The sequence below is a fragment of the Acinetobacter brisouii CIP 110357 genome (genome assembly GCF_000488275.1).
Classification (GTDB): Bacteria; Pseudomonadota; Gammaproteobacteria; order Pseudomonadales; family Moraxellaceae; genus Acinetobacter; species Acinetobacter brisouii.
On sequence record NZ_KI530764.1, the window covers coordinates 104,105 to 161,775 of the forward strand.

The following is a 57,671-nucleotide window of genomic DNA, read 5'->3' on the forward strand; positions in this document are numbered from 1 at the left end:
ACTTATGAACTTATGAACTTATGAACTTATGAACTTATGAACTTATGAACTTATGAACTTATGAACTTATGAACTTATGATTAGTATACTTAATTAAATCATAAACTTAATTACTTTAAGTACCCTAAAATCATAAAAATCTGACTTTTAAACATGCCGTTTTTTTAGATCCAACTCTAAAAGTGAGTGCCAATAAAAATATTGAAAAATCGGCATTTTGACCCTGTAAAGTGCTGCTTCCAGCGGTCATATTTTCTTAACCTTGTAAGCTGTCGCGCACAAAAGATAGAGACAATGTCCATATTCAAACTCAATCGGATCCCTTACTCTAAAGCTATAAAGAACAGAAAGTTCTGGAACATAAAACAAAAATGATAAGTTCAAGCATCAGGATGTGAAGTACGACAGGAATCATACTTAAAACGCAAATACGAAAAAGCCTCGACAGGATGTCGGGGTTTTTTCTTTTCTATCAATGATCTAGGTTTAATTATGCTGATCTGTTCACATTTGCGCTTCTGTCAGAGATGAGCTGCCGATGCTTTTTGATTTAGCGAATCACTTTTGATGCTGCCATCAACTAGATTAATGGTTCGATCACAGGTTGCTGACAGGCGTGGATCGTGGGTGACTAGCAGCACTGCACAGTCTCGCTCACGATGAACTTTTCGAAACAACTCGAAAACATCTGCAGCTGTTTGAGTATCCAGATTGCCTGTAGGCTCATCGGCCAATAATAATGCTGGATCAGTGATCAGTGCTCTGGCAATCGCGACCCGCTGTTGCTGACCACCTGAGAGTTCATTTGGTTTTCTGTCGGCAAAGTTTTCCAGACCGACCGCAGCCAATAATTCATGTGCTTTTTCCAATACCAATTTATCGGGTTTCCCCCGTGTCAGCATCCATGGCATCAGCACATTATTTAAGGTCGTAAATGCCTGAATCAGATGATGAAACTGAAACACAAAACCGATGCTGTTACCGCGTAACGCGGTACGTCCTGCATCATCCATGTTACTTGTAGGCTGACCCAGCAGATAAAGTTCGCCACTGCTTGGTTGATCCAGCAGACCAAGAATATTCAATAAAGTACTTTTGCCAGAACCTGAAGGCCCAATCAGTGCTGCAAAGTCACTGCGATCTATACGCAAATCAATCCCATGCAGAACCTCAACTTCATTGGGCTGGCCGATATTGTAAGACTTGCACAATGCTTCTAGGCGCAGGACTTCATGAGCAGGATTAGACATGACGAATCGCCTCCACAGGATCAAGAGCTGCTGCTCGGCGTGCTGGTACAGCTGCAGCGAGGGTACCAGTGAGGGTTGCCAACAGTAATGCGAGCAGTACCAAGTTGATGGGCACTGGAATATAAAATAAACCTGGCCCAAAGTGATTAAAGGCCCACACTAGCGCATAACTCACCGCACTGCCCATAACTGAACCCATTAAACCGAACATGGCACCCTGAAAAAGGAAAATACGCAAAATTTGCTGTTGGGTTGCACCTGTTGCACGCAAAATACCAATTTCCCGAGTTCGTTGCACGACACTAACTGACAATACACTGGCAATTCCAAAAGCGACAGAAATAGCCACAAAGACAATAATCATATTGGTGGACAGGCTCTGTGCTGAAATCGCATTCATTAATTGTGAATTGGTTTTAATCCAGCTATCAGCCTTCAGTGAAGTTAAGCGTCCAACTTGCGCAGCAATCTCATCGGCTTTGAAAATATCTGTAACGGTCAGATCGATGACAGTGACTCCCCCAGGAAGGTTGAGTAATGATTGCGCCTGTTTTAAGTCGAGATAGACGTAACGCGCATCCAGTTCACGCACGCCTAGCTCAAAGATTCCAGCAACATTCACCACCGTACTATTTTGTTGACCTGTATCCAGTCGCAGCTTACTTCCTACTTGCACCCCCAAGTCATCGGCTAACTGGCTCCCGATCAGTACATTGTCCGCCCCTACTCGCAGCTGACCACTGATCAGATAGTTTTTGAGGGGAATAATTTTTTGATAACGCTCTACATTAATTCCGACGAGCGCTACAGATTCGAGCGCGTCACCACGTTGGGCAAATGCAGGACCTGATACAACAGGTGATACTGCGGTCAGTACAGGCAACTGATCTAGCGTTGCCATAACTTCCTGCCAGTTGTTGATCGAGCGCAAGCGTTGTGCACGCTTATCTTCCAGCAATAATTGTAAAGTTCCTGCTTTTGGAGGAAGAGTTTGGTTCACCTGATCTGGTGATAACACACGGATATGCGCTTGCGTGCCTAAAGTTCGCTGGATAATATTCGACTGCAGACCTTGTACTAAAGATGAAACAAACACGATCACTGCGACACCCACAGCGACACCGACGGTGATCATGAAAGACTGTACGCGTCCTTCACGCAAAAAACTGAGTGCGATCGTCCACTCAATCCAGAGTCGTCCAAGAAAACTGTTCAATTGAATTTCACCGGTAATTCATTTTTGCTGTCTGCAGCATACGCCTGAGCAAAAGGAATTTTTTCTAGTTTCAAGCGTACACGCGTACCATCAGTCAGTGAAGAAACAGGGTTAGCCAAGATATGATCCCCTGCCTTTAAACCCGCAATGACCTCTGATATCGCTAGACCACGTAAACCCAAAGTAATCGGCTGATGCTGTATTTTTCCGTTAGGTACCAAGAGTACGGTTGCCTGATTACCCTGTACATTGGTTAAGGCATCATTTGGGATCGCCAGTGCTCGATCACGTTTTGCTGTTTCAATATTTACAGAAACCGTCATATCCTGACGCAAAAATTCAGGTACAGGGTCAACTGCCAAGCGTACTTCTACCGTACCGCGCTGCGGATCAATGCTCGGTGCAATAAAATTAATACGGGCAGGAAATGGTTTATCTGGGTAAGCGTCAGCAATCACAACAGCATGCTGCTGTAATGCAAGCTGTGGTAAATTGCGCTCATCGAATGGTACGCGAATTTCCGTGCTGCCATCCAGTGCGATGGTGAGGAGGGTACGGCCAGGCTGTACCAGATCACCTGGTTCCACATTACGTGTCAGAACCGTACCTGCCACTTCAGCGCGGACTTGGGTTCTAGCCAGTTGTGCCTGCAGCGCAGCCAGACGTTCACGGAGCAGTTTCTCCTCAACATTGCCTGGGGCTAGTGCTGTTGCCGCCAAACGTGCTGACTCAAAGTTATTACGAGCCACACGTTCAGCTTTATCCGCTTGTTCCTTTGCTTCGGTCGATAGACTTCCAGATTCGCTCAGGTTGCGTCTGCGGTTTGCTTCACGGATCGCTTGATCTAGCTGGACTTTGGCATTCGCCAAATCGACTGCAGCCTGTGGGCGTCTACTGGTTGCCAGTTCGGTAAGTGCGGTCTCTGCCTGTTTCACCTGAGCAACAATCTCATCAGATTTCAGTACCAGCAACAAATCTCCACGTGAAACTCGGTCACCTTCCTGTACCAGACGTTCGAGGATGACGCCAGTAATTTCACTCCCAACCTGAGCGCGTGATACTGTCATGACTCGTCCAGTTGCCACGACTGTTTGTACAATGGGCATCGAAGCAACGCTGTAGCTTGATAATAGCGGCCCCTGCCACCAGCGTAATGCAGCAAAACTTGCAGCAATAATCAACACTGCAATAATCACAACATACTTATAGCTGACCGTGCGCAATGAGCTTCTCCAGATTAGATGGAAACGGGCACATATATCTGCAAAGTACTACCGTTCAGGTGAATTTTATGCTTTATAGTCCTTTGACTATAAAATGTTATTGAACCGATTGATAATATATTTTCACGTTAAAAACAGTTTTTTTGCATAAAAAGCGAACCAAATATGTCTAGGCTGGGTGCCGTATCAGGAAATTCTCTCGATAAGTAAAATTTACAAAATCATTATCATCTCTGTGACATTTTTGGATGCATTGAATCTTAATGGCATCAGACCAGACAAAATAACTATTCACATTCACTTCACATGGTTTTTCTTAGATTAAATAAAAAGTAAGGAATAGTGTGATGAAAAAACTTAAAAAACTCATGGCAACGACTATCGCAGTTTTAAGTTTAACTGCGTGCAAAACTGTTCCAAGTTATACCAATGACTATGCTAATGCAGATCAAAATATAAAAGGTATTACCTTAAATAACGAACAGGCCTACAGTATCGGTTCACGTTTTGTCGCCGCATTCAATACTTTGGGTACACCCGTTTTTGTTGATCGTGCAAGTAGTCTCTATGCTGATCAATTGTTTATTAATGATACTTTATCGCAGTTTGCCCACAAGAAAGATCTAATCAAGCATTTTGAAGGCATGAATAGTCGGGTCAGCAATGTCAGCGTCAAACTGATTAGCGCTACACATCATGAGGATTCTGCATATATTCATTGGAAAATGGCGTATGACTTTAAAATTTTTGGTACTAAAAAAGCCATGAAGTCATATGGCATCAGTGAAATCAAAATCAATCAAGCGAATCAAATCATCTTTCAGCAAGATTTTTGGGACCCAGCAAATGGTCTTTACAGATCAATGCCTGTGGTTGGAGGAATTTACGGATGGATTTTGCCTTTCAAAAATACACGCTAATACTCACAGGAATGATATTGCAATGCTGCGTATCATCAAATGCCGCAACATTAAAACAATGTAGTTCAGCCCCACTCATGGTCAGTAAAAATAATGTTGGGCATGTGAACTATTTTGCAGAGAGCTGTCAGAAAGCTTGGGACAATCAAAGTATTCAACTTGATTTTTCCTATGAGCGTGACATACCAGGATGGGCATTTAAGCAGGCGGCGACATATTTTTTAAAAAAGAACGTTGCAGATAATATTTCACTCAACACATTAAATAAAATTACCGAATGGTATCAACCCGTCAGAAAAGGAGATCTGTATCGCTTAAATTACCAGCATAGCAGCAAAAAAATGACATTGTCCCTCAATAATAAAGTCTTGGGACAAATTAGTGATCCTCAAATAAATCAATATTTTAAAATATGGTTTGGGCATGCACCTTTTAATGCTAAATTAAGACAACAACTATTAAATTAATAGGGTTCATGGTTAGCATATGAATAATCACTTTATTCTGATGGTTGAAGATCATTTTGATTTAGCCGCAACGGTTTGCGAATTTCTTGAAGCGCACGGCTACATTATCGATCATGCTCGCAATCTTGATGCAGCAAAAACTTTTCTAAAATCCCAGCCTTATCACTTACTGTTATTAGATATTAATTTACCCGATGGTTCTGGGTATGATTTATGTCACTGGCTCCGCGATCAGCAAAGCCTGGATATCCCTGTGCTGATGCTCACCGCACGCGATACGCTTGATGATAAACTGAAGGGTTTCGCAGCGGGAACTGATGACTATTTGGTCAAACCATTTGATTTTAATGAACTTGTTGTACGCATACGTGCTTTAATTAAACGGTCTTTAGGTGAAGTATCAAATAACAAACTGCAAATTCATGATCTAATTTTGGATAGTGCTAAACAGACGGTATCCAGAGCTGGGCAGATCATTGAACTCCCACCGATTCAATTTAAATTACTCAAAATTTTGATGCGTAACTCTCCTAAAGTCATTACCAAGCAAGAAATCATGATCGAGCTATGGGGAGATGAAGAACCAGAAAGCGATGCTTTACGTAGCCACATTTATAGCTTACGTAAAATGATCGACAAACCCTTCGCTCAAAAGTTACTTCATACCGTTTCAGGCGTGGGAATTAAAATCGCACTCGAAGCCCATGAGTATTAATGAAAATACACCACTACAATGAGCCCCGTACTCGGCGCCAAATTGAGATCAGGATGTACAGACAGGTAATACTCTCGATCAAACAGTTCGACTCTCCAGCCCAACTGTTTACAGAGTTTTTCGACCAGCTGCAAACCGATCCCGTGACCTTTAACCTCAAATGTCATTTGTGAGCTATCTAATTCTTGCGCCTTGGCATCATTTGGCAGGCTGATTCCAACGCCATTGTCTGCAATGACTAAATTATGTTTTTGCTGAATAATATGAATTTCTGAACCTTGCGAATAATTCAGCGCATTTCTTAGAATATTACTGAGTACCATTTTGGTCATGGATGGGTATAAATTTCGGGGTTGTTCTGATTTTTCACCCTGCACATGGATCACCATGCCTTTACTTTGACTCACTGTCTGCAATGACTCGACCAAGTCCTCAATAATTTCAGATAATAAAATTTGCTCAGAGGATAAATTCTGAGTCGTATTACGCGCAATTGCCAACAAGGTATCTACCAAAAGTTGCATATCATCAATCGTGTTACTCAAACGCTTAAATGCCTTATCGTCACCATAACGTGCCTGACATAACTGTACATTTCCTTTCAGAATTGTAAGCGGTGTCCGTAATTCATGACTCACATCACCTGTAAATTCCCGTTCCCGCTGAATAAATGTACTTAAAATATAGTGATATTTTTCTAAAGCCTGCTTCAGATATTTCGCGTCCATATTGCCATTGGTATGGATATCTTCGAATGGGGATGCCTGCGTGTTTTGATGTGCCCAATCAATATGTTCTAATGCATTTGCCAGTCGCGTAATGGGTGAAAAATAGCGCCTAGCGCGTCGGTTTGACCACCATAAAAAGCTATATAAAACAAATAGGCTAAACATAAGAGGCGCCAAGCCAAATAACCACACTAATTTATTGACATTGCTTTCACCAAATACCAGTAATACGTGCTGCCCATTGCGCTCACCATAAACGGTCATTCGCTCTTTACCATCTATCCAGATGCGGTGTACACCAATATCCAGTGGCGTATTCTGAAAGCGTTGGGGAGGAATATGCGTATTCCATCGATAACCATATAGATTTTTGGTATCTGGCAAATCTGCATTCGGGTTGCGATCTACGCGTACCCAGTAATGCTCCATTTCTTGCTCTAATGCAGTTTTTAATAGCGACCCTTTGATGACCCAAGCACTGCAAGCAATCCCGACAACAATCGATAAAGCAATCAGACCGATTTGCAACCAGTAATAACGATTGAATATTTCTGTAAGGGCATGCTTTTGATGGTTACGTGCTTGGGATTTCAGCATATAAGTTTCCTAAATGAGAGCCGGATAATTAGCTGCTTTTATTTTGAAATAAAAAATGGCCAATCACCCATTCTTGACCTTGTTCGAAACCAAATAGTTCCGCACAAGCCATGAAAAAAATTCTCCAGCGTTGCCACCATGCATCTGCATCTTTTCCATAAACCTGCTCAAATATTGGTCGGAGTTCAGTTTCCTGTGCATCCATATTACTGAGCCATGCATTTGCTGTTTTTTCATAGTGTTGACCTGACCATTGCCAATGCTGACTCAGTTCCAGATGCTCCTGGAAGTGTAAAAAAGTAGAGGTCGAAGGCATTAAGCCACCTGTGAAAAAATATCTAGACATCCAGTCATATTCTGATTTTATTTCAAATGGATAATGTAAAAAACGATGGCAAAAAATATGACACCACAATAAACCATCTGCCTTGAGCCACCCACCAATCTTTTCAAACAACCGCTGATAATTTCGAACATGTTCAAACATCTCTACCGATACTACACGATCGAAATAATTGGATGTCAGTTCCAATACATTTACATCACAGGTGATTACATCAATATTGGTCAGCCCTTGAGCCTGAGCTTGCTCCAGGATATGTTTGCGCTGGGTTTTAGAATTAGAAACCGCGGTAATATGCGCATTTGGATAGCGTTCAGCCATCCACAAAGTAAATGAACCCCAACCGCAACCGAGCTCCAAAATTCTTTGACCATCTTTTAGCTGCGCTCGTTCGCTATAGAGCTGTAATGAATAATTTTCTGCTTGATCTAATGTCGTCGTTTCATGCGGAAAATAACATGCGCTATATTTCAAGCGCTTGCCTAAAACCGCCTGAAAGAACTGGGTTGGCAGTTCATAATGTTGTTCATTCGCTTTATCTGTCTCTATCGCAATTTTGCTTTGTTTCAGCAGATTAAGTACGTCCATGTAACGCTGAGCAGCCTGTTCAGGATCATAACGCCCTTCTTGAATCAGACGTTTTTTACTTAATGCGCGAATTGCGGCTCGAATGGCTGGGTCAGGAATTAAACCACTTTCAACCAGTTTTAAAGATTTCTGAATAATATAATCCATGTGCGTACCTATTTTTTGGGTTTCCACGGAATGAACATTGATGTTCGCTGCTGATAATCGAGATAATTCTGTCCCCGATTTTTAACTGCCTGTTGTTCGCTAAACGGAATGCCCGTGATGTAATACAAAAACAACCACATCAGGACTGGATAAATCCACAATACATAGAGTCCTGCTGCCAGTCCTAATATTGGATAAGCAAACCAATGTATCCACTCAAAAAAATAATTGGGATGCCGTGAATACCGCCAAAGCCCCTGATCCATGGTTAAACCACGATGTTCTGGCTGTTGTTTAAAGGCATATAATTGCTGATCAGCGATTGTTTCTCCTATAAAAGCAACCACCAAAATAACGACTGCAATCGCTAAAACAATAGGATAATCAGGCCGCCAGCCTTGTTCAGCCGTCGTCAGCAATGCCCACATCGGCAAGAAAAATAAAATAACCAATCCTGCCTGAAACATAAAAAACAACAGAAAGCCAATGTGTTGAAACTTTCCCATAGCCTGACGCATATTGGCATATCGCCTGTCTTCCTGCCGTTCGGAAAGATAGCGGCGGAAGAGATGCGCGCTCAGTCGGAGAAACCAAATACCACTACAGATGCCGATAAACAGACGTATCGGCAATGGAGCAATATCTGTCAAAGAAGCCGTCAGTAAAATATTTAAAGCAAGGCAAGCACTCCATGCAACATCCACTATGCCAACGCGGCGGTTGAATGTTGCCCAGATCCAGCAGCACAGCATAATCACAAGATTCAAGATCATGAGTTCAACTAACATCATCTTCTCCTGTTTTGATCAGCCAAATTAGTAACCGCTGGCTTCAAACAGCATATGCACATCGCTAATCACGCCTTCTTTAAAGCCACCCTCGCAGTAACATAAGTAAAAGTCCCACATTCGAATAAAGTTTTCATCAAATCCGAGATTTAAAACCTGATCTTTTACGGCAAGAAAACGCTCACGCCAATGATGGATAGTTTGGGCATAACTCAAGCCGATATCATCTAACTGTTTCAAACGCAGCTTTTGTTCTGAAGCTGTCTGGGTCAGCACACTGATACAAGGAATAAAACTGCCTGGGAAAATATAGCGTTTAATAAAATCAACGGTTCTGAGCGCTTTTTGATAACGTGCATCTTCAATTGTAATGGCCTGAATGAGTGCCAAACCTTTCGGTTTGAGTAACTCACGACATTTTTGAAAATATGTTGGAAGATACTGCTCGCCTACCGCTTCAATCATTTCAATCGAAACCAATTTATCGTACTTGCCTTCCAATAGACGGTAGTCTTTCAATTGTACATCGATCCGATGGCTTAACCCGGCAGCATGGACACGGGTAATAGCTTCTTGATATTGCGCTTCAGAGATTGTAATGGTCGTGACTTTACAGCCATATTGTTGTGCTGCATATATGGCAAAACCGCCCCATCCGCTCCCGATTTCCACCAAATGATCTAAAGGTTTTAATTGTAATTTCTGACAAATCAACTCTTTTTTTAATTCCGAAGCAGCATCTAATGACATGGTTTCATGTTCAAATACAGCGCTGGAATACATCAGTGAATCATCTAAGAACAGTTTGAAAAAATCATTACTTAAATCATAGTGTTCGGCAATATTTTTGCGACTACCACTGATACTATTTTTACGAGTTTTATACCAGTTTTTCAGTACAAACTGACTCACTTGAGCAAGCGCGTTTTGGTTGAGTTTGTCTAGAATCTCGCGATTACGGGCCAGAATTTGCACAAGTTCTACCAATTGGTCACTTTGCCAGTCTCCGCGAATATATCCTTCGGCAGCACCTAAAACACCATGTTTAAAGATTAACTCGATGAGTTCAGGATTATGCACCTCTACGATGGCATGCAAATCCGAAGCCTCTCCGACTGTGCCATTCCAAACTCCACGAAAACTGATCTGTCCATGCCGCAATTTAAGTAGGCTTCTCAACAAAAAAGGCAGCGAATCTTGCTCACCATAAAGAAATGCTTTCATCATGAGGTATTAATCCTTATTTTTCTTTGGGTGACGGTAAAATGGAACTTTTTTCCACCACAACTGAAAGGCTTGTATATAGATTGAAGCCATCATTTTAAAAGGTCCAAGGCTATGTCTCAGAGCATAATGATGTTGTTGTGAAGGAAATGTGATTGGATTCAAACGAAAGCGCATGGTGGCATCAAAGATCTGTTTTCCTGTTTCAAACAGCTGCATATGAATGACATTTAACGTCTCAGAAAAATTAAATCGCCAACGGTAATCCAATTCCATCGGCATAAACGGTGAAACATGAAATGATTTTTGGAAATTAAACTCAAAACCTTGGAAATCACCATGTGACATGAGCTGGTTGCGACAGTCATGCAGGTAAACCTTTCTCTCGTTCCATGGAGTATTGGTAATTTCACTCAAAATAAATGCTGGCTGCTTTTGTTCTTGATCAAAAATAAAATAAAATACCACCGAATTAAATCGAAAACCCAGACAGCGTGGCAAAGCCAGTATGCGTATTTGTGAAGCTGGAGATAACGCGACATTCGCATATTGCAGTACAGCTTTTTGTACTTTTTCTCTGATTGTGCCGTGGTAGGCGGTTAAAAAATCTGTGGCATACAAATTGAGTATGTTCCAGCGATGTGAAGACCACAGCCATGAATTGGCGGTTATTGTTTCAAGTTGATCTGGATCAAACCACAGATAGTTTAATTTAGACTCAAAAGCATGTTGTTTGGGCGCATAACGCCTATGACGTATAGTGGCCTCTGCGATTGCAAGCGAAGTATTCAACATTTGATCACTCCATGCAGATCATCATAATTTTTTCAAATAATCTACTACACGTGCAGCACTTCGAGCGCCATCTTCATGAAAACCCCATCCCCAGTAAGCGCCACAATAAGAGCTACGATTTAGCCCTTGCAGTTCATGCCAGCGAGATTGAGCCTGAATCGCCTTTTGATCAAAAACAGGATGACGGTAATACCGTTGCACCAATATCTTTGCTGGATGGATATCCATATTTGGATTTAAGGTTGCGAAGATTTGCTCTTTGCATTTGAGATTCTGCAAATTATTCATCCAGTAGGTAAAACCATAATGGATTGCTGGTGAATCAGTGAATTTACTTTTAGCTGGTGTGACATGCACATGCCAACTTGCCCACTGTGAACGTTGTTTCGGCATAATCGATGTATCATGATGAACCACCATATGGTTATCTTGATACTTAAAGTTTTGTAAAATTTCTTGTTCTAAATCAGTTGGATCTTTTAATAATTTTAGACTGTCATCTGCGTGACTGGCAAAAATCACCCAGTCAAAAACTTGAACGCCTGTATCTGTTTCTAGCAGTACATGGTCTGTATGTCGACTCACGTTTTTAATCTCTAGATTTTTCCATTGAATTGAGGGACATTGCTGTTGAATCGCGCGAATATAACGATTTGAGCCATTCTTTACAGTCTGCCATTGCGGACGTTCTTTTAACTGTAGCATTCGATGATGCTGGAAAAAGCTCACCACAAACTTATACGGAATATTACCGACCTGATCGACAGGTGTTGACCACAACGCACCACACATCGGGTATAGATGTTCTTGACGAAATTCCTCTGAATAACCGTGTTGGTTTAAATAGGCTTCTATCGTCATTTCAGGGTCATGATTGATCACAGATCGTGCTTTATTATCTTGATAAAAGCGTAATAAATCTGCCAACATACGCCGAAATTTTTTGTTGAAAAAGTTTTGTGGGCGAGTCAGTAAAGACCATTTTTTGGAAGGGTTGTATTGTAATCCCGTCACATGATTATTGACTGAAAAACTCATGTCACTGGACTGGGCATCAACGCCAAGCTGGGCCAACATCTCACTAAATAATGGATAATTGTAGTCATTGAATACAATAAAACCACTGTCAACCGTAATCGCCTGCCCCTCTATTTCAAAATGATGGGTATCGGTATGCCCACCAAAATAAGTATTTTTTTCAAAGACGGTTACTTCATGTTGAGCTGACAGTTTCCATGCAGCATAAAGCCCAGAAATACCCGAACCTATGATTGCAATTTTCATGAAAGATCCCCGTTTTTCAATTTTTTTGAACTGATATTGATTTCTGATAAATTGCGGCGGCTTGCTGCATAAATGCGTTTTGGAACAGGTTTTAAACCCCAAACTAAACCGAACCAAGACAGGATTTTTAACAAATAATAAGTCACATCAATCTGCCACCAGTAAAAACCCTGTCGGGTACTACCCGCATAAAAATGATGATTGTTATGCCATCCTTCACCTAAGGTCATGATAGAAAGCAATAGGTTATTCCGACTCTGATCCTGAGTATCAAAATCCCGCGAACCATATAAATGTGCCAAAGAATTGATACATAATGTGGCATGAATCAAACATACCGTTGAAATTACAAAACCCCACACCAGCAATTGGGGACCTGTTGTTTGAAAGTCTGGATACGCGAACGCTAACCATTCTCCCAAAGCATAAATGGCAGCAGCAGTGAATAAGACGATCGGGAGATTGAAGCGATCTAACCAGATTAACTCTGGATATTTAAGCCAATCCTTAACCACTTCTTTGCGAATTTTAAAATTCTGATCATTCAGAAACCATCCCACATGGCTATACCAAAACCCATGCGTGGACGAATGTGGGTCGTTTTCTGTATCTGTAAAACGGTGATGATAACGATGATGTGCAGCCCACCATAAAGGGCCACGCTGAGCACTCATTGTGCCAATTAAGATAAAAATAAACTGAACGAATCTGGACGTTTGAAAAGTTTTATGTGACAAGTAACGATGAAAAAATGCGGTAATGGCAAACATTCTAATGACATAAAAAAACAGCATAAAGCATACTGCAAACTTAGACACACCGACCCAAAATACTGCTAGACAGGCAATATGCAGCAGAATGAAAGGCAAAATGCGTAGCCACTGAATTTTATAAGCGCTGTTTGGATGCACGGGTTGTGTTTGTACATCACCTGACCAGCTGTCTATCCAGCGTAGAAAAAATTTAAACATCGTTTCTTCCGGATTTTAAGTATTTCTTTGTGGGATTCATTCTAGATATAGCAAAATGAAATTTATGTGAAGTAAATCTTTTTGATTTTATTCATACTATTATTCAGACTGAGAACAATAGCATGATCAATGGTGCTATTTTTGATCAGATGTTCTAAATCATTCAGAAGCTGAACAGTCAGCGACGTTCCAACCGCCTTTGAGTTAGATGAAATAGCGAATTGGCACGGTGCTTATGAAGGTAAGCTATACCTTGAAAAATTCAAAATTGAAGCAGTGAAGCCAGTTATTGAGAAAAGTTAGTGTAGCTGAGGTTTAGACCGTATTAGGTATGACTACGCGCCTTATGCATGACAAACATTTTTAAACATCACAGTCTGAATACAGTCTGGCTGTAGTTTGCACAGTATACCGCTTACGTCATTATAGTGCTGTGGCTGAAAATTTGTTTCTGTTATTAAAATGAGAAAGGATCAAGAAGAAATATATACCTCAAGAGCTGAAGCCAAGTCTGATATCTTTGAGTATATTCAGATGTTCTAAAATTCAAAACACAGACATAGTTCTAATGGTCGGTGTTCTCGATGAGAGGATGAAAGGTCTATCAAAAGACAGTGATGTGTGTCTAAAATTTTAGTGGTTATTTGATAATAGTGGTGCAAAAATAAACAGAATCTCAAAGCTATATTGCCTATAGCGGTTTTTTTCAGACGGATGAAGAAAACCAGATTTGGACTCATTGCAGTTTCCAAATGGGCTAGAACAAGACCAACCACACGCAGTAAAAAATTAAAAGTAATGGACTTCAGTTGAGTAAAACAATCCAGATTATGTCTAAAGGCAAGAATGCGATGATTGATCTACATGGTGCAGAGCTGATCTAAAGACGTAAATCTTGTTGTTTCCGCTCATTGTTTAAGGATGATTTTATGAACCGTACAGCAGTAACAGCTATCTTAAAAAATCTGGATCAGCTCATGCCTGAACTGGAGAGCTTGTACAAAGACGTACACGCTCATCCTGAGTTGTCGATGCAGGAAACCCGAACAGCAGGGCTTGCCGCAGACTGGCTGCGCAAGGCAGGTTACGAGGTGACAACAGGTGTTGGGAAAACAGGCGTTGTCGGTCTTTTGCATAATGGTGATGGCCCGACAATCATGTTACGTGCCGACATGGATGCCCTTCCGATCGAAGAAGCCACCAAACTTCCGTACGCCAGTACAGTCACGCAGATGGATAATCAAGGCAAGTCTGTACCTGTTGGGCATATGTGCGGTCATGATATGCATGTAACGTGGCTCGTCGGTGCTGCTGTTTTATTTGCCCAAGCTCGTGATGTCTGGAAAGGTACTTTGATGATCGTGTTTCAGCCGGGTGAAGAAACAGCTGAAGGGGCTAGAGCGATGATAGAAGATCGCCTGCTGCAACGTTTTCCAAAACCTGTGGTGGTGCTTGGTCAGCATGTCATGTTGGGGGCAGCTGGAGATATTGCAGGTAGCGCAGGCCCCATCACCTCAGCCGCAGATAGCTTGCAGATCAGACTGTTCGGTCGTGGTGCTCATGGCTCTATGCCACAAGCCGCCATTGATCCTGTTGTTATGGCTGCATCTACTGTTCTTCGACTGCAAACGATTGTGGCGCGCGAGGTGGCAGCAACCGAAGCAGCCGTGATCACCGTGGGTGTATTGCAGGCAGGGACAAAAGAAAACGTGATTCCTGACGAAGCAATCATCAAACTGAATGTTCGGACTTTTGACGAGGGAGTTCGCACACGCGTTTTAGCCGCGATTGAGAGAATCGTGAATGCAGAGGCAGAAGCTTCGGGAGCCCCACGCAAACCAGAGATTACCCCACTGGATCAATATCCTCTCAATGTGAATGATGTGGACGCAAGTAATTGCGTTGCCGAAGCATTCCGTGCTTATTTTTCACCAGCACGCGTTCACCACACTGGACCATCACCTGCGAGCGAAGATTTTGGCTGCTTTGCTACAGTTTGGCAGGTTCCATCGGTATTCTGGTTTGTTGGTGGTACAGATCCAGCGGCTTACGCCAAGGCAAAAGCCGAAGGAACATTAAACCAAATGCCAGTTAACCATAGTCCGTTATTTGCTCCAGTGTTGCATCCGACTTTGGAAACGGGTGTCGAAACTTTAGTCGTGGCAGCCCTTGCCTGGCTAACAACATAAAAATCTGGGAGGCTTGGCATGGATACGCTGCTCTTAGTGCTTGATCTGGTTGGGACATTTGTCTTCGCGATTAGTGGAGCAATTGCAGGGGTAAAGCGACAGCTTGATCTTTTTGGAGTTCTTGTGCTTTCCTTTGTAGCAGGTAATTTCGGAGGAATTACCCGTGATGTGCTCATCGGGTCTGTGCCACCAAATGCCATTAATGATTGGCGTTATTTGGCAGCCTCCCTGCTGGCAGGTATCATCACCTTCTATAGATCTTCGATCATCGACAAATTGAGCAGCCCCATGCTGATATTTGATGCGGCAGGGCTGGGGCTATTTGCTGTTGCTGGTACACAAAAAGCACTGACTTTTGGTTTAAACCCCGTCATGGCAACATTGTTGGGTATGCTGACAGGTATTGGTGGCGGAATGGTGCGTGACATTCTTTTAGCGGAAGTACCTACAGTGATGCGTGCTGACGTTTATGCAACCGCAGCTCTAGCGGGTTCAAGTATTGTTGTCATCAGTCCCTTCCTCCATATTCCATCTACGGCTGCTACTACGGCTGGTGCATTGCTTTGTTTTGGGCTGCGTTTAATGGCGATTCGTCATGGCTGGCACTTGCCTATCGCCCAAAAACCCAAACAATAAAAAGAACCTGACGCAGGTTCTTTAGATGAGAAATTGAAAATTTATTTTCTCAAATTCAATTGCATCAAATAAATACTTAGGTTATGTATAAGCATTTGTAAAGCAAATCAAACTCAACGAATTTTCTTGAATATATGGGAAATGGGAATAACTCGATGTTTAGTAATGTAAAAATGCTCGATGCTGATCTATCTCGTGTGATTGAAATGGCGTGGGAAGATCGAACACCTTTTGAAGCAATTCAACGTGAGTATGGCTTAAATGAGCCTGCGGTGATTGAACTGATGCGCCAGAATTTAAAATCAAGCAGCTTTAAACTTTGGCGTAAGCGAGTCACAGGACGTAAAACCAAACACTTGCAGTTACGTTCAGCAGATGTCAGTCGCGCCTACTGTAGTCGTCAGTATAAGCACGCATGATCAGGTGATCTTAAGCCTGTACATTTTGTTCACGGGCTTATGCACTTTTTTAGATGCACAGATGATTGAAGTAAAGAATGCCCTTATCCTTCAAATCAGTTTTTATTCTAAATAAAATAAATGCTTTAGTTGCAAGTCGCTGGATGGTATTTTTTACCTCATAACATTTATAACATTCATAACATTCATAACATTCATAACATGATCATGCTGAAATAATCTCGAAAAAGTGGATCTTATCTCTCATTTATTTTCAGTAAACATTGACTTGGATGCCTGAAAGTATGTGTCTATGATTTAATGAATATTTGGATGAGTTTCCTCACCCCATAGCATGACTAGCATTCCAGAGAACAGCATGGCAATACTGACGAACCAGAAACCTGCCGTAACAGCACCAGCAAAGTGTGCAATCACACCAAAACTTAATGCACCGACGCCATAGCCCAGATCACGCCAAAAGCGGTAAATACCAATCGCTGAACCCCGCCAGTTTGGATGTGATAGATCAGCAACGGCAGCTCCGAGATTGGGATACAATAAAGCCATACCAAATCCAGTGATTGCGGCACTAACAGACCACCAAATCATTCCATCCCGAATCAGCATGAGTCCAACACCTAGCCCGCAAATCCACATTCCCCAAACGATAGGTTTCATCCGACCAATATGATCGGACAGCTTGCCCGTAAGCAATTGTGTAATTCCCCAGACAAAACCATATATCCCGACTATCCAACCAATCGCATTTAAACTCAGTCCACGTTGATGCAGAAATACTGGGTAAAAGACCCAGACCAAAGCATCGACAAATTTTTCCACCATCCCAGCCTGACAAAAAGCCACCATACGCCGATCCTTCCAGTTCATCAAATAGAACATTTGTGCTGTAGTTGGATGTGTTGGGAAGTTGCCAAGTGCTTTAGATGATTGCTGGTGCTGCGGTTTTTTCAAGCTTTGCTGCGCTTCAGTTCTAGCCCATTCTTGAGTTTCTTTTACAAGAGAAAACGCCAGTATGAGTGCTAACGAGATCACGACTGAACCAAAGATCAGTAACCCCAACCGTGCTCCCCATATGAGTGCCATATAACTGGTCAAAATACCCGCCAAGGCAACGCCAATGTATCCTGAAAATTCATTTAACCCCATCGTTAAACCGCGCTCATCAGCACGGGTCATATCCATTTTTGAGGTTTGTGTCATCGACCAGCATAAGCCCTGATTGACGCCGAGCAGAATGGTTGCTGCAACGATCCAGTTCCATGAAGAGGCAAAAAAAATCAGAAATGGAATCGGGACGGCAATCAGCCAGCCAAAAATCAAGACTTTTTTACGCCCAATGCGTTCCGACCAACGCCCAGCAACAAAATTGAGAGTACCTTTGACAAAACCAAATGCCACGACAAAAGCAGTCAGCAGCATAAAAGAACCTTTGGATACCCCAAATTCATCTTCAGCTAAAGCAGGTACAACGGTACGAAACATCCCAATGGTTAAACCAACCAAAAAGACTTGTAAGAGCTGATAGGCAACTTGAGCTAAGTTTTCACGAATACCATACCTGTACGTTGACTCAGATACATTGAATTTCGGCATGGGGAGTGCTCCTGATCTTGACCTATCCGTGCGCTGTGAAAATTGCACACCTGTAAATTAAATTTCACAGTCACATGGTCATTCAATTCATTTTTAGTGGGGTTGTTGATTTAATATAAAACATTCTAAAGATAATTGGAATGTTGGTTTTGGAGATTTAACTATGCCAAAATGAGAGCGATTCAAAAATTGGGTAAGAGGATGCAACAATGACGAATGCGCGCGAAATTAAATTAGAACTCTACATACAGTTAGCTCGCATTGCTAAAGTCCTTGGAAATCCAAAACGACTTGAATTACTCGATTTACTATTACAGGTCAGTAAGCCAGTTGAAATGTTGGCGCATGAGGCAAATATCAGCGTAAAGCTGGCGAGTGCGCATCTAAAAGAATTACGTGTAGCGCGTTTGGTCAACTCCGAGCGTCGTGGTAAGCAGGTCATTTATCGTCTTGCCAGCGCAGAAGTTCCACGGTTTTTGAATCTCATGCGAGATTTTGCCCAAGATCGCCTGTTTGAATTACAGGATGCTTTACAGCATCTAAGTCAGCTAGAAGGTGAAAGCTACAGTGAAGACCAGCACACATTATTAGAAAAAGCGAAAGCTGGAGAAATGATTATTCTTGATGTGCGCCCAGAAAATGAATTTGATCATGCTCATTTTCCGTTTGCTAAATCTATTCCTTTAGCTGAACTCAAAAAACGTTTGCATGAGCTTCCAGCAAATGTTCCAGTGACTGTATACTGTCGAGGACCTTATTGTATTATGACAGCCGATGCGATTCAGATTTTAAAGCAGCAGGGCTATACTGCGCTGGCGCTTAAAACGAATGCTACAGACTGGGCGGAAATGCAGGATAAATAAAAATTCCTCCAATGTTTACCGCAAAATAGCGGTAACAATAAATGTTTAAAATTTTATTTTTTACGCTGCATTGAAATAGATTTCAATTTTCTTTTCTGTGATTGAACTGATCCAGCTTTTTACTCATTTCAATGCTCAGTCACATCTCATATTTAAGCTATATCCAATCTTAGGAGCATATATTCAGCCGTCTGAACACCAATGTAGATGCTATCAGGAATTCATAAGATGCTCGAAGTGTTAAAAAATATAACGTATAGGCATTTATTTTTAGCTCAAGTGATTGCTTTGGTTGGAACAGGGCTGATTACTATCGCGTTGGCCTTACAGGCATATGATCTTGCACGAGGACAAGCAGCTCAGGTACTGGGTATTGCTCTCGCAATTAAAATGATTGCTTATATTGGTGTTGCACCAGTCGCTTCTGCATTTGCAGAGAGGCTACCACGCAAAAAAGTTCTCGTCACTCTGGATATCATCCGAGCTTTGACGGCTTTATGTTTGCCTTTCGTCACTCAGATTTGGCAGATTTATATCCTTATTTTTGTGTTGCAATCTGCTTCTGCTGCATTCACACCGACATTTCAGGCCATGATTCCAGATGTATTGCCTCAAGAAAGAGAATATACCAATGCGTTGTCTCTTTCCCGTTTAGCGTATGATCTGGAAAATATTATTAGCCCGATGCTAGCGGGTTTTTTATTAACTTATATTAACTATCATAATTTATTTCTAGGGACTGTCATTGGTTTTATTGGCTCAGCTCTTTTTGTTGTGAGTGCGAAATTACCTCAAGCAAAAAAACCTGAATTTAAAGGGGTCTACCGCAGAATCAAGCAAGGTGCAAAAATCTATTTTAATACGCCTCGCCTAAAGGCTTTATTGGCATTAAATCTTGCCATTGCGTCTGCGAGTGCTGTGGTTATTGTCAATACCGTGGTGTTGGTTCAATCAACGTTTAAATTAACTGAGCACGCGACAACTTGGGCTTTTGGACTATTTGGCTTGGGTTCTATGTTATCAGCGTTTATTTTGCCTAAAGTACTCGATAAATTTTCAGACAGATCGGTCATGTTAACTGGAACCACAGTACTGGTTTTAGGTTTATTTAGCGGATACTTTGTCACTTCATATACTGGATTGCTTGTACTCTGGTTTATTTTAGGCGTTGGCTATTCTACTTCACAGACACCGACAGGTCGCCTTATTCGTAAGTCTGCTGCGAGTGAAAATAGAACCTCGTTATTTGCTGCACAATTTGCATTTTCACATGCTTGCTGGTTGATTACCTACCCTTTGGTGGGGTGGTTGAGCACTCATTTTGGGACTTTACAGACCTTTATTCCTATGGCTGTTATCGCGACTGGTGCATTAACTCTAGCGATGTCTTTATGGTCATCTCGAGATGAGACATTTTTACCACACCGCCATGATGATTTACCGCCAGATCATGAGCACTTGTTGCAGCACCAAGTCAATGGCGTGCATATACATGAGTATATGATTAATGACCATCATCCAAAATGGTCGAAACCTCAATAAGACCGCTTTATTACTCTTGTTTTTAGAGCATCGTGAATTTCTTAATGAAATTTTAATTTCATGCCTATTAACTATTTATAGACACAAAAAGTAGTTGCACGAACAAACATTAGCAAGACTATGGCTAGCTCGTAGAGCGTGGTTATTGGTGTAGATGGAGTGAATATGTTATCTGAAATAGCGACTCTTTGGGAGCAATGCGCTATTTGGTTAGGTCATTATGCAATTTTGCCTATTCTTAATTTTTTAGACATTACGAAATATACCGATTCACCCACAGATATCGCAGCAACCTTAATGATTGGTGGGTTACAGTTGCTGATCATTGGTGGTTTATTTCGCCCCTTGGAAAATTTGATTCCCGCTGAAAAGTGGGCAGATCGTCGTTATGCACGCATAGATTTTCATTTAACCTGGCTAATGTTGGTCGGCTTATTTCCGCTGTTTGCCTTTTTGATCATGACACCAATTGTCAATTATTTTAGTGGTGTTTCACCTACAGTGAGTGATGACACCAGTTGGAGTATGAGATCTCAATTTCCATGGCTAAAAGAACATACTTGGTTGTTTTTTATTCTCTATTATTTAACGTATGATTTAGTTTATTACTGGATGCATCGTATTCAACACGTTGTGCCTTGGTGGTGGGCAATGCATAGCTTCCACCATAGCCAGCGTCAAATGAGTTGCTGGACCAATGATCGTACCAATTATCTAGATGGAATGGGACAGTCGTTTGTTTTAGCGGGCGTGGGGATATTTTGGGGCGTATCTGGTGAAGAATTTGTTTGGTTAATGCTGCTGGGTGAGTTGGTACAAAATTTCTCCCATGCCAATGTGCGTATTGGCTTTGGTCCAATTTTTGGCAAAATTTTTGTTAGCCCAGAATTTCACCGCTTACACCATATGGACTTTGTGCCTGAACGCCCAACGCTGCATAACTGTAATTTTGGACAAGTATTTGCCATCTGGGATGTTATTTTCAAAACGGCCTTATATAACGAGCCTGTACACCCAACGGGAGTCACTGGCGACAAGATGGTCGATATCGACAACGATAAAGGTCTGATTGGTGTACAGGTAGAATCCTTAAAGCGGTTTTGGGGGAGTGTGACCTGTTTAGATGGCTGGCGTCTTGGTGGTGTGGTCTTTAGCAAAAACTACCGACCTATTCATATGAAAAAACCAGTGAATGGTCAAAAACAAACCTTTAAGCCTCATGTCAGAACCGATGCGCCGATATCCATAAATCAACCAGCAAAGGAGCTGGAATTAGATCAGTTACCACAAGTTAATGCTAAAAATGAAAATTAAAATAAATGACTGTGATGATAGTTCAGCTCGGTTTTTAATATAACCATTAGCGTGAAATCGCCAAAAAACAAGATAATTCAGTAATATGATTATAAAAAATCTTGTTCTGAAATATTACTTCCGCATCACTTATTACTTTATAGATAGTCGGATTTTTTCTATTTATTTTCTTATGCAAAACCCAGTTTCATATATGGGTGAGTATCCAGTGAAATGATTCACTGGATACAATAAACAAGACACGATTACACAGATTCTACCGCCAAGGCAACGCCCATACCCCCGCCAATACATAAAGTCGCTAATCCCTTTTTGGCATCGCGACGCTGCATTTCATGCAATAAAGTGACCAAAATACGGCAACCAGAAGCACCAATCGGGTGACCCAATGCAATCGCACCACCATTGACATTGACTTTATCCATGTTTAAACCAAGTTCTTTTGCCACACCTAATGCCTGTGCTGCAAAAGCTTCATTTGCTTCAATTAAATCCACTTCATCTAGACTCCAGCCAGCACGAGTCAAGGTTTTCTTCACTGCTTCAACTGGACCTAAACCCATAATTTCTGGCGCAACACCTGACATGGCATAGGCTTTAATGCGTGCCAATGGTTGCAAGCCTAGCTCTGCAGCTTTTTCTGCACTCATCACCAACACTGCTGCTGCACCATCATTAATACCCGATGCATTACCTGCAGTCACGCTGCCATCTTTTTTAAATGCTGGTCGCAATTTAGCCAGACTTTCAGCATTGGTGTCGGCTTTAATATATTCATCACGATCAAAAACCAAAGGTTCGCCTTTGCGCTGTGGCACATAAACTGGCGCGATTTCTGCAGAAAATTTACCTTCAGCCTGAGCTTTAGCCGCCCGTTGTTGTGAAGTTAAAGCTAATGCATCTTGCTCTTCACGGTTAAGTCCGAGTTTTTCTACAATATTTTCTGCAGTAATGCCCATGTGATACTGGTTATAAACATCGGTCAAGCCATCATAAACCATGCTATCTACGAGCTGGGCATTGCCCATTTTCTGACCATTACGCATTTGAATAAAATGCACACTTTGCGACATCGACTCTTGACCGCCCGCAACAACAATCTCAGCTTCACCTGAAACAATTGCCTGAGCCGCTAAATGAACAGCACGTAGTCCTGAGCCACATACCACATTTAAGGTTGACGCGGGTACCGTAATCGGAATTCCTGCTGCAATTGCTGCTTGACGTGCAGGGTTTTGCCCCACGCCTGCCGTCAATACATTGCCCATAATCACCTGATCAACCTGTTCTGGCTTGACTGCTGCGGCATCCAAGACTGCACGAATGGCAACCTGACCCAATTGAGGCGCACTGACACTGGAGATTCCACCAAGAAAACTACCCACTGCGGTACGCTTTGCTGCAACAATTACGACTTCTTTCATTGTGTTTCCTAAAATTTTAAATGTTTTTTTTAAATAAAAATCAAATGGTGAGTTGCATTTTTCTGTGAAAATGCAACTCATATCCATGACAAGTTTGAGTACTTAAAACAGGTTAACCTGCACATAACGACCTGGAGCTGCTTCTTTTACAGGGTAGATTTCTGTACCCAGAACACGTGCTGGCACTTGCTCTCCTGCATACGGTGCAACCCATTCCTGCCAGCGTAACCACCAGGATTCGGAATGGAACTGCGCACCGTCTAACCACTCTTTGCTGTTTGTGTAAGGTGCAGCATTGGTATAACAGCCGTATTTGTTACGGTTTGGCGGATTGATAATCCCCGCTACATGACCTGACTCACCCAGTACCAATGTTGATTCACCACCTAAGAAAGTTGCACCCTTAAAGCAGGCATCCCAAAGTGCAATATGATCTTCTTGTGTTGCAATAAAGAAATTTGGCGTTTTGACTCGCGATAAATTTAAACTAACGCCATTAATTTTAATCTTGTTTGCTTGAATCAAATCATTGTTTAAATACAGGGTACGCACAAGGAAACTATGCACCTTGGCTGGAATATTAGTACTATCACTATTCCAATATAAAATATCGAAATCTGAAGGATCATTACCTTTCAGGTAATTTTCAATGTAATAGTTCCAATACAAGGTATTTTCACGCAACAAGCTAAAAGTCACAGCCAACTGACGACCATCAAAATAACCCATTTGTTCATTTAAGGTTTCAATACTTGAAACCACGGGTTCATTGATGAATACACCTAAACTGCCTGGGTTATCGAAATCGAGCAATGTCGCCAGATAAGTTGCACTTTTGACATGATTTTTCAAACGCTTAGCGACATAATAGGCCTGTGTGGCAGCCAATAAAGTACCACCGATGCAGTAGCCAATTGCGTTTGCTTCTTTCTCACCCGTTATTTCTTCGATGACCCGTAAAGCTTCGACAGTTCCAGAAACAACAAGATCATCAAAGGCGATATTTTTTTGCTCTGCCTTCGGGTTACACCACGACATCATAAACACTGTATGCCCTTGATGGCGTAACCAGTTCACAAACGAATTCTGTTCGCGCAAGTCAAGTACATAATATTTATTGATAAATGGTGGAACCACTAAAATCGGCGTTTGATGAACTGTTTCAGTCACAGCTTCATATTGCAGTAACTGAAATAATTCATTTTCAAATACCACAGCACCTGATGTGTATGCCAAGTCCTTACCCAGACTGAACGAGTCATTATTGGTCATGCGTACAGACAAATACTTTCCACTGTTCATCAGATCATCATAAAACGTTTCCATACCCCGAACTAGATTTTCACCTTGTTCGTTAATCGTTTGCTGAATCACTTCAGGATTAGTCCACAGGAAATTACCTGGTGCAAAAGCATTGATCATCTGACGGGTAAAAAAATGAATGCGGTAGCGAACTTTATCAGGAATGCCATCCACAACATCCAGCATGTCTTGAACTAATTTGCTGAAATGTAAATAAGACTGCGTTAACAAGTCATAATTTGGTTCATCTTGCCACAATGGATTGGTAAACCGACGGTCACCACTTTCAGGTTTCACGAAGGGTTCCACCTGACTCCCCATTACACCACGTAGCATGACATTTTGGTAAATCTGCATCTGGCCTTGCCACCATTTGCATTGCATTTCCATCAACCGCGTCGGATTCTTGACCAATGCTTCAAAGAACACTGCCATGTCATCATTATTGACCTTTGCCAGTGCCTCATTTAATGGGTTTTTACCGTAGTAAAACTCTTGTACTTTTTCCCACATATTTTCATGTACATTAAAAAAATTCTGTACATTCTGATTAAACTGAAGAATATTTTTCTCCATTTCACCTCTCCATCTGGTTAATGACCTTACCTTTGCATCAGCGACACTATGAAAAACGGGGAAGTGACTAGCACTTCCCCGTGTGTTGAGCTTGATATGTCATGGTCTGAGATTGGTGTTATTTAGTGTTCGGCATAGATTCGCTAACCAACTTGTCGAATTCAGATTTGAATTCAGCAGTTAGGCTAGCCAGTTTTTTGCCATCTTCAATCATTTGCTGGCTAAGCTTGGTCATGGTTTCCATTTGTTTGGTACAACAGCCAACCATGCTTTGCATATCTTTAACTTCGCTGTTTGCAAACACTTGCGACAAAGTGATGTCTGCATATTGACGAGCAGCATCTAATTGTAAATTGGTTAAATCGGCAAAGTTTTTAGCAATCAGACTGTTAAATTTTGCATAAGGTTCAAACATGTTTTTATATTGACTATTCATGTTTGCAAACATTTCGCCATATAGCATGGGCATTTTCTCCGTAGAATTATGATTTAGTATCATTACATTATTAAAAAAACATCAAATGAGTCATTAATATGACACACCTTATTGCATATACAAGCCACCGTTCACTGACAGTGTTTCACCCGTAATATAAGCACCGTTATCACTAACTAGGTATAACACCGCTGCCGCAATTTCTTCTGGTCGAGCCAAACGTTGCAATGGAATCTGATCTTCAATACTCTTAACGACTTCTTCACGCATTGCGGTTACCATCGGCGTTGCGGTGTAACCTGGAGCAACTACATTAACACAGATATTAGAACGTGCGCCTTCTTGTGCCAACGCTTTGGAAAAACCAATAATTCCCGCTTTTGTCGCTGAATAGTTTGCCTGACCAAACTGACCTTTCAAGCCATTCACCGAACTGATATTCACAATACGGCCATTTTTCTGTTCCAGCATTTTAAGGAAGACTGGCTGTGTCACGGTGAATAAAGTTTTTAAATTGGTATCAATCACTTGTGTCCACTGCTCGAAGGTCATTTTTTTGAAAGTGGCATCGCGGGTGATACCTGCATTATTGACCAGTACATCCACACGACCTTCTGCCTCAATTGCTTCGTTAATCGCCACCGTTGCTTCTTCATGCTTGGTCAGGTCTGTCAAAATGAAACGTACGTCACTTTCATTAAAACCTTCATTGATTAACCATTGTTTTTCGCGATTTTCCTCACGTGGAACAACTGTTGCAATAATTTTATAACCTGCAGCAACCAACTGGCGACAAATTTCACTACCAATCCCACCCAAAGCGCCAGTAACAAGTGCAACCTTTTTCTCAGACATACGTTTTACCTTTAAACTCATTTATTTAAATATTAAAAATAGATGTTTATTTATTTTTTATCAGGCTATAACTTAACCTTTAACTTATTACGTCAGTATTACAATCACTACTTATTTTTCTCGAAAAATGTAACTATTTTCTACCAATGTCTCTCCATCAAAAAACTTCCAGTATCTAAAATAAACCTAATCATCCATTTCATCATAACGAGTGATGGATTGTGATTTGCATGGTCAATCGGTCACAACTCTCGCAATTCAACCATTCTTGACGCTTGCGGTTGTCGTGATTCAGGTACGAGTACCAGACAATATTCTTTTACTTTCTATGGACTGCGGATAATATAATTTCTGCGGATTGCCAGATTCTATTCTGATAGCTAAAGATTTATTTATTGTATAAACTGCAATGGCAGAAAAATTTTGAGCTGGTGAAAAAACATACCATTCAAAAAAATTAAGATTAAATTAACCTACTGAATATAAAAAATATTCTTATAGTAGATTTCTTTAATAAATCCTTTTTATTTCTCCCTATGGGAGAAAAATAAAGAGGGTATTATGAAAGAGTCTAGTAACCACTCTAGATTCAGCAACAACTGTCGTGATAGATACTCAACTATTTAACTCTGCGTTTTCTGAAACAATAAATATTGCTCAAACTCATAAATTGGCATCGGTTTAGCAAACAAATAGCCTTGGTAATCATAACAACCATATTTTTCCAATACATCACGTTGCGCTTCAGTTTCTACGCCTTCAGCCAGTACAGAAATTCCAAAAGTTTTGGTCAAGACAATGATAATTTTGGCAATTTCAGCGTCGTTGGAATTGACCACAATATCGCGTACAAAACTTTGATCAATTTTTAATTGATCAATTGGAATTCGTTTTAGATAAGCAAGAGAAGAATAGCCCGTGCCAAAATCATCTAGAGAGAACATGACTCCGTAGCGTTTAAGAACCATCATTTTTGCAATCACATCTTCTATACGCATCACTAAAGCGCTTTCAGTGAGTTCCAGTTTAAGTAAATGTGCTGGAGCTTGTGTGTGTTCCAGAATTTCGATCACATCTTGGACAAATTCATCGCGAGCGAACTGGCTAGCGCTTACATTCACGGCTATGCTGAGTTTGGCTGTTTTGGGGTGCTTGGCCCATGCACTTAATTGCTGGCAGGCTGTTTCTAGCACCCACTTGCCCAGTGGAATAATGAAGCCATTTTCTTCTGCAATCGGAATAAAAATGGCAGGTGAAATGAGTCCTTTGGTTGGATGTTGCCAACGTAATAAGGCTTCTACACCAGTCACCTGTTGCATATGATTCACTTGTGGCTGGTAATACAGCACAAGCTGATTTTTTTCTAATGCCTGACGCAGTCCAGCATCAATTTCGGCACGTTCCTGAACCTGAGATTGAATCGAGGGGTCAAAGAACCGATAAGTATTCCGACCATAGTTTTTTGCTTCAGACATTGCTATGTCTGCACGTTTAAGCGGATCCTGAACATTTTCATGCGCCTCCATCCCAAAAAGGCTAATCCCGATACTGGCAGAACTGCGATATTCTGAGTTTTCAAAGAAATATGGTTGAGCAAGTGCCTGTAAAATACGTTTTGCGACCATTTCCGCATGCTGGATAGCTTCTGATTCAGATGCACTTATCTGATCAAGCAGCACCGCAAATTCATCCCCTCCAAGGCGAGCAATCATATGATTTGCCCCGACACACTCTAACAGGCGAGCTGCCACTTGTTGTAATAAGTGATCTCCTGTTTCATGACCTTTCGTATCGTTTAAGGCTTTAAAATTATCTAGGTCAATACACAGCAGTATGCCAAGCCGCTTTTTCATTTCAGCTTCTTGTATGCTCTGTTCAAGATGTTCTAAAAACAGGCGGCGGTTTGGCAACTTGGTTAGAGAATCATACAATGCCAACAGGCGTACTTTTTCTTCTGACGCTTTATAAGCCGAAATATCGGTAATCGATGCGACATAATGGGTTGTCTGACCTTTTTCATCACGTACATTGGCAATCAGGATGTACTGTGCGTATAGATCTCCATTTTTACGTTTATTCCAGATTTCACCCTGCCAGGAGCCTGTACTACGGATATGATCCCACATGGTGGCATAGAAATTTTTTTCATGCGTTCCAGATTGTAGGATACGAGGGGTTTGTCCAATCAACTCTTGCTGGCTATAACCTGTAATTTCTGTAAAAGCCCGATTGCTACGTAAAATTTTCAGGTTTGGATCAGTGATCAGCATCCCAACTTGGGAATCAAATGCAGCCGCTGCAATACGCTGATTTTCTTCTGCTTTTTTACGTTCGGTAATGTCGCGTGCAGAGCAGAAAAATACTTCGTAGTCATCAATATGTACCAGTATTAAACTGACTTCTACGGGATAGGCTTCACCTTGAGCATTATAGTAAAAAGTTTCAAAGCGGATACCTTCCGGCGTGCGAATATCATTTTTAATAAGGTCTTGAATCTCGGCTTGATTATAATAGGCATCCCAATAACATGGCGTTTGACCAATCACTTCTTTTGGCGTATGGCCGATCATTCGAAAGAATGACTCGCTCGCTTCAATGAGTCTGCCTTGAGTGTCTAGGACATGGATACCGTCATGAGCATTGCGCAATAACATCTGACTACGACGATTGGCAAAAAAACTCGCCTGAATTTGACGCCAAAGTAACCCAGCAGCAATCGTCGTCACCAAGAGGAAAATAAACTCTAACAAGACGGCTTTGATGACGTCATTATACCATTGCGCCAGATAATCTTGTTCAGCGAGAGCAACTACGACAAAAACAGGCATGCCAGTTAACATGCGAAAAGTACCAATACGCGGCACTTTATCTGTGGTACGTCGTGTATAAATGGTGCCAGAGTGTATGCCAGACTGAACCAGTCGAGATAGTTCCGGTGGGCCGCCAACACCCCCCACCTGACCATTCAAGGTCTCGAGCATCGGATTGCGTGCGATAATGCGCATATCCAGGTCTTGAACCAGCACTACACCTTTAGAGCCTACATTCAGTTTCGTAATCAGATTATTAAAGTAACTGGCTGGCAATGTGGCAGTAATAACGCCAGCAAACGTTCCATCAGGCTGGTTGTAGCGTCGTACAAATAGATGAACCCAACCTTGACCATTGGGGTCTCTCATCAGTTTGGTGACAAACAGCTGATTCTCATTGCGTTGTTGGGCATCTTTAAAGACACTATAATTTGCATAATTCAGCCTACGACCAATATCACTATGACCAAATTGGACTTGACCTTTTTCATCTGTGATATTAATTCTCGCTACATAACTGATCCAGTCTTGTTGTCTTTGAAGTAAATTATTAATTTCATTATTATTTATGTGTTTTTTGTCACGTAATTCTTTTTCTACATAAGCCTGTAGCGTATGCAAAGATAGATCGATTTCCCTTGAGCTGATACTAATGCTTTTTTCAAGCAGCAAGGTTAAATTTTCTACATTAGTACGAACTTCCGCTTCTTTGCGTTCACGTGAAGTATACAAAGTATACGCCAACAACATGATCATGAAAATATTCATGATCACTACAGTGAGAACAATAAAGACAAAAATGGATTTGTTTTTTTGCAGCATATACTCTCTGTGAGTTAGTTAGAATTCTATTTACGCTGCAATAGTGAGCAGCACCCAAAAACTAATATTTTGGATCAAAGGTCAGCTTTAAAATCATGCAAAAATTAAAAAAACATCCATGATAATATCATTATACATTAATCAATAATGTAATAAATTTCCAATAATTAAGTTAGTGTTGTTTGAGCAGACATGAATATACCTTATAAGGCTTTCATGATCGGAAAAAACTACACTTTTTGCGGGTAAAAATGATCAATTTTTAAACGTTTTTTTGTACACCTTGTCACACATAAATCCAGAGATTTTGTGGCTCGGGTAAAACCCAATTAACACGGGTCATTATGCAGAATAAAAAGAAGCCTAGGGACTAACCTAAGTCACTAAGTAAAAGAGCTGGTTATTATCTACGAGCCAAGTCTATATCCCCTAGCGAAAGCTAGCAGAGCCGAATCCATAAATTTACGTGAAACTATACTTAATTATTAATTAACCGTTAATTTTCGTATTGGATTATATCTGAGCAAATTCTTTTAACCTACCAACTGATGCATGAACCAATGGCAAAATTTCGAACTTATTATTATGTACTGATTACACTAATTATTTTAATCTTTGCATATTCAACAGTTTATCGAGTGGCTTGGAATGATATCCAGCGTACAGATTTTACCGTGTATACAGAAGCAGGCAAGGCGATTCTCTATCAACTGGATCTTTATCACGTGCAAAATATCCGTGGCTGGCGCTATGTGTATCTGCCGCCTTTTGCCATTTTGATGGTGCCATTTAGTTTAATGCCTTTAGCCTTAGGTGCTTTTATTTGGTATGTTCTGGAAATTCTAGCGATCTACTTTAGCCTTGTCTTTTCCATCCGCATGCTCGGCATTGAAACTAAAGAAAATACCCGATTTTTGTATTTTGCCTTACCTTTATTATCCTTATGCGTTTTGCTACTGTCTGGCATTATGCGTTGTCAGGCGTCTGAATTTGTTATTTTCTTTTCTATTGCAACTTTTTATTATAGCCAAAGAAATCGGGTAGTTTTATCAGCAATATCATTCGCTTTTGCCACATTAATTAAAGTTTTTCCTGCCAGTTTAATCCTGTATTTTATCTTTAAGAAAAAATGGAATTATGCCTTTGCCTTTGCCTTTGCATTACTTGTTATGGGGCTGTTATTGCCTTCTTTACAAATTGGTTTTCATACGACATTGAACGACTATATGAACTGGTTCCATGTGGTTGGCTCAAAGGCTGTTGAATCAAATGTAGACCGACAGTCAAATACAGATCTCTATCAACAGTTGCTTGATACGACCAAGTCACGAAATCAGTCCTTTGAAGCACTGTTCTTGACCTTGTCTGTTCCAGCAGCTTGGGTCAATTATTTCGTTGCAAGCATGGCTTTCTTTTCTTTGGTTTCTATGTATCGTTTTTCCATGCGTATACAAAACCAGTTAGACAAAATACGTTTGATTAGTGCTTTTCTGATTTGGTCATTACTGATTACACCGATTGCAGAAAGTCATTATTTTGGTGTACTTATTTTACCGTTATTGACACTGTCTTATATGATTTTGACAAGTCAATTGGATATCGTGCAACAGCGCAAACTGATTACATGGGGTGTACTGATTTGTGTTGGCTGCATGATTCTGATTAGTTTTCCTGTTACAGAGAAATTACGACCACTATGCTGGTTATCCATGGCGATGTGGTATGTATTGATCTATGGTTTTAAAAATCCCGATCCCCTCGCCGATACAAGTTTCAGCCAAGATAGTCTTTATGAAAATGAAGTATAGTTTTTAATTTTTTTACAACTCAAAAATTATATTTACGCGAAGTTATTTTATATAAATCAATATTTTTAAAAACTGAAAGCCTCATCCCTGATGAGGCTTTTTTATTTATTATCAGGTTGCACGCTGATGATTTGATCAATGTTTCACGCTTTATTCTATACACGGTGTTGTTGTTCATATTTTCATCTAAAAATTAATTTTCCTTTTAGATTCCATCAAATTTCGCCATCTTTTTGATCAGACATAGGAATTTTTTTGAAGCAGAATACCCCTCAAATCAGGCTATGATTTCGGTATTTTCATAATTGGCTGCCAGAGCAATCCTACAAGTGCCATGATACAAAAAATTGAGCCTGCATAGAATGTAAACGATGCTCCAAGTCGATCCCACAACAGCCCAGCCAGTACACTCGCGAGTAGCATAGCCAACCCACTGACAAGATTGAAAAATCCATATGCTGTGCCGCGCAAGTCGGCGGGCGCAGTATCCGCAACCATTGTTGCCAGCAAACCCTGAGTCATCCCCATGTGGACACCCCAGAGGGCGACACCAGTCAGCATAACACTCCAGTGAGTGTTGATTGCCAATACCAGATCGGCTGAGATTAATACAACCAATCCAAGAGCCAGCAAAGTCTTATGGTTCATACGATCAGACAATTTTCCGAATGGAAAAGCAGACAAAGCATAGACCAGATTCATTGCGACCATGACCAGCGGTATGAAGGCAACTGGTACACCACTTTGCAGCGCACGCAAAACCAAAAAGGCCTCACTAAAGCGAGCAAGCGTAAATACCGCACCGATACTCACCACCCACCAATATGAACCACTTAGGCGTTTTAGGTTTTCTCGCTGAATTGGATTGGTACGTTTAGGCGCCTCTTGGTGTTCTGGCTCTCGTATACCAAATAACAGCAATGCGACTGCCATCAACCCTGGAATCACCGCAACCCAAAACACCGCACGGAAATCATTGGCCCACAGCAACATCAAGCCTGCTGCTAGCAGCGGCCCCAGAAATGCGCCGACAGTATCAAGAGCCTGACGCAAACCAAATGCCGCGCCACGTATTTGTTCAGGCACAATGTCGGCGATTAAGGCATCGCGCGGAGCATCGCGAACGCCCTTTCCGACACGATCCAATAGCCGAGCAGTCAATACAAGACCAATCGTGGATGCTACAGCAAACAGCAGTTTAGTGAGTGCGCTCAGCGTGTAGCCGATCACAGCCAAACCTTTACGCTTGCCGATATAGTCACTGATGACACCCGAAAATATTTTAATGATGAGTGCTGTAGCCTCAGCCAAGCCTTCGATCAAGCCAATCGCGAGCGCACTGGCTCCTAGTGCCGTGATCATGAATACTGGCAGTAGGCTATGGATCATTTCAGATGAAATATCCATCAGCATGCTGACAAAACCGAGTACCCACACGCCTGATGGTATTTGCTGCCTAATGCTTTTTTGAGGTATTGTCATCGTCAAATTCTTCCCGCGGCATCAATCGTCCATAATCGAAGCCGACAACAGGTTAATCTACAATAAAAACGACGGGTTAAAAGCTCAGAGATTGTTTATTTATTAATCTACACCTAAGTGAGAAAAATTAATTTATTATTTTTAGGTCTACTAAAAAAATACCGCACTGTTTAATTGCAGCGAAGCATACTCAAAAAAATGAATGCCTAGGCATTCATTTTTCGCAAAGTTAAAATCTGCTCACTACGACCAAAAGGGCCATGTACATCGTGCAAGATACCACTGGTCAAACCAATACCATCATGGCCGTATTGCTGTACGACTTCTAAACCTAACCATTGACCTTGTGGCCAGCGGTACAAATGAATTTGCAAATCCAAATTAGGAAACGCCCACTTTGCTTTAGAGGTCTGATCCCGAGGTACGACACCATTGGCAGTATCAACCATCCCCATAAGACGGACAAAATCGGTTGTATTACTCCCTTCAACCATATCCGTATCATTATGCAGCCAGACAATGCCCTTGCCTGACCGGCATTGTTCATCAGCACGTGCTTCCAGAGTTTGAATAAAACCACCCGGCCAAGACTGCATGCCCATCCATACGGGTAATTCTTCTGGATGCGCGACCTTGTCATCTTCCAACCCGGAAATCTCACTGGAATCCTGCGTCATCATGCGCCAGGCGCGCGCCACAATACAGGTTTTACCTTGAGCCTGCATGGTTGATTCAATCAGTTCAATGGTTTTACCTGGGCGTAACAGTCGGGTTTGTATGGAAAACTCGCCAAAAGCAATCAACCCCCAAATATCCAGACTAATTCGACCAATACGCATGTCGGTTCTGGGCATAAACTGTTCAAGTTCAGTACACATAATCCCCGTAGCTGGTGCCATGTGCTGTTCATGGGCATTCCATGCACCCTGACTATGAAGGGTAGAACGATAATGTGCAGTTGTTATGCCTTGTTCATCTTGTTCACGTCCAAGTAACTGGTAATAGGCTGGCATAAATATCCTTATTTTATTGATTGATTTTATTAAAATTTTCATATCATTCTGCAAGGTCATGCAGGTCAAAGATTTGCCTGTTACCTTGCATTTTGACGGTTATAGGATAATTTGTGGCTTGGTCATTCTTCTTGGGAATCTGACAAGCCAGCAAATTAAACGCTTTGTCATGTAGCAACGCTCATTAAATTAAAAATCATAAATAATGGTCGCATTGATTCGGTTATCTAGACCTTCTTTGTTGTCAAACGTCTGGCGTTGCCCATACATATATTCAATTCCAATATTAATTGGTTTAACAGGATTGTAAAAAGCATTGATCCAGCCTTCAATTAATTGTTTATTCTGACTATGATCATCGTGGACTAATTTTGAAAATGAATTATTGGTATTTGCACGCATGTAACCAAGACCGATGCTTGATCTGATTTTTGGCGTAAACTGCTGGGTCAAACCAACTGTGACAGCATCAAATTCATTTTGTTTTATATCTCCATTCTTATCAAATACGTAAGCATAGTTCGTCCATAATAGATTTTTGGTATCACCGAAAATATGATTATAGTCAGCACGAAGTAATGTCGTTGGTGTTAACTGAATTTTCCCGCCTAAACCAACACCCCATGCAATAAATTCATCATGATTTCCATACGTAGTTGCTTTTTGAGTGACGAAAGCTCGCCCAGAAACTAAAGAACCATTATCAAATTTATAATTTAGTCGTCCTGTCAATGAAGGAAGTTTTAGTTTTGCATTCGGGTCAGTTTGAAAATTTTGTGTGCCTGTAGTGGTTACTGTTTCAGGTTTAGGATCTTCCAAGCTGACTGCAAAATTCATGTGTGGATTAATCACATTAGAATATTTAAGTTGCGCTATACGTGTTAAAGACCCACCTACTGACAATGCGGCATCTACAGTTTCAGGAAAATATTCTACGGCATTAAAGTTAGACCATGTTTGACCGATTAACCAGTGATCATAAGTGATGTAGGCATGGCGTATGCGAAATGTATCTCGGGTACTGCTTCCCAAGAAGTCCATTTCTATCTTACCGCCGATATCGTGCCCCAAGCTTGTCGGTGCTTTAAAATTAAAACCCAAACGGGTAGCATTCAGCGAACTTTGAAATTTATCGGCATTGTTTGTTTCTGCAGCGGTATGTTCTAAAGGTACAGTGCTGATGTTGTTAAACATTGCACTCGGCCCTTTCACCTGATACGAAGCATCTGCACGAATATTGCCATAAAGTTCAAATTCAGCACCGCCCTTGGTCGTCATATGCGTGAGATTTAAAGGAGATGCTGTCTTTTTTATTTTAGCCAATTCCTCTTTATCTTCTTCTTTTTGTTTTTTCAGCATTAATTTCAATTCTTGAATTTCTTGTTCAAGTTTAGAAATTTGTTCTTCTGTTACCGCAGCATAAGTTGGCGAAACAAATATTAATGTTGCAAAACTCAATGCACTTTTGAACAGAAAATTAGTCGACCCTTTCATATAAAACTCCATTTTAAACATAAGCTCCGTTGCTTATTTTTTTGATTTATTGATATTCCATGCATAAATATGCGTTAGATCCATGCTGATCGGTTTGCTGGACAGAAACACAACCTTCTGATTGATCTAATTTATTTTTAAGTTGATGCGAATATCTAAAAGTTAATTCATTGCAGAATATTTATTCAATACAATCAGTTATAAGATAAATTTGATTAAAGCCAACCTGTGGAAACTAAGCCATTGCATCAATACCGAGTTGGGAGATGCTTGGTCGAGCCTTTTCCACTTGCAATCCTAATTTTTTAAATAACCGCTGATCTTGTCCTGCACCTGCATTTGGTGTAGTCAGCAGTTTTTCTCCAGAAAACAGTGAATTGGCACCTGCCATAAAAGCCAAGGCCTGATCCGAATCACTTAATGATTCACGCCCCGCAGAAAGGCGGATGTAACTGTTTGGCATGAGAATACGTGCCACGGCAATGGTTCGTATCCATTCCGTCACATCAAGCCGCTCTAGCTCTGCCAAGGGAGTACCTGCAATTGGAACCAGCATGTTGATCGGGACAGATTCGGGATGAATCGGCAAAGTCGAAAGCTCATGCAACAAACCGATACGATCCTGCTGGTTTTCCCCTAGCCCAACAATGCCTCCACTACAAACTTTCAGACCTGCCTGACGTACATGATCAAGCGTATTTAAACGGTCATCAAAACTGCGGGTGCTAATGATATGAGAATAATATTCACGAGAGGTATCTAGATTGTGGTTGTAATAATCCAGTCCAGCGTCTTTGAGGCGTTCTGCCTGCGACGCATTCAGCATACCTAGGGTCATACAGGTTTCCAGCCCCAAGGCTTTGACCTCTTTGACCATTTCGAGTACATATGGCATGTCACGTTCATGTGGATTTCGCCAGGCTGCCCCCATACAGAAACGTGAAGAACCAGAAGCTTTTGCGATTTGCGCTTCCTGAACAACTTTTTCTACCGTAATACGCCTCTCAGCTTCTAGCTGAGAATCATAATGAGCCGATTGTGAACAGTACTTGCAGTCTTCTGGGCATTTTCCAGTTTTGATCGACAGTAAGGTGCTCACCTGTATCTGGTTAGGCTGAAAATGTGCACGATGCACTTGTTGTGCCTGAAAAAGCAGATCTAGAAAAGGTTGTTCATATAAGTGCTGGATTTCTTCACGTGTCCAGTCATTCCTTGGTTGCATACGTTTTCCCTGAATATTGATAACTTATTATTAAAATTGGCAATTCCCCCTTTATTCCGTAGCATGTACTACAGAAATAAAGGGATTAGATCGGCTCAAAAAAGATAAAGGGTAAATTAAGCCACTTCTTCCAGATTTAATTCCTTACGCATCAATTCGCGTAATTTAAATTTTTGTGTCTTACCCGAAGTGGTCATTGGAAACTCGGTGAAGAACCGCACGTAACGCGGCACCTTGTTATGCGAGATATGTTCTGCGCAATAACGACGAATACATTCTTCCGTCGTGGTGTGATGACCATGCAGAATAATGCAGGCGCATAATTCTTCACCATATTTGGCATCTGGTACACCAATCACCTGTACGTCAGAAACATCTGGATGGGTATAGAGGAAATCTTCAATTTCTTTCGGGAACAGGTTTTCACCGCCACGAATGACAATATCCTTGATACGACCTTTGATTTTGACAAAACCCTGATCATCCATTTCGGCGATATCACCGGTATGCATCCATTTGGCAACATCAACGACTTCTTTGGTTTTATCTTCATCTTCCCAGTAGCCGAGCATCACGGAATAACCACGCACGCAAAGCTCGCCGAGTGAACCACGCGGAACCAGTTTGCCCTGCTCATCCACAATCTTGATTTCCAGATGTGGATGCACACGTCCTACTGTGCCGACTCGACATTCAATTGAATCATCAGTATGTGTCTGGGCACTGACTGGCGCTGTTTCTGTCATACCGTAGCAGATGGTAATGTCTGACATGTGCATGCGTTCCATCACACGCTGCATGATTTCCCGCGGGCATGGACTACCTGCCATAATGCCAGTACGCAAGCTGGACAGGTCGAACTCTTCAAAACTGTCCTGCTCTAGCATGGCAATAAACATGGTTGGCACACCATAGGCTGCCGTGCATTTTTCCACCTGAATCGTTTTAAGTGTGTCCAGCGGGTTAAATACAGCTGCCGGATACACCATGGTCGAACCATGTGTTAGACAGGCCAAGTTACCCATCACCATGCCGAAACAATGAAATAACGGTACAGAAATGCACACTCGATCTTGTGGAGTCAGATGAATCGCTTCACCGACAAAATAACCATTATTTAAAATGTTATTGTGGGTCAGCATGGTGCCTTTGGGGTTGCCTGTCGTGCCAGAAGTAAACTGGATATTGATCGTTTCATCAAATTGCAGTTCATTGGAAATGCTGGTCAGTTCATCGAGCTGCTTCTGGCTTGGGCTAACTAGCAGGTCGTCAAAGCGGTGGATCCCCGGATGTTCTTGCTGGTCAATTTTAATGACATGTTTGAGATAAGGTAGACACTCTGAGAACAGGACTTTATTGACAGCGTGCGGTAATTCAGGAGCAATATGGGTAAGAATAGCCTGATAATTCGTGGTTTTAAATTGCGAACCAATCACCAGTCCTGTGCAAGAAACCTTGTTTAATACATATTCCAACTCATTACTTTTATAAGCTGGATTGAGATTGACCAAGATAATACCTGCTTTAAAAGCTGCAAACTGTGTAATCGTCCATTCCACACAATTTGGTGACCAGATGGCCAAACGGTCCCCTTTCCTTAGTCCCAATTTGAGCAAACTACAAGCAAAGGCGTTCACCTGTGCTTGTAATTCCCGATAAGTTAAACGCTTATTCTGATGCACACTCACCACTGCATCATGATTGGCATATTGCTGACAAGCTTGATCAAACTTCTCACCAATTGTCATGCCCAATAATGGCTGACTACTCGCACCATAGGCGTAACTTAACTTTGACTGTGTCATTGAATCCATCTCCTTGATTCTTTGTAATTCTGATTTTTACTGCACACTTTAATTTTGTTGTTGTGACTATTTCCAAACTGTCATCTATTTGTTTTTGTGATGATTAAATTAAATTTTCCTCCTTTACGCTGACTGCATTGACACAAAAATCGGCGATCTGTTTGACAAAATAATCACGGTAAGACTGATCAAACATCACATTCCGAGATGGATTTAAAGGTTCAATGACGACAAAGGTCATGGTTCCCACGACACATAAAGCTGCTGTATTCAAATCCTCAAATCCAAACTCACCGGTCACTTTCCCTTCGGCAAGAATCTCTTTCATGCTTTGCTTAATAAATTGTTTACTGCGAAAACGCTCATGTTCAATCGCAGGATCAGCCGGTTCGAACATGAGCGAATACGCCAGTTGAGGGCTATTCAATGCACGTTTTACAAATGCCGTTACCGCCTTGTGCAGTTTATCTTTCGGTGTAAGCGGACCCGCTGCAATGGCATCTAAAATCTGTACCTCTTGCTTAATCGCTTCCGATAACACTTCAACAAGGATCTGCCCTTTGTTTTCAAAGTAACGGTAGACCAACCCACTGGAAACACCGGCACGTTCGGCAATCGCGTGGATCTGTGCATCTTTCAATCCTCCCTGTGCAATCAATTCACGAGCGGATTGCAAAATCGCTTTACGATTTTGTTCCATTCGGTCCTGCATCAATGAAGATCTCTTATAACCACTCATAGGCTTATTCTCAACCAGATAAAATGAATTGTAAATCATTTTGTGAATATTGATTCACTTTTTTAAAAAAAGATTGTATTGTAAAAATCAAGCACAGCAAAAATGCTTATGGAACAACAAATATAACCTCCAGGATGAATGAAGAAATGAATCTTAAAAGCTTAAATTTTGGTCTCGATGAAACGTTAATCGCACTTCGTGATTCGGTTTCCGCTTTCTGCGCAAAGGAAATTGCACCTATCGCCCGCCAAGTTGACCATGACAACCTGTTCCCTGCCCATCTCTGGAAAAAGTTTGGCGATATGGGCTTACTCGGCATGACAGTCAGTGAAGAATATGGCGGCACCAATCTGGGATATTTGGCCCATATTATTGTAATGCAAGAGATTTCTCGTGCATCAGCAGCAATCGGCTTATCTTACGGTGCACATTCTAACCTATGTGTGAATCAAATTAATCGAAATGGTAATGAAGAACAAAAACAGCGTTTCCTACCGAAACTGGTTTCTGGTGAATATGTTGGTGCTTTAGCAATGTCTGAACCGAATGCGGGTTCGGATGTCGTCAGCATGAAACTGCGTGCAGAGCAAAAAGGCGATAAATTTATCCTGAATGGCTCAAAAATGTGGATCACCAATGGCGGTGATGCAGATGTCTTAGTGGTGTACGCCAAAACCGATATCAATGCTGGTTCAAAAGGAATTACAGCGTTCCTGATTGAAAAAGATATGCCGGGCTTTAGTCATGGCTCACATCTCGACAAACTCGGGATGCGTGGTTCAAACACCTATCCAATGTTCTTCGATAATGTTGAAGTTCCAATGGAAAATGTCCTTGGTGGTATCGGCAATGGTGTCAAAGTCCTGATGAGTGGTCTGGATTATGAACGTGCCGTATTAAGTGCTGGCCCACTAGGCATTATGGATGCCTGTATGGATGAAGTCATTCCTTACATTCATGACCGCAAACAGTTTGGACAAGCCCTTGGTGAATTCCAGTTGATGCAAGGCAAGATTGCCGACATGTACTCAACCTGGTTGGCGTGTAAAGCCTTGGTCTATGCAGTGGGTGCAGCCTGTGATCAGGTAGATCATGACCGTGGTCTGCGTAAAGATGCCGCCAGTGCCATTTTATACGCGGCAGAAAAAGCCACATGGATGGCAGGTGAAGCAATCCAGACCTTGGGCGGTAATGGTTATATCAATGAATACAATACTGGACGTCTATGGCGTGATGCCAAACTCTATGAAATTGGTGCTGGAACTTCTGAAATTCGTCGTATGTTGATTGGCCGTGAAATTTTTAACGAAACGGCATAACGCAAATCAACCCGAAAAATAAAAGAGCAAGGAAGTTTCCCTATGAATCAATTAAAAAGCAAAATAAATATTCGAAGTGAAGACTTTAAAATTAACCAGCAAGCCATGCAAACACTGGTAGACGATCTCAAAAATGTGGCACAGCACATTGCTCTAGGCGGGGGTGAAGTCGCTCGTGAAAAACATCTGGCCCGCGGCAAATTGTTGCCACGAGAGCGAATCGATCACCTGATCGATCCAGGAACAGCTTTTCTCGAAATTGGCCAGTTAGCTGCCTATAAAGTCTATCAGGATGATATTCCTGCAGCAGGTGTCATCGCGGGTGTAGGACTCATACATGGTGTGACCTGTATGATCGTGGCAAACGATGCTACGGTCAAAGGCGGAACCTACTACCCGCTCACCGTAAAAAAACATTTACGTGCACAAGAAATTGCCGAGCAGAACCATCTACCTTGTATTTATTTGGTCGATTCGGGTGGGGCTTATCTTCCACTTCAGGATGAAGTATTCCCGGATCGCGATCACTTTGGTCGTATTTTCTACAATCAAGCCCGTATGTCGAGCCAAGGTATCGCTCAGATCGCTGTCGTGATGGGAAGCTGTACCGCTGGCGGCGCTTATGTTCCAGCCATGTCGGATGAAACCATTATTGTACGTAATCAAGGTACGATTTTCCTCGGTGGCCCACCTTTGGTAAAAGCGGCAACAGGTGAAGTCGTCAGCAGCGAAGATCTCGGTGGTGGTGATGTACATACCCGATTGTCTGGTGTGGCGGATTATCTGGCGGAAAATGATCGGCATGCCATTGCACTTGCCCGAAATGTAGTCGCCAACCTCAATAAAAAACCTCAAAAACTAGGCGAAAACATTGAAGCACCTTTATTTGATGCAAAAGAACTCTATGGTGTGATCCCTAGTGATGCACGTAAACCGTTTGATGTTCGTGAAGTCATTGCACGAATTGTTGATGGTTCACGTTTTGATGAGTTTAAAGCTCGTTTTGGCTCGACCCTAGTGACTGGCTTTGCCTCACTGTACGGTATGCCGGTTGGGATTATTGCCAATAACGGGATTCTATTTGCAGAATCAGCACAAAAAGGCGCACATTTTATTGAACTATGTACTCAGCGTAATATTCCACTGTTATTCATTCAGAATATCACTGGTTTTATGGTGGGGCGCCAGTACGAAAATGAAGGTATTGCCAAGCATGGCGCCAAACTGGTGATGGCGGTCGCTAATGCTAATGTACCTAAGCTTACTCTAATTATTGGCGGTTCTTTTGGTGCAGGTAACTATGGGATGTGTGGTCGTGCGTATTCACCACGTTTCTTGTGGACTTGGCCAAACTCACGTATTTCTGTGATGGGCGGAGAACAAGCCGCGAGCGTACTTTCAACATTAAAACGTGATCAAATTGAACAGCGCGGTGAAACTTGGTCAGCAGAACAAGAAGATCAGTTTAAACAACCGTTCCGTGATCAATTCGAGAAGCAAGGCCATCCTTATTATGCCTCTGCCCGCCTGTGGGATGATGGTGTAATTGATCCGATACAAACCCGTCATGTGCTCGGTTTAAGTCTGGCTGCAGCCTTGAATGCACCAATCCAGCCAACTAAATTCGGCGTGTTCCGCATGTAAGAGGTGCAACATGAGCTATCAATTTTTACAACTCGAACATCGCGACCAAGTGGCTTATATCTGGTTGAATCGCCCAGAACTGCATAATGCGTTCAACACGCAGGTGATCGAAGAATTGCATCACTGTTTTACCCAGCTCAATGGGCGTGATGATGTGCGTGTAGTCATTTTGGCGGGACGTGGTAAAAGTTTCTCTGCTGGCGCCGATTTGAACTGGATGAAACACGCTGGGCAAGCATCACAGGCAGAAAATGAAGCAGATGCGTTGAAACTGGCGATGATGTTGCATAGTTTGGCCACTTTAAAACAGCCAACGATTGCCCGAGTGCACGGAATCGCTTTTGGTGGAGGTATGGGTCTGGCGTCAGCCTGTGATATTTGTATCGCCAGCACGGATGCCAAATTTGCAACTTCCGAAGTGCGTTTAGGTTTAGCACCTTCGACCATCAGCCCATATGTCATTCGCGCCATTGGTGTTCGTCAGGCATCACGCTATTTTCTGACTGCTGAGCGCATTTCAGCAGAGCAAGCGCTCAATATTGGTTTGGCACATGAAATCGCAGCAGCAGATGAACTCGATCACAAAGTTGATGAAATCGTACAAGCTTTGCTGTTGGGTGGCCCAGAGGCTCAAACTGCATCGAAACAACTGATTCAACTGGTCGATCAAAAACAATTAACGCAGGAACTTCTTTTACAGACTGCACAACATATTGCTCATGTTCGCCAAGGATCTGAGGCGAAAGAGGGTTTAAATGCTTTTTTGAATAAACAAAGCCCGACGTGGATTACTCCATTAGCATAAAAATAAGGAATAAGGATATGTTTGAGAAAATTTTAATTGCTAACCGTGGTGAAATTGCCTGCCGTGTCATCCGTACCGCAAAAAAACTCGGAATCGCCACAGTGGCTGTGTATTCTGATGCCGATGCACAATCGCAACATGTCAAATTAGCTGATGAAGCTGTACATATTGGGCAAGCCCCTGCAACACAAAGTTATTTACAGATCAATCGGATTATTCAGGCGGCACTAGACACTGGTGCACAGGCCATCCATCCGGGCTATGGTTTTTTGTCCGAAAATGACCAGTTTGCCCTTGCTTGCCAGAAAAATAATATCGTATTTATTGGCCCGCCAGTGGATGCGATTTTGGCAATGGGCTTGAAAGCGACCTCGAAAGCGCTGATGGAAAAAGCTGGTGTACCTTTAACCCCAGGCTATCATGGGGACAATCAGGATGCTGCTTTTCTCAAAGCACAGGCTGACCAGATCGGTTATCCCGTATTGATCAAAGCCAGTGCCGGCGGTGGTGGTAAAGGCATGCGTCTTGTGGAACGTGCTGAAGATTTTTTGAGCCACCTTTCCTCGTGTAAAAGTGAAGCCAAATCCAGCTTTGGTAATGATGATGTGTTGATTGAACGTTATGTGCTACAGCCACGTCATATTGAAGTACAAGTATTTGGTGATACCCATGGCAACTATGTACATTTATTTGAACGTGATTGTTCAGTACAGCGCCGCCACCAGAAAGTGCTGGAAGAAGCACCTGCACCACAAATGCCATCCAATAAACTGGCCACCATGCGTCAGGCTGCAATTGATGCGGCACGTGCCGTAAATTATGTGGGTGCGGGTACGGTCGAGTTTATTGTCGAGCAAGATGGTACAGCGTATTTCATGGAAATGAATACGCGTTTGCAAGTTGAACATCCAGTCACGGAAATGATCACTGGTGAAGACTTGGTGGAGTGGCAACTGCGCGTTGCCTTTGGAGAACCGTTACCTAAACAGCAACATGAATTGCAGATTCATGGTCATGCCATTGAGGCACGTGTTTATGCCGAGGAGCCAGGAAAGGGCTTCTTGCCTGCTATAGGTAAAATCAGCTACCTACACTATCCGGAGCAAAATGCAGCGATTCGTGTTGATAGTGGAATTGTTGAAGGTGATGAAATCACGACCTATTATGACCCGATGATTGCCAAATTAATCGTTTGGGGCAAAAATCGTGAGGCTGCACTGATACAGATGCACCATGCCTTAAGTCAGTTTCATGTCGATGGCTTGGGCAATAACATTGCTTTTCTGGATCGTTTAGTACTCAGTAATTCTTTTAAACAAGCAAAATTAGACACTGGTCTCATCCAGCGTGAGCATAATTTCCTATTCAATATAGCGCTAAAGATTGATGCCAAACTGGTTATTTTTGCTGCATTTATTGAATTGTTGACACTGCTTAAGCAAAACGCACAAAGCGTTTCAACAGTCTGGCAGGCACAGCCACTTTGGCGCTTAAATGTCCGTAGTCAGTATCAGATCGAATTGAAATATGGCCCTGAGACCATCAAAGTACAGTTTACTGTCGAAGATGAAGGTTTTACTGCCCAGTACCAGCAACAATCCTACAAGATTTCGGGTCAATTGCTGGATCAAAATACTGTACATGTACATCTGGATAACCAACAACAAAAATTGGCCTTCAGTCAGCAAGATCACCATCTCACCCTGTTTAAATCAGGTCAAAGTTATCAGTTTGAATATATCAATCCAGATTATGCTCAGGAAGAAAGCGGAACAGATGATAGTAACCTGAAAGCGCCTATGCCGGGTGTGATTACCCAAGTGTTATTTACCGCAAATGATGAGGTAAAAAAAGACGACGTGTTAATGACACTGGAAGCCATGAAAATGGAATACTCAATTCGAGCACCCAGTGATGGCATGATCACCTCTGCTTACTTCCAAGTGGGAGACCAAGTCAAAGCTGGAGATGAACTTTTGGAATTCCAGCCTTTTGAGGAGGCTGTGGCATGAGTAAATTTGTCAAAATTGTCGAAGTCGGGCCGCGTGATGGTCTGCAAAATGAAAAACAGCCTTTAACGATTGGTCAACGCTGTAACTTGATTCTTGATTTGATGAAAACTGGTCTGCGTTCAATTGAAGTTGGCTCTTGTGTTTCTGCCAAATGGGTGCCCCAGATGGCACACAGTGATGAATTATACGCCATGTTACCCCAAAATACGGATATCAGCTTTAGTCTGCTCACGCCGAATATCAAGGGGTTCGAAGCGGCCAAAGCAGTTAATTGTCAGGAAGTTGCTGTGTTTACCGCAGCATCAGAAAGCTTTACCCACAAAAACATCAACTGCTCGATTGCTGAAAGTTTTGACAAGTTTGCCGATATTTTTCAGGCTGCCAAAAGCAGTAATATCCGTGTGCGTGGCTATGTCTCTTGTATGGTTGACTGCCCTTATGAAGGTGCGATTGATCCTCGTCAGGTTGCACAGGTGGTGAAAAAACTCTATGAGATGGGCTGCTATGAAGTTTCTCTCGGAGATACCATTGGCACAGCAACCCCAGATCGGGTGAAAAAAGTCTGGCAGGCTTGTCTGGCTGAACTCGATGCTTCGGTGCTGGCTGGACATTTCCATAATACCTATGGCATGGCCATCGCCAACATTTATGAATCCTTGCAGCATGGTATCAGGGTGTTTGATTCCTCAATTGCCGGATTGGGCGGCTGCCCTTATGCCAAGGGAGCATCAGGAAATGTGTCTACCGAGGATCTATATTATCTGCTCTCGCATATGGGATTTGAAACTGGGCTGAATCTAGAAGCGCTGATGCAAGCTAGCCAGAATATTAGTCAGGTGCTACAGCGAGACAATCCATCCCATTATGCCAATGCTTACTGGCAAACTCGCTGCGCTTAAACAATACGGTTTCGTACTCATAGCCATTATGGATGAGGAAATGCTCAGCATGATGCTGGAACAATAAAATAAGTAGAGAAAACAATATGTCAAATAAAGTATTTCAAAGTGCCGCAGATGCACTCCAGGACATTGTGAAAGATGGACAAACATTTGCCGTGGGTGGTTTTGGCTTATGCGGGATTCCAGAAGCCTTGATTGCTGCCTTAAAAGAAACTGGTGCCAAAGAACTCACCTGTATTTCCAACAATGCGGGTGTCGATGGCTTTGGTTTAGGGCTTTTACTGGAAACCAAACAGATTAAAAAAATGATTTCATCGTATGTCGGTGAGAATAAAGAGTTTGAGCGCCAGTATTTAAGCGGCGAACTTGAGGTTGAACTGACGCCGCAAGGCACACTGGCAGAAAAACTGCGTGCTGGCGGTGCAGGTATCCCGGCTTTCTTTACTCAGACTGGGGTGGGCACTTTAATTGCGGAAGGTAAAGAAGTGCGTGAATTCGACGGCAAAGAATATATTCTAGAAAATTCTTTAACCGCAGATGTGGCGCTTGTCAAAGCTTATAAAGCAGATAAAGCCGGTAATCTGGTATTTCGTAAAACCGCACGTAATTTTAACCCGATGTGTGCCATGGCAGGAAAAGTGACTGTGGCAGAAGTCGAGCAACTGGTCGAAATTGGAGAATTGGACCCAGATGAAATCCATTTGCCAGGTATTTATGTCAATCGCATTATCGTGAATGCGCGCCCTGAAAAACGCATCGAACAAATGACTTTAAAAGCGGAGGTTGTGTAATTATGTCTTGGACTCGTAATGAAATGGCACAACGTGCCGCACAAGAACTGCAAGATGGATTTTACGTCAATTTGGGGATTGGTCTGCCTACTTTGGTCGCTAACTATATTCCTGCCAACATGAATGTCTGGTTACAGTCAGAAAATGGTTTACTCGGCATCGGCGAGTTTCCTACTACTGAAACGGTAGATGCCGACCTGATCAATGCGGGTAAACAGACGGTTACTACGTGTCTGGGTGCTTCATTTTTCTCCAGTGCAGAATCCTTCGCCATGATCCGTGGTGGGCATGTCAATATCGCAATTCTGGGTGCCATGGAAGTCTCTGAAACTGGTGATCTGGCGAACTGGATGATTCCGGGTAAAAAGGTCAAAGGCATGGGAGGTGCAATGGATTTGGTGGCTGGCGTACAGAAAGTCGTCGTTTTGATGGAGCACTGTGCCAAGGATGGTACCCCAAAGATCGTCAAGCAATGCAGTCTGCCTCTCACTGGTAAATCTGTGGTTAGCCGAATTATTACCGATCTGGGTGTGATGGATATTACTGCTCAAGGTGTTGAGTTGATCGAACTTGCGGATGGCGTGAGTTTTCAACAGATTCAACAAGTTACCGGTGTGCCATTAATTAATAAATGTCAGACCCATCATCTGCATGCACAAGCCGTCTGTGTTTAAGTACCATCGACAAAAAATAGCTGAAACTTGCCGCAAGTCTTGCCTAAGCACATGCCTTGCGGCCCAAAATAAATCATGGATTGATTACACAAAACATGCCATATGTTCGGTCAACTGATCAAAATAAAAACGACTAAATATGTTAAATAAACTAATAAAAACAGCTAATTAAATTTAAAAAGAAATGCCTAAAAAATCAAAAAATAGCTGATTTTCAACATGATCAACAGAGACAATTCGCTGTTTCGGCCCCCTGTATAGACTGGTTTTGAAGGAGAAAATTTAGCTTTAAACATAGTCCGTAAGCAAAAGCTCAGGGCTTATTGTGTTATGCGGCGTGCTTGATAAATGCCAGAATATCGTCAATGTTCTCGCATGATCTAAAAAGCCAGCTAGGTATTCTTTGGCTCGCTATTGATTATATGATCTGCGGCCGAATGGAACATGATCCAATGATTAAACCGAAATGGATGATCTAAATGAAAAAAGCCCAGACATCCTGCCTGAGCTTTTTCCGTATTTACGTTTAGGGTCAACTCCTGTCATCCCTCACGATCCTGATGCGAGAACTTATTATTTTTTTTTGATGTTCCGGAACGTCCTGTTCCTCAATGAATTCAGAATAAGAAATTTGACCTAGCTTGAATATGAGACATTCTCCTATATGCTTGTGAGATATAGCTTACAGCACTAAAAAAGACATGTAATAATATAAATATTCGATACAATCATTCTCCCAAATGAATGTATTTCGAAATTTTAAATTAAGAAAAGCATATTGTGATTATGGAATAATTGACATGTTTAAGCTAGACAGCAAACTTCTTGAGATTTTTTATTATATTTACAAATATAAGAACGTTTCTGCGGCGGCTGAAACATTGGGGCTGAGTCAGCCAGCAGTGAGTAACTGTCTCAATAAAATTAGAACACATTTTAATGACCCGCTATTTTTGCGTGTGGGCAATGAAATGGTACCAACCGAGTTGGCTAAGCAATTATTTTCTCCGATCAGTGAAATTATTGGCAAGATTGAAAGTGTAAATAATTTTAAAGTTGATTTTACGCCGAATCAGTCTGATCAGTTATTTAGTATTGCCATGACCGATGTGTCACATCTAGTGTTATTGCCAAAGCTCGCCAAATACTTAAAACAATATGCTCCCTCTATTCGATTAAAAGTTCGCCCAATCAGTCGTGAAACCAGCTACCAGATGGCAAATGGTGAAATTGATTTAGCGATTGGCTTTTTACCAGAGTTTGATCAAGGCTTTTATCAGCAACAATTATTTTCCCAATATTATGTGGTAATTAGCCGCAAGGATCACCCACGAATTCAATCTGACCATCTCGATATTGAAACCTATATTCGGGAATCGCATGTCGATGTGGATACCAGTATTGGTCATTATCACATTGAAAATGAATTAATCAGCCGAGGTCTGAAGCGTAATATTTTAATGACCTTGCCAAGTTATCTGGGTGTTGGACTGGTTGTACAGGAAACTGATGCTATTGCCACGATTCCTTATTATCTGAGTGAGGTTTTACTCTCGCGGGGTAATCTGAAAATATTACAAGCCCCCTTAGACTTCCCGACTTATCCTGTACGCCAATACTGGCATACCTCTTGTCATCATCAGAGCAGTAACCAGTGGTTAAGAAAAGTCATATTTGATTTATTCAGCGAACTTCCTTAGCTAGAAATTCATGCTATTGAAATTATTAAAAAATGTGAGGAGTTCGCAGCGAAACGTGATCATTTTTATACATTGATCAATTAAAGGATAGAAATAAGACCAGCGCTCAGATCTGTCGAATTACGCCAATACCTGCGTAAGCGTTTTTTCATTTCAGGAGCATAACATTGAATTGAATCCAACGATAAAAGTGGTGTGATCAACATTCACACCACTTTCGGCAAGCATTTCCTGAAGTTCACGATAACTCTGCCATATTTATAATACCAGCGCACAGCCCAAAGAATAATTTCACCCTGAAAATGTCGAACATAGTTCATATATCGAACCGTTAGCTAAAAAATGATTTAGCTGACCATCAAAAGCCTTTTGCAGCAGTTTCACAAAAACAGGGCGCTTTACATCACATTTATTCACATAAAAAACTTTGTTTTCTTGGCTTAGTCATTGTCTAGATCGAAATAAAGATCGCTAGCAAAGTTAAGGTGTGTAAGTATCTATTTTAGTAGGCGTTAATAGAAAACTCATTAAGTCTCGACCCACGACTAATGGACCTTGATAATTTACCTTGGTACGTTGGATTAACACCTCATCAGGAATACCAATTATTTTAGATGAAACTCCATTTACAATGTGACTATATACTGCCAGTTTAGGTTTGGTTTGATTAAAAATTTCACCTGCCTCTCGAGGATTAGTATGATGAGCATACACTTGTGGCACGGCATGAGTATCTTGAAACTCGGCGACTTCATGTATCAATAAATCAACACCTTTGCCGTATTTAAGTATATTCGCAGTGGGAATTGTATCGCCACTGATCACGACTGAACGTCCAGCATAATCCACTCTATAACCTAGCGCAGGCCGAATAGCACCATGATGGTCATGTTCAACTTTAAAGGCTGTAACGACTACGCCATTTTGATTAAAAACAACACCGCCTTCTTCAGGAAATTCATGAGCAACAATATTAGTCATCTCTTTTTTTAGCTCACCATCGGCTACCCTAACTCGAATGTCATCTGCATGAGCGATCTTCAAGCCTTCTACTAAAGCAACGACGCCAGTTGGCCCATATACATTAAAGTCACCTTGACGACCGCCAAAAGCAGGGATATAGCCTGTCATCCACATATCACTAAGACCATTGACATGGTCGGAATGATAATGAGTTAAAAAAACGCCATCTATCTTTCCTAACGGTATACCCGCCTGGGTTAAACGAATAACGGCTCCCCGCCCTGCATCAAAAACCAGATTATAGCCTCCAGCTTGTACCAATGTGGACATACCAAAACGCTGTTCACTCGGGACTGGGCTACCTGTTCCCAATAAAGTGACACGCATTTCATCTTTATTGGGAGGAATATGAGCAGGATGGGTACTAGCAAGGTGCAAGTATTCATGATTACCCGTTACTGTTTTAGTCCCGTCTTGTGAAACAAATGTATGGGTATGAGCACAAGCAGTAAATAGTAACGGTAGAGTAAGACCATAAGCTGCTGTTAATATTGTTTTTTTATTCATAACTTTTCCTTGTTTAGCCCTTAGATACAGAGTCTAAAAATACTTTATCATCAATTGTATGATTTATTCAGTCGTAACTTTCAATTGGTTCACTGGTTGACTTTTAAGTACCGATATACCGCCTGCCGACTAATTCCAAAAGCCTTCCCCAAAGCAGCCTTCGAACTATATTTCCCTTCTACCCATGCCTGACGTAAAGCATTCGCCTGATCGGGTGGACTGTTCCCGGTCTCCTATCCTATTCAATCACTCTAAATTCTTCACTGGATTGTTATCGTTATTTTAAAGGTTATCCTCATTTGATAAATAGCATTTCAAATGACCATTAAGACATATTTAAAAAAAATTAAATCATATCTATTTATTTCTTTACTATAAAGAAAAAATAATTTTATAATTTTAAAAATAGATATCTTTATTATTGTTAGGATCATATGGATTTATATCTTGTTTCAATAGCTGTCTTAACATTGCTGTTCATTATTTTAGTACTTTCAATTTTTAATGATTGGAAGAGAGTTAGATTTTCTTTTAGAAAAGCTAAATCATCTAAAAAATTAATTAATTTCTTTATGAATTTTTTAAACGTTAAAAAATAAATACTAGGGCATCTCCTTATTTAGCTTTAAACTAAATAAAATGGACTGCTCACAGTGTTCTAGATACAAGACAGCCTCATTTTGAAGCTAGCTTAAAGGCTTTTAAGCATCATCCCAACCTTTAAACCAAAGCTTTTCAAGCATGATACATAGCTAAAACATTGATATTTAATATATTGATCTTTTATAGATTAAAAATAAATACGCATCATAGACGTATTTTAAATCGTATCTTTTTTAAAGTTTCCAGATGTTTCTATGAAAATTTAAATATATTATTACTATAAAAATAAATTAGGCGTATAATTCAAATTAATAGATATATTTGATGAGAGTTTTAATATCCACCTACCTATAAAGTATATTTTTTTACTTAAAAGGTATAATTGGTTTTCCAACTAAATAGTTTTTGAGTTTTAGACCTGTACCTTCCCCAAGGTGCAGGTTTTTTTTACGCGAACATTAGAAAAATAAAATAACTAGCTAATACTCTATAATGGCTTTGTTGCACAAAGCCGTTCGTAAGGTCTGATTCAGCAATATAATTTCCGAATGAAGACGCCTACACCTAAAATTTATCGTACAACCAATTGGTCCTCTTATAATCGAGCATTAATAAATCGAGGAAATATTCAGTTTGGTTTGATTCCAAAATTCAATGGTACGCTCAGCCAAAAGGCAAACATGGTCGAAATCAAACCTACTCCGATGCAGCCATTCAATGCTGTTTAATGATCCAATCATTATTTCGTCTTTCTTTACGCATGGTCACAGGCTTTGTACAAAGCCTGATTAAACTTTGTGGGTTAGATTGGATAGCACCAGATTATTTAACCCTTTACCGTAGACAAAAGCATATTGATATTCAAATTAACTATGAAAAGAGTTGTAAGGGATTACATCTACTCGTCGATTCCACAGGCTTGAAGTTTTTAGGTGAAGGTGAATGGAAGCACAAGAAACATCAGCCCGAATATCGTCGCCAATGGCGTAAACTTCATATTGGTATAATAGATGCTAAGACCCGGCAAATACGAGCAGTTCAGCTTACAATGAATAATGTCAGTGATTCGCAAGTCCTTGGGGATTTACTTGATCAAATTCCATTGGATGAGCAGATTGATTCAGGCTATCATCGCCGAAGTTTGATCGAAACCAAGATGCATTGCATCAAATTATTAGGAGATAAACTCACTGCAAGAAATTTTCAAAGCCAAGTCAATGAAATTCATGCACGTGTAGCAGTCCAGTAGACTGCTGAATGCGATATGTACTTTTTTTCTTGAGCAATCTCTAATGCATCTTTTAAAATTTCAGCTTCTCAGGCTATGATTTTGTAAAGACGGTGTATGAGTAGGATTTACTCGCCAGCCAGTGCTGTGCGGATGGCTTTTGCATAGCGTGCTAGGGATTGCAACCCCGCGATTCGTTCAATAATCACACCACTCTTAAAAAGTAGAACCGTTGGCAAACCATACACATTGTAGCGTAGCGTCACAATGGGTGCCTGATCGACATTCACCTGACCAAACTTAACGTCGTCAAATTGTGCAGCCAACTGCTGCAGACGTAAATTTAGTAGTCCACAAGACTCGCACCAAGGCGCATAAAAGCCAATCATGGCAACGCCTTCATAACGTTCAAAGTCAGAAAAATTATCTTCGTTATATTCTACGATGCTTGTCATGCATTACTCCTAATGACCCAATGGTGCCGAGATCTGATTTTGGATTATAACGGGTTCTGATGTGTTTTTTCCTGCCAGTGTTTATGTTTAAATCAGGGTTGAAAAAATAGAGCAAACAAGGAATCAAGTGAATGGCACAGGCACAAATGCAACAGGTTGTTATTACTGAACCGGGTGGTCCGGAAAAGCTTGCAATACAAACCACAGATATTCCAGTACCTGCAGCGAATGAAGTCTTGGTTAAAGTCCATGCTTTTGGTCTGAACCGTCCGGATATTCTACAACGTCAAGGTTTATACCCAATGCCGAAAGGCGTAACACCGGTGCCGGGACTAGAAGTGGCTGGTGTCGTGGAAGCGGTAGGCAGTGAAGTAAGCAAGTTTAAAGTGGGGGATAAGGTCTGTGGTTTGACCAATGGTGGTGGCTATGCCGAATATTGCGTGGTGCCAGCTAGCCAAACCTTGAGCATTCCGACAGGCGTCAGCTTTACTCAGGCCGCAGCGATTCCAGAAACCTTCTTTACAGTTTGGGCTAACCTGTTCCAGATGGGCAGGGCCAAAGTGGGTGAAACCGTGCTGATTCATGGTGGTAGCAGCGGCATTGGTACTACGGCTTTGATGTTATGTCAGGCTTTGGGTATCAAGACCTTTGCCACAGTAGGTTCACAAGACAAAGTTCAGGCGATTGCCCATTTGACGGATGCTATTAACTATAAAACTCAGGATTTTGAAAGCTATATCAATGAAAAAACCGACAATCACGGTGTTGATGTCATTCTCGATATTGTGGGGGCACCGTATTGGGAGCGCAATCTGAATTTACTGCGTAAGGATGGCCGCTTGGTGTATATCGCATTCTTGGGTGGTGCCAAGGTCAAAGATGCCAAACTGGGACCTATCATGATGAAGCGCCTGACGATTACCGGTTCGACCATGCGTGCGCGAAATATCGCAGAAAAAGCTGAAATTGCACAAGGTTTACAACAGCATGTATGGCCGTTATTGACTCAAGGGCAATGTTTGCCAATGATCTACAAAACTTTCAAGTTTGCAGCAATTCAGCAGGCACACATGGTAATGGATACTGGCGAGCACGTCGGCAAGATTGTGGTAGAAGTTATCTAAAACAGTTCAGGGATGAGTTAGTACAATCGAGATGTTCTTTAATGACCAACATTCTCCATTAGATTATGTGGTTATTCACTTTAAGCTCTTTTGTGCAACAGAGTCAGTAACATCACGAGCGATAGCAACACTTCCCTGCACATTTCCATCATGATCTTTGATTAAGGAAAAACTCATTTCTACATAGAGTTTTTTATCTACATCTTTATGAACTACTCGGGTTAAAGTGGGTTTGCCTGATAATTTCAGGCTTCCATTTTGGATAGCTGAGTGAAAGCCTTGCCAATGCGCTTTACGTGCACGCTCAGGAATGATCGCATTCAGACTTTGCCAAGTATTTCTGCTTTAGAAAATCCAAATAATCGGCTAGCAGCATCATTCCAGCGTTGAATATTGCCTTGATGATCTGCATAAATGACTGCATCGTTAGCTTGTTCTATAATTAATTCAGCTAGTTCATTGTTATTCATCATATAATTCCTTTTAATACAAAAACTTTACTGCTTAATGGATATGGCACAATCAATCTATTTAGGATAGTGAGCAAAACACGATTTGGTATGATCAGATCATCGCTAAAAAATAGAGCAATCACATAGCATTAGCCTGCTATACCATAATTAAATATATTTAAAATACATCTTTTTATGTAATATTTCTACTCACGAATGCCCTATTGTCTCAGAGCCGAGTACTGTTTTAAATTGAAGTTGCCACAGAGCGATATCTGTTCATAAGGAAAATGTCCACCAGACCTTGAGCACAGTCAAATTAAATACAAAAATAACGTGATCGAATGTGATTCATGGCAAGCTAAAGCGGATCATCAGGGCCACGTTAGGATTCAAATCTATGAAAAAGCTGTCGCTAAAACAGAGCATGGTCTATATAAAACTCAGGTGATTGAATCTTTGAAATCTGATTGGAGTGGTTGCTGATATAGGAGCTTGTTACATTCAACTGGGTAGATTAGTTCAACAAAAACCAGCTACATAGTGTAATTGAATATATAGCGATTTCAGTTTAAGGCAAAGTACAGTAATAAGATCAATGTTTTAGGTTAGCAAAATAACTTAAAAAATCAATTAAATTAAACAGTTAAAAAAATAAACAAGCTTCTCCTGCATCAACTGTAGGAAAAACTTGTTTATGGCATAAAGAGTGTTGAGTAGAGTTTACTTAAAATAATTGAGAGGAAGTTTTAAGTAAGATACACCATTGGCTTCTGGCTGTGGAAAGCGCCCCGCATTCATATTAATCTGAATAGATGGCAAAATTAGCTCTGGCATTCTTAAGGTTGCATCACGTTTTTGGCGCATTGTTACAAAATCTGCTTTTTCTGTGCCAGTACGAATATGAATATTAGACTGTTTCTGGGTTTTGATATCAGTTTCACAGATGTAGTCATGACGTGATTCAGGTAAATAATCATGACATAGGAAAACACGAGTGTCTTCAGGCAACTGATAGAGACTTTGTATGGAGTCAAATAAGGTCGCAGCACTGCCTTTAGGAAAATCACATCGTGCCGTTCCATAATCTGGCATAAATAAAGTATCGCCCACAAAAACAGCATCGCCAATCACATAACTCAAGCATGCTGGTGTATGGCCTGGGGTAGGAATATTATAGGATTTCAGGTTACCAATATAAAATTCTTCGTGATCATGAAATACATGATCAAAGGTCTGGAGAGCATTGAACTGTTTGATATCAATGTTATAGATTGAGCTGAAGGTTTCCTGTACCAGTGAAATCCGTTCGCTCATCGCGGTTTTACCACCAAGTTGCTGTTTCAAATACTGTGCTGCAGTTAAATGATCCGCATGTACATGTGTTTCCAGAATCCATTCAACCTGTAAGTTTTGTTCTTTAACATACGTTATAATTTGATCAGCATGAGTGGTAGACGTAACCGCTGAAGCTGCATCATAATCGAGAATGCTATCGATAATTGCACATTGTTTCGTGCTCGTATCTGAAACTACATAACTGAATGTATTTGTTTTTGGATCGAAAAAATCTTTTACCTTTGGTTTTGCGGACATCGCCTTACTCCTTTTTTAAATTTAGAAGCTCACATAACATATTTAAAATTTAGTTTTCGATACAAGGTAAGCTATTTTTCCACCAGGATTTCATGCCACCCTTTAACTGCGTAACTGAATATCCCATCTTGGCCAATCTACGTGTCGCAGGAATGCTACGGTGTGCTGATAAACAAATGGTTACCACAGGCTGATCTGGATCAAGCCCTAATGACTGTATTGAAGATTCGTTCAATTTTGTAATGGGTAAATTGACAGCGCCTTCTATATGACTATGTTTAAACTCTTGAGTACTTCTGACATCAACAATCTGTACAATTTCCCGTTTCTGCCATAATTCCTGACAGGTAGTTTCAGGCACTTTGCCCAAAGGTAAGTACATCAGAATGTTAAACATGATTTTCCTCTATTAGAATCATTCTTATCCATAACCTATATTAGAATATAGAATAAAAGTAATTAGTAAAATGAATATAAACCAATCTTGGATTAAACTCCAAATTTATGCTTAAAGAAAATAGAATGGCTTCTAATATCACTACATAAAATACATTTAAATCAATAGTTTATTTATTTTAAAAATATCAAAAACTAGTGAATACTAGCACTTCCACCGACACTAAGATTTTAGTATAGCTTTTCTTTTAATTACTCACAGGATGTTTGCCATTCATGGCTGCATAAGGTCGGGATCATTATCAATTTGAATGGTATGTTGGCGTAAATGAATAATCTTATCTTCAATTTCAACAGACATGCGAAGTTTAGGCTGTGCTTGGTATGGCTTACTGTTGGCTAATCCTATCTCTCCCTTGGATTGATCATTTTTTTCCAACGATAAAAGTATCTTTTTAAATACCAAAATATCGGCCATTAAATGTAACATTGCTATTTTGTTCAGCGTGAGCAAAACGCTTAATTTGTAGGTAATTTCCAGTTGGGCTTTTGTACTCAAAATCAAAACTCCTATGGCATGAGGTAAAATGTCAATAGAAGTCTCAATTTTTACAACTCAAATTTTATCGTCAAAAGATATATTGATTATTTTCAATATAATTTTCATACTTAAAAAGCTAACTTTGGCATTGAGTATATATTTACCATATAATTATTTTATTGATTTAAATAATAAATTTTATTCGCCCAAGACAAGGAGATTTAAATGGACAGCATAGTTGCCATCTTTGCTTGGTTAAACAATGCACTTCTTAAAATGACTTGGTTGTCTGAAGG

48 protein-coding genes and 5 pseudogenes (1 of these 53 cut by a window edge) are annotated in these 57,671 nt (G+C 41.2%); 23 read left to right on the top strand and 30 right to left on the bottom strand.

Going from position 1 to position 57,671, the window contains the following annotated elements:
* Positions 1 to 521: 521 nt before the first annotated feature.
* From P255_RS13590 to P255_RS13600, 3 genes are all read right to left on the bottom strand, one after another.
* Positions 522 to 1,250, bottom strand: a complete 729-nt coding sequence (locus P255_RS13590) for an ABC transporter ATP-binding protein (protein WP_004898286.1) — start codon at positions 1,248 to 1,250, stop codon at positions 522 to 524.
* Entirely contained in the window at positions 1,243 to 2,385 is a 1,143-nt protein-coding gene (locus P255_RS13595; protein ID WP_004898284.1) for an ABC transporter permease, read from the bottom strand. The genes P255_RS13590 and P255_RS13595 overlap by 8 nt, the downstream gene beginning before the upstream one ends.
* Positions 2,386 to 2,462: 77 nt before the next feature.
* Entirely contained in the window at positions 2,463 to 3,689 is a 1,227-nt protein-coding gene (locus P255_RS13600; protein WP_004898282.1) for an efflux RND transporter periplasmic adaptor subunit, read from the bottom strand.
* Positions 3,690 to 4,036: 347 nt separating this feature from the next.
* Between P255_RS13600 and P255_RS13605 the strand changes: the two genes are divergently transcribed.
* From P255_RS13605 to P255_RS13615, 3 genes are read left to right on the top strand one after another with little or no spacing between them, the layout of a single operon-like run.
* A complete protein-coding gene (locus P255_RS13605) occupies positions 4,037 to 4,609 on the top strand; it encodes a hypothetical protein (protein ID WP_004898280.1) in 573 nt (190 codons plus the stop codon).
* Positions 4,579 to 5,076, top strand: coding sequence for a chalcone isomerase family protein (locus P255_RS13610; RefSeq protein WP_004898279.1), 498 nt, complete (start codon positions 4,579 to 4,581; stop codon positions 5,074 to 5,076). Before P255_RS13605 ends, P255_RS13610 begins: the two co-directional genes overlap by 31 nt.
* Positions 5,077 to 5,095: 19 nt before the next feature.
* Positions 5,096 to 5,791, top strand: a complete 696-nt coding sequence (locus tag P255_RS13615) for a response regulator transcription factor (RefSeq protein WP_004898277.1) — start codon at positions 5,096 to 5,098, stop codon at positions 5,789 to 5,791.
* Here P255_RS13615 and P255_RS13620 read toward each other — a convergent pair.
* The 7 genes from P255_RS13620 to P255_RS13650 are packed head-to-tail and all read right to left on the bottom strand — an operon-like array spanning position 5,788 to position 13,256.
* Complete coding sequence (locus tag P255_RS13620; protein ID WP_004898275.1) at positions 5,788 to 7,116, bottom strand: sensor histidine kinase; 1,329 nt, start codon at positions 7,114 to 7,116, stop codon at positions 5,788 to 5,790. The two genes, P255_RS13615 and P255_RS13620, sit on opposite strands and share 4 nt — an antisense overlap.
* Before the next feature lie 28 nt (positions 7,117 to 7,144).
* On the bottom strand, positions 7,145 to 8,194 hold the full coding sequence (locus P255_RS13625; RefSeq protein ID WP_004898274.1) for an SAM-dependent methyltransferase: 1,050 nt from the start codon (positions 8,192 to 8,194) through the stop codon (positions 7,145 to 7,147).
* A gap of 8 nt (positions 8,195 to 8,202) precedes the next feature.
* On the bottom strand, positions 8,203 to 8,982 hold the full coding sequence (locus P255_RS13630; RefSeq protein ID WP_004898272.1) for a DUF1295 domain-containing protein: 780 nt from the start codon (positions 8,980 to 8,982) through the stop codon (positions 8,203 to 8,205).
* Positions 8,983 to 9,009: 27 nt separating this feature from the next.
* Positions 9,010 to 10,209, bottom strand: a complete 1,200-nt coding sequence (locus tag P255_RS13635; protein ID WP_004898270.1) for an SAM-dependent methyltransferase — start codon at positions 10,207 to 10,209, stop codon at positions 9,010 to 9,012.
* A gap of 6 nt (positions 10,210 to 10,215) precedes the next feature.
* A complete protein-coding gene (locus P255_RS13640) occupies positions 10,216 to 11,001 on the bottom strand; it encodes a DUF1365 domain-containing protein (protein WP_004898269.1) in 786 nt (261 codons plus the stop codon).
* Positions 11,002 to 11,022: 21 nt separating this feature from the next.
* Positions 11,023 to 12,285 carry an NAD(P)/FAD-dependent oxidoreductase gene (locus tag P255_RS13645; protein ID WP_004898267.1) on the bottom strand — a complete coding sequence of 421 codons (1,263 nt, stop codon included), beginning with the start codon at positions 12,283 to 12,285 and terminating at the stop codon, positions 11,023 to 11,025.
* Positions 12,282 to 13,256, bottom strand: coding sequence for an acyl-CoA desaturase (locus P255_RS13650; RefSeq protein WP_004898264.1), 975 nt, complete (start codon positions 13,254 to 13,256; stop codon positions 12,282 to 12,284). The genes P255_RS13645 and P255_RS13650 overlap by 4 nt, the downstream gene beginning before the upstream one ends.
* A gap of 421 nt (positions 13,257 to 13,677) precedes the next feature.
* Here P255_RS13650 and P255_RS15760 point away from each other — a divergent pair.
* From P255_RS15760 to P255_RS13665, 4 genes and pseudogenes are all read left to right on the top strand, one after another.
* Positions 13,678 to 13,796: pseudogene (locus P255_RS15760) on the top strand (IS3 family transposase); the annotation flags it as partial.
* Positions 13,797 to 14,185: 389 nt separating this feature from the next.
* Entirely contained in the window at positions 14,186 to 15,445 is a 1,260-nt protein-coding gene (locus P255_RS13655) for a M20 family metallopeptidase (RefSeq protein WP_004898262.1), read from the top strand.
* Between the two features lie 18 nt (positions 15,446 to 15,463).
* Positions 15,464 to 16,081: a trimeric intracellular cation channel family protein gene (locus tag P255_RS13660; protein ID WP_004898260.1), complete on the top strand. Its 618-nt coding sequence runs from the start codon at positions 15,464 to 15,466 to the stop codon at positions 16,079 to 16,081.
* Between the two features lie 155 nt (positions 16,082 to 16,236).
* Positions 16,237 to 16,500 carry a TIGR03643 family protein gene (locus P255_RS13665; protein ID WP_004898258.1) on the top strand — a complete coding sequence of 88 codons (264 nt, stop codon included), beginning with the start codon at positions 16,237 to 16,239 and terminating at the stop codon, positions 16,498 to 16,500.
* A 297-nt stretch (positions 16,501 to 16,797) separates the two neighbouring features.
* Here P255_RS13665 and P255_RS13670 read toward each other — a convergent pair whose 3' ends face one another.
* The gene (locus P255_RS13670; protein ID WP_004898257.1) at positions 16,798 to 18,096 is read right to left on the bottom strand and encodes an MFS transporter; all 1,299 of its coding nucleotides are present in this window, start codon (positions 18,094 to 18,096) and stop codon (positions 16,798 to 16,800) included.
* A 209-nt stretch (positions 18,097 to 18,305) separates the two neighbouring features.
* Between P255_RS13670 and P255_RS13675 the strand changes: the two genes are divergently transcribed.
* The 3 genes from P255_RS13675 (at position 18,306) to P255_RS13685 (ending at position 21,815) form a co-directional block, all read left to right on the top strand.
* On the top strand, positions 18,306 to 18,959 hold the full coding sequence (locus P255_RS13675) for an ArsR/SmtB family transcription factor (protein ID WP_004898254.1): 654 nt from the start codon (positions 18,306 to 18,308) through the stop codon (positions 18,957 to 18,959).
* 228 nt (positions 18,960 to 19,187) lie between these two features.
* The gene (locus P255_RS13680) at positions 19,188 to 20,501 is read left to right on the top strand and encodes an MFS transporter (protein WP_004898252.1); all 1,314 of its coding nucleotides are present in this window, start codon (positions 19,188 to 19,190) and stop codon (positions 20,499 to 20,501) included.
* Positions 20,502 to 20,666: 165 nt separating this feature from the next.
* Positions 20,667 to 21,815, top strand: a complete 1,149-nt coding sequence (locus P255_RS13685) for a sterol desaturase family protein (RefSeq protein WP_004898251.1) — start codon at positions 20,667 to 20,669, stop codon at positions 21,813 to 21,815.
* 245 nt (positions 21,816 to 22,060) lie between these two features.
* Here P255_RS13685 and P255_RS13690 read toward each other — a convergent pair whose 3' ends face one another.
* The 5 genes from P255_RS13690 to P255_RS13710 all read right to left on the bottom strand — a co-directional run bounded on the left by P255_RS13690 (position 22,061) and on the right by P255_RS13710 (position 30,040).
* Positions 22,061 to 23,239: an acetyl-CoA C-acetyltransferase gene (locus tag P255_RS13690; protein WP_004898249.1), complete on the bottom strand. Its 1,179-nt coding sequence runs from the start codon at positions 23,237 to 23,239 to the stop codon at positions 22,061 to 22,063.
* Between the two features lie 102 nt (positions 23,240 to 23,341).
* Positions 23,342 to 25,117: a class I poly(R)-hydroxyalkanoic acid synthase gene (gene phaC, locus P255_RS13695; RefSeq protein WP_004898248.1), complete on the bottom strand. Its 1,776-nt coding sequence runs from the start codon at positions 25,115 to 25,117 to the stop codon at positions 23,342 to 23,344.
* Between the two features lie 118 nt (positions 25,118 to 25,235).
* Complete coding sequence (locus tag P255_RS13700) at positions 25,236 to 25,616, bottom strand: phasin family protein (RefSeq protein WP_322783558.1); 381 nt, start codon at positions 25,614 to 25,616, stop codon at positions 25,236 to 25,238.
* A gap of 45 nt (positions 25,617 to 25,661) precedes the next feature.
* On the bottom strand, positions 25,662 to 26,408 hold the full coding sequence (gene phbB / locus P255_RS13705) for a beta-ketoacyl-ACP reductase (protein ID WP_004898245.1): 747 nt from the start codon (positions 26,406 to 26,408) through the stop codon (positions 25,662 to 25,664).
* 623 nt (positions 26,409 to 27,031) lie between these two features.
* Positions 27,032 to 30,040, bottom strand: coding sequence for a bifunctional diguanylate cyclase/phosphodiesterase (locus P255_RS13710; protein ID WP_004898243.1), 3,009 nt, complete (start codon positions 30,038 to 30,040; stop codon positions 27,032 to 27,034).
* A 560-nt stretch (positions 30,041 to 30,600) separates the two neighbouring features.
* Here P255_RS13710 and P255_RS13715 point away from each other — a divergent pair.
* The gene (locus P255_RS13715; RefSeq protein ID WP_228127492.1) at positions 30,601 to 31,848 is read left to right on the top strand and encodes a glycosyltransferase family 87 protein; all 1,248 of its coding nucleotides are present in this window, start codon (positions 30,601 to 30,603) and stop codon (positions 31,846 to 31,848) included.
* 282 nt (positions 31,849 to 32,130) lie between these two features.
* On the opposite strand, the gene P255_RS13720 is transcribed toward P255_RS13715, so the two are convergent.
* The 6 genes from P255_RS13720 to P255_RS13745 form a co-directional block, all read right to left on the bottom strand.
* Positions 32,131 to 33,330: an MFS transporter gene (locus P255_RS13720; RefSeq protein ID WP_004898238.1), complete on the bottom strand. Its 1,200-nt coding sequence runs from the start codon at positions 33,328 to 33,330 to the stop codon at positions 32,131 to 32,133.
* Positions 33,331 to 33,536: 206 nt separating this feature from the next.
* A complete protein-coding gene (locus tag P255_RS13725; RefSeq protein ID WP_004898237.1) occupies positions 33,537 to 34,343 on the bottom strand; it encodes a thioesterase family protein in 807 nt (268 codons plus the stop codon).
* Positions 34,344 to 34,532: 189 nt separating this feature from the next.
* A complete protein-coding gene (locus P255_RS13730; RefSeq protein WP_004898235.1) occupies positions 34,533 to 35,837 on the bottom strand; it encodes a DcaP family trimeric outer membrane transporter in 1,305 nt (434 codons plus the stop codon).
* A 235-nt stretch (positions 35,838 to 36,072) separates the two neighbouring features.
* Complete coding sequence (gene bioB, locus P255_RS13735; protein WP_004898233.1) at positions 36,073 to 37,059, bottom strand: biotin synthase BioB; 987 nt, start codon at positions 37,057 to 37,059, stop codon at positions 36,073 to 36,075.
* A 116-nt stretch (positions 37,060 to 37,175) separates the two neighbouring features.
* A complete protein-coding gene (locus P255_RS13740) occupies positions 37,176 to 38,864 on the bottom strand; it encodes an AMP-binding protein (protein WP_004898231.1) in 1,689 nt (562 codons plus the stop codon).
* Positions 38,865 to 38,967: 103 nt separating this feature from the next.
* Complete coding sequence (locus P255_RS13745) at positions 38,968 to 39,603, bottom strand: TetR/AcrR family transcriptional regulator (RefSeq protein ID WP_004898230.1); 636 nt, start codon at positions 39,601 to 39,603, stop codon at positions 38,968 to 38,970.
* Between the two features lie 146 nt (positions 39,604 to 39,749).
* Between P255_RS13745 and P255_RS13750 the strand changes: the two genes are divergently transcribed.
* The 8 genes from P255_RS13750 (at position 39,750) to P255_RS13785 (ending at position 49,450) form a co-directional block, all read left to right on the top strand.
* Positions 39,750 to 40,922, top strand: coding sequence for an isovaleryl-CoA dehydrogenase (locus P255_RS13750; protein ID WP_004898228.1), 1,173 nt, complete (start codon positions 39,750 to 39,752; stop codon positions 40,920 to 40,922).
* 42 nt (positions 40,923 to 40,964) lie between these two features.
* On the top strand, positions 40,965 to 42,566 hold the full coding sequence (locus tag P255_RS13755; protein ID WP_004898227.1) for a carboxyl transferase domain-containing protein: 1,602 nt from the start codon (positions 40,965 to 40,967) through the stop codon (positions 42,564 to 42,566).
* 10 nt (positions 42,567 to 42,576) lie between these two features.
* Complete coding sequence (locus P255_RS13760) at positions 42,577 to 43,371, top strand: enoyl-CoA hydratase/isomerase family protein (protein WP_004898225.1); 795 nt, start codon at positions 42,577 to 42,579, stop codon at positions 43,369 to 43,371.
* A 17-nt stretch (positions 43,372 to 43,388) separates the two neighbouring features.
* Positions 43,389 to 45,383, top strand: coding sequence for an acetyl/propionyl/methylcrotonyl-CoA carboxylase subunit alpha (locus P255_RS13765; protein WP_004898222.1), 1,995 nt, complete (start codon positions 43,389 to 43,391; stop codon positions 45,381 to 45,383).
* Positions 45,380 to 46,282: a hydroxymethylglutaryl-CoA lyase gene (locus tag P255_RS13770; RefSeq protein ID WP_004898220.1), complete on the top strand. Its 903-nt coding sequence runs from the start codon at positions 45,380 to 45,382 to the stop codon at positions 46,280 to 46,282. The genes P255_RS13765 and P255_RS13770 overlap by 4 nt, the downstream gene beginning before the upstream one ends.
* Before the next feature lie 86 nt (positions 46,283 to 46,368).
* Positions 46,369 to 47,076, top strand: coding sequence for a CoA transferase subunit A (locus tag P255_RS13775; protein WP_004898218.1), 708 nt, complete (start codon positions 46,369 to 46,371; stop codon positions 47,074 to 47,076).
* 2 nt (positions 47,077 to 47,078) lie between these two features.
* Positions 47,079 to 47,750, top strand: a complete 672-nt coding sequence (locus tag P255_RS13780) for a CoA transferase subunit B (protein ID WP_004898216.1) — start codon at positions 47,079 to 47,081, stop codon at positions 47,748 to 47,750.
* A gap of 800 nt (positions 47,751 to 48,550) precedes the next feature.
* Positions 48,551 to 49,450 carry a LysR substrate-binding domain-containing protein gene (locus tag P255_RS13785; RefSeq protein ID WP_004898215.1) on the top strand — a complete coding sequence of 300 codons (900 nt, stop codon included), beginning with the start codon at positions 48,551 to 48,553 and terminating at the stop codon, positions 49,448 to 49,450.
* Positions 49,451 to 49,557: 107 nt separating this feature from the next.
* Here P255_RS13785 and P255_RS15255 read toward each other — a convergent pair.
* From P255_RS15255 to P255_RS15260, 3 genes and pseudogenes are all read right to left on the bottom strand, one after another.
* Positions 49,558 to 49,770: pseudogene (locus tag P255_RS15255) on the bottom strand (IS6 family transposase); the annotation flags it as partial.
* 160 nt (positions 49,771 to 49,930) lie between these two features.
* Positions 49,931 to 50,980 (bottom strand): MBL fold metallo-hydrolase, encoded by a 1,050-nt coding sequence (locus P255_RS13790; RefSeq protein WP_004898213.1) that lies wholly within the window; start codon positions 50,978 to 50,980, stop codon positions 49,931 to 49,933.
* Between the two features lie 89 nt (positions 50,981 to 51,069).
* A pseudogene (locus P255_RS15260) lies at positions 51,070 to 51,195 on the bottom strand (recombinase family protein); the annotation flags it as partial.
* 936 nt (positions 51,196 to 52,131) lie between these two features.
* Here P255_RS15260 and P255_RS13795 point away from each other — a divergent pair.
* Positions 52,132 to 52,832 (top strand): annotated as a pseudogene (locus P255_RS13795) (IS5 family transposase).
* A 107-nt stretch (positions 52,833 to 52,939) separates the two neighbouring features.
* On the opposite strand, the gene P255_RS13800 reads toward P255_RS13795, so the two are convergent.
* Positions 52,940 to 53,266: a thioredoxin family protein gene (locus P255_RS13800; protein WP_004898207.1), complete on the bottom strand. Its 327-nt coding sequence runs from the start codon at positions 53,264 to 53,266 to the stop codon at positions 52,940 to 52,942.
* 131 nt (positions 53,267 to 53,397) lie between these two features.
* Here P255_RS13800 and P255_RS13805 point away from each other — a divergent pair, with 131 nt between their 5' ends.
* Positions 53,398 to 54,390 (top strand): NAD(P)H-quinone oxidoreductase, encoded by a 993-nt coding sequence (locus P255_RS13805; RefSeq protein ID WP_004898206.1) that lies wholly within the window; start codon positions 53,398 to 53,400, stop codon positions 54,388 to 54,390.
* A 320-nt stretch (positions 54,391 to 54,710) separates the two neighbouring features.
* On the opposite strand, the gene P255_RS15590 is transcribed toward P255_RS13805, so the two are convergent.
* Positions 54,711 to 54,860: a PAS domain S-box protein gene (locus P255_RS15590; RefSeq protein ID WP_212749315.1), complete on the bottom strand. Its 150-nt coding sequence runs from the start codon at positions 54,858 to 54,860 to the stop codon at positions 54,711 to 54,713.
* A gap of 267 nt (positions 54,861 to 55,127) precedes the next feature.
* Here P255_RS15590 and P255_RS15390 point away from each other — a divergent pair.
* Positions 55,128 to 55,248 (top strand): annotated as a pseudogene (locus tag P255_RS15390) (DDE-type integrase/transposase/recombinase); the annotation flags it as partial.
* A 317-nt stretch (positions 55,249 to 55,565) separates the two neighbouring features.
* On the opposite strand, the gene P255_RS13815 reads toward P255_RS15390, so the two are convergent.
* From P255_RS13815 to P255_RS13825, 3 genes are all read right to left on the bottom strand, one after another.
* The gene (locus P255_RS13815; protein WP_004898201.1) at positions 55,566 to 56,438 is read right to left on the bottom strand and encodes an MBL fold metallo-hydrolase; all 873 of its coding nucleotides are present in this window, start codon (positions 56,436 to 56,438) and stop codon (positions 55,566 to 55,568) included.
* Between the two features lie 49 nt (positions 56,439 to 56,487).
* Positions 56,488 to 56,835, bottom strand: coding sequence for a rhodanese-like domain-containing protein (locus P255_RS13820; RefSeq protein WP_004898199.1), 348 nt, complete (start codon positions 56,833 to 56,835; stop codon positions 56,488 to 56,490).
* A 273-nt stretch (positions 56,836 to 57,108) separates the two neighbouring features.
* Positions 57,109 to 57,393, bottom strand: a complete 285-nt coding sequence (locus P255_RS13825) for a hypothetical protein (protein WP_004898197.1) — start codon at positions 57,391 to 57,393, stop codon at positions 57,109 to 57,111.
* 207 nt (positions 57,394 to 57,600) lie between these two features.
* Between P255_RS13825 and P255_RS13830 the strand changes: the two genes are divergently transcribed.
* On the top strand, positions 57,601 to 57,671 hold the start of the coding sequence (locus P255_RS13830; protein WP_004898196.1) for a permease. It continues 949 nt past the right edge of the window; only the first 71 of its 1,020 coding nucleotides appear in the window; it begins with the start codon at positions 57,601 to 57,603; its stop codon lies beyond the right edge, outside the window.

Excerpts from the sequence above, each read along its gene's own strand:
- P255_RS13800 (WP_004898207.1), bottom strand. The coding sequence starts at position 53,266 with ATGACAAGCATCGTAGAATATAACGAAGATAATTTTTCTGACTTTGAA.
- P255_RS13780 (WP_004898216.1), top strand. The coding sequence starts at position 47,079 with ATGTCTTGGACTCGTAATGAAATGGCACAACGTGCCGCACAAGAACTG.
- P255_RS13690 (WP_004898249.1), bottom strand. The coding sequence starts at position 23,239 with ATGAAAGAAGTCGTAATTGTTGCAGCAAAGCGTACCGCAGTGGGTAGT.
- P255_RS13710 (WP_004898243.1), bottom strand. The coding sequence starts at position 30,040 with ATGCTGCAAAAAAACAAATCCATTTTTGTCTTTATTGTTCTCACTGTA.
- P255_RS13650 (WP_004898264.1), bottom strand. The coding sequence starts at position 13,256 with ATGTTTAAATTTTTTCTACGCTGGATAGACAGCTGGTCAGGTGATGTA.
- P255_RS13700 (WP_322783558.1), bottom strand. The coding sequence starts at position 25,616 with ATGATACTAAATCATAATTCTACGGAGAAAATGCCCATGCTATATGGC.
- P255_RS13790 (WP_004898213.1), bottom strand. The coding sequence starts at position 50,980 with ATGAATAAAAAAACAATATTAACAGCAGCTTATGGTCTTACTCTACCG.
- P255_RS13820 (WP_004898199.1), bottom strand. The coding sequence starts at position 56,835 with ATGTTTAACATTCTGATGTACTTACCTTTGGGCAAAGTGCCTGAAACT.
- P255_RS13730 (WP_004898235.1), bottom strand. The coding sequence starts at position 35,837 with ATGAAAGGGTCGACTAATTTTCTGTTCAAAAGTGCATTGAGTTTTGCA.
- P255_RS13660 (WP_004898260.1), top strand. The coding sequence starts at position 15,464 with ATGGATACGCTGCTCTTAGTGCTTGATCTGGTTGGGACATTTGTCTTC.
- P255_RS13675 (WP_004898254.1), top strand. The coding sequence starts at position 18,306 with ATGACGAATGCGCGCGAAATTAAATTAGAACTCTACATACAGTTAGCT.
- P255_RS13740 (WP_004898231.1), bottom strand. The coding sequence starts at position 38,864 with ATGACACAGTCAAAGTTAAGTTACGCCTATGGTGCGAGTAGTCAGCCA.
- P255_RS13595 (WP_004898284.1), bottom strand. The coding sequence starts at position 2,385 with ATGATCACCGTCGGTGTCGCTGTGGGTGTCGCAGTGATCGTGTTTGTT.
- P255_RS13680 (WP_004898252.1), top strand. The coding sequence starts at position 19,188 with ATGCTCGAAGTGTTAAAAAATATAACGTATAGGCATTTATTTTTAGCT.
- P255_RS13645 (WP_004898267.1), bottom strand. The coding sequence starts at position 12,285 with ATGAAAATTGCAATCATAGGTTCGGGTATTTCTGGGCTTTATGCTGCA.
- P255_RS13605 (WP_004898280.1), top strand. The coding sequence starts at position 4,037 with ATGAAAAAACTTAAAAAACTCATGGCAACGACTATCGCAGTTTTAAGT.
- phbB (WP_004898245.1), bottom strand. The coding sequence starts at position 26,408 with ATGTCTGAGAAAAAGGTTGCACTTGTTACTGGCGCTTTGGGTGGGATT.
- P255_RS15590 (WP_212749315.1), bottom strand. The coding sequence starts at position 54,860 with ATGAATAACAATGAACTAGCTGAATTAATTATAGAACAAGCTAACGAT.
- P255_RS13755 (WP_004898227.1), top strand. The coding sequence starts at position 40,965 with ATGAATCAATTAAAAAGCAAAATAAATATTCGAAGTGAAGACTTTAAA.
- P255_RS13725 (WP_004898237.1), bottom strand. The coding sequence starts at position 34,343 with ATGCCAGCCTATTACCAGTTACTTGGACGTGAACAAGATGAACAAGGC.
- P255_RS13655 (WP_004898262.1), top strand. The coding sequence starts at position 14,186 with ATGAACCGTACAGCAGTAACAGCTATCTTAAAAAATCTGGATCAGCTC.
- P255_RS13630 (WP_004898272.1), bottom strand. The coding sequence starts at position 8,982 with ATGTTAGTTGAACTCATGATCTTGAATCTTGTGATTATGCTGTGCTGC.
- P255_RS13665 (WP_004898258.1), top strand. The coding sequence starts at position 16,237 with ATGTTTAGTAATGTAAAAATGCTCGATGCTGATCTATCTCGTGTGATT.
- P255_RS13720 (WP_004898238.1), bottom strand. The coding sequence starts at position 33,330 with ATGACAATACCTCAAAAAAGCATTAGGCAGCAAATACCATCAGGCGTG.
- P255_RS13670 (WP_004898257.1), bottom strand. The coding sequence starts at position 18,096 with ATGCCGAAATTCAATGTATCTGAGTCAACGTACAGGTATGGTATTCGT.
- P255_RS13815 (WP_004898201.1), bottom strand. The coding sequence starts at position 56,438 with ATGTCCGCAAAACCAAAGGTAAAAGATTTTTTCGATCCAAAAACAAAT.
- P255_RS13765 (WP_004898222.1), top strand. The coding sequence starts at position 43,389 with ATGTTTGAGAAAATTTTAATTGCTAACCGTGGTGAAATTGCCTGCCGT.
- phaC (WP_004898248.1), bottom strand. The coding sequence starts at position 25,117 with ATGGAGAAAAATATTCTTCAGTTTAATCAGAATGTACAGAATTTTTTT.
- bioB (WP_004898233.1), bottom strand. The coding sequence starts at position 37,059 with ATGCAACCAAGGAATGACTGGACACGTGAAGAAATCCAGCACTTATAT.
- P255_RS13750 (WP_004898228.1), top strand. The coding sequence starts at position 39,750 with ATGAATCTTAAAAGCTTAAATTTTGGTCTCGATGAAACGTTAATCGCA.
- P255_RS13715 (WP_228127492.1), top strand. The coding sequence starts at position 30,601 with ATGGCAAAATTTCGAACTTATTATTATGTACTGATTACACTAATTATT.
- P255_RS13770 (WP_004898220.1), top strand. The coding sequence starts at position 45,380 with ATGAGTAAATTTGTCAAAATTGTCGAAGTCGGGCCGCGTGATGGTCTG.
- P255_RS13685 (WP_004898251.1), top strand. The coding sequence starts at position 20,667 with ATGTTATCTGAAATAGCGACTCTTTGGGAGCAATGCGCTATTTGGTTA.
- P255_RS13625 (WP_004898274.1), bottom strand. The coding sequence starts at position 8,194 with ATGGATTATATTATTCAGAAATCTTTAAAACTGGTTGAAAGTGGTTTA.
- P255_RS13590 (WP_004898286.1), bottom strand. The coding sequence starts at position 1,250 with ATGTCTAATCCTGCTCATGAAGTCCTGCGCCTAGAAGCATTGTGCAAG.
- P255_RS13805 (WP_004898206.1), top strand. The coding sequence starts at position 53,398 with ATGGCACAGGCACAAATGCAACAGGTTGTTATTACTGAACCGGGTGGT.
- P255_RS13785 (WP_004898215.1), top strand. The coding sequence starts at position 48,551 with ATGTTTAAGCTAGACAGCAAACTTCTTGAGATTTTTTATTATATTTAC.
- P255_RS13635 (WP_004898270.1), bottom strand. The coding sequence starts at position 10,209 with ATGATGAAAGCATTTCTTTATGGTGAGCAAGATTCGCTGCCTTTTTTG.
- P255_RS13615 (WP_004898277.1), top strand. The coding sequence starts at position 5,096 with ATGAATAATCACTTTATTCTGATGGTTGAAGATCATTTTGATTTAGCC.
- P255_RS13610 (WP_004898279.1), top strand. The coding sequence starts at position 4,579 with ATGGATTTTGCCTTTCAAAAATACACGCTAATACTCACAGGAATGATA.
- P255_RS13760 (WP_004898225.1), top strand. The coding sequence starts at position 42,577 with ATGAGCTATCAATTTTTACAACTCGAACATCGCGACCAAGTGGCTTAT.
- P255_RS13640 (WP_004898269.1), bottom strand. The coding sequence starts at position 11,001 with ATGTTGAATACTTCGCTTGCAATCGCAGAGGCCACTATACGTCATAGG.
- P255_RS13775 (WP_004898218.1), top strand. The coding sequence starts at position 46,369 with ATGTCAAATAAAGTATTTCAAAGTGCCGCAGATGCACTCCAGGACATT.
- P255_RS13620 (WP_004898275.1), bottom strand. The coding sequence starts at position 7,116 with ATGCTGAAATCCCAAGCACGTAACCATCAAAAGCATGCCCTTACAGAA.
- P255_RS13745 (WP_004898230.1), bottom strand. The coding sequence starts at position 39,603 with ATGAGTGGTTATAAGAGATCTTCATTGATGCAGGACCGAATGGAACAA.